Below are 57,671 nucleotides of genomic sequence, written 5' to 3'. Positions count from 1 at the left end.
TGACGAGGTGCTCGTAGAGGCGGCCGCCGTCGAGCGCGGTGTCGAGGCTTACGACCTGGGCCGGGGTGGTGTGGGTCCAGTGCTCGGCCAGGGCGACGAGTGCGGCGCCGGAGTTGATGAGGAAGGCGCGGCGGTCGTGCGGCACGTAGGTCTCCTGGAGGACGTTGCGGCTGTCGGTGGTGGTGAAGGGCCCAGGCTGTGAGTGGACGGGCAGCCAGCAGGGCCAGTCCAGCCGATCGACTTCCGCATGCGGGATGCCGAGGACATCGGCGATCAGGTACTGGGAGTCTGCGGACGGCTCGACGCCGCCTGTTTCGCACTTCCAGATCCGGTTGCGGTCGATGCCCGAGCGGCGGCCGCGAGCGCGCGCTGCCCTCTTCATCCGTGTGGAGAGGTCATCCATGGACCAGTTGTGTTCGTCGCGTACGGCGGCGAGCGGATGTTTGATCAGCCGCATCACGGGCGTCCTGTCTGGTCGGCCGAGATCCTGAACTCCACGATGGCGTGCAGGCGTTGAGGTGAGCAAGCCCACCTCAAAGTGAGCTGCCCAGCCAGGGCGCGTATGTGGTTGTGATCAAGAGGTGGTCCGGGTGAGGTGCGCGAGCCAGATAAGGTCCCCCCGAAGTCAGGCACGAGGGGGGATCTCGTTGGAGCGACGGAAGCTGATCGGGATCGGGATCGGGGTCGGGGCGGGGCTGGCGGTCCTACCCGCCTGGTGGACCCTGCGTCAGGTGGTGAACGGGGCCAAGGGGGACTGGCACACCGACACCACACCGCTGGAGCGGGCGTTCCCGCTGCTGGGCCCGCTCACCGACGCCAAGTGGGTGAGCAGCCGGGACAACGATCGCGCAATACCAGCGCCGGAGCTGGTGATCTCGGGCTTCGCCCGGTTGACACCGGGGAAACTTGCCGAGCTGACGGTCGCCCACGCCTTCGTCTCCGAGGGGCCGGTCGGTGACTTCACCTCGTGGTTCGAGAAGCCGCTCACGGGCGAGGGGCCGGAGAACCCGCAGTGGATCCGGTCGCACGAGCTCGACCGCGACGGCAGCGGCTACTCCACCAAACTGTGGTTCGACCGGCGCAGCGACACCGTCCGCTTCTGGGCACTCAACCCGTACGGCTAGGCGTTCTGTTCGGGCACGCTGGTGACGGCAGGGTGGTCTTGTGCGCGGGTGAGGGACTTCTGGTTTCGGTGGTGAGTGCGACATCTACCACCGAGTGCAGGAGGCCCTCATGCGCCACCGTAACGCTCCTTTGACGCCGACCGGCAGGCTGCGCCTGGCCTGTTGCATCGCAAGGCGGCCGAACAGCGTCACACTGGGCCGTACTGGGCTGATCGGCCGACGAAGCGAGGGACCGGTACCGGGCGTCGCGGGCATCACAGGTCTTCGACCTGTGATCATGGAGCGTTCGTCGAAGGTCCAGGTCATGGGGCGCCGCCGTGTGACGCTCGCCCGAACGCGCTGTAGGTGATGTGGTGAACTGGTTGGCCTCGCTGCCGACGGTGGTACTGGTGGTTGGCTGGCTCTTCCTTGCCCTACTGGTCGCGGCCGTGGCGCGGGTCGGCGTCCGCAAGCTCGTGCCGGTCGGGGAACAGGATCGGGTGCCCCAGATTGCCATGCCCCTGATGCCCACCCTCGGCGCCGCCTTCGCGATCTTTGCGGCACTCTCGCTGGCCAGCGAGGCCAGCTACCTGCGCGCAGCGGAGCAGTTGGTGAGCGACGAAGCGGCCGCAGCCTCCCGCCTGGCGTGGTCGGCGACAAGTCCGCGAGTCCACTCGGAGCCGATCCATTCGGCACTGCGGGACTACCTGCAGGCCACGCGTGTCAGGGAATGGCAGGGTGCGGCAGCGGCGTCCGGTGACGACCCGGCCACCGCTCACGCGATCGCACGACTGGAGCGGAGCGTACGTGCCGAGGCGGCCCGGCCCGAGCTGGGAACCCCGGCGAGCACGGAACTGCTGATTTCCCTGGACAGCGTCACCGATAGTCGTCGCGCACGCGTCGCGGCTGCCTCGCGCGACGTACCCGCGCTCTACGTCGTCACGCTGGTGGTCGGCGGACTGGCCTTGATCGTGAACGCCGGCGCACTCACCTTCCGCAGCAGCCTGCGAACGTCACTGCTCGTTGTGGGCGTTGCGAGTGTCGTCGGGCTGAGCCTGGCGTTGCTCTTCGCCCTCACCGCGCCCTGGAGCGGACCGCTCACCGTGAGTGGGCATCCACTCGACGTCATCATCGGGGACCTGAAGTCCGGCTTCTTCGCAGGCGGGTCTTGAGGCGGCGGGCGGGATGACCACGACGAAGCCCCGGCCCGCTGCGGTCACCGGCCGCGATCGACGGCAGTCGCAGGGACGTCATGGGGGGGAGGGCCATTCGGTGGCGGAGCCGGTCGGTTCAGGACGACAGCGTGACCAGCCGGGTGTGGTCCTGTGCGTCGACGCACGCCTGGTAGGGGTTGGGGTCGCCGGGCCGCTCCTGGCACTGCCACGTGGTGCCTGCCCTGCGGACGTGGACGGGTTTGGCCGCCGTGCCGTGCCAGGCTTTGGTGTAGGCGGCCGCCGCCTGCAGCGCGGCGCGGCAGGGTACGTTTCCGGTCGCTGACACCGCGAGCCCGGTGGCCCTATCCGTCCCGCAGTAGGCGGCCTTGGGGGCCGCGCCGGAATCGGCGAACGACGGGGCCGAAGCGGCAAGGCAGAAGACGGCAGCGCCCAAGAGGACCGTAATCCTTCTCATCCTGATCGAGTGCACGTCGATACCTCCTCATTTCGAGTTTCTCTGGGTTGCCTGGGCTGTGCGCTGTGTGGAGCCGAGTACCTGGTTGTGCTCCGCGCAACCGTCTCACTGCGTACCGGCGTCCTGGGTGACCGCGGTGACCGCGTCGCCCAGAGGGCGGGGATCGGGTCGATGGCGGGCTGGTCGTCCAGGGTCGGGTTCGACCACCTGCGGTACCTGCGCCAACCAGGAGCGTCTCGACAGTGCGTACTGGGTCCGCCGCCGGGAGAACTTGATCCGCTCCGGCCGGCTCAAGCAGCACCTCGACAATGACGGCCAAGGCCACTGCATGGAGATCTACCCCGTCGACCAGAGCGCCGTCACGCCCAGCTGTCACCGAGCGCTCGATCACGGTGCGGTACGTGTGGGCCGACCTGGTCGATGCCTGGGCCACCCAGGACGCCAACCTGATGGACGAAATCTGGGACGACATCATCACCGACCTCGACAGTGACTACGCCGCCTACGCCTATGTGTCCTCCGTCGGCATCAGTGCATGAAGTGAGTCGCGTGCCGTAGCCAGAGGCGACGGCTGGCACTTGCCCGCGCTGCGTTGACACTCCACGCCGGTTGCAGGCGCCGTTCCCGCAACGGATGAGAAAACATGTTGGCCGGCCGCCGGCGAGCTGCGACGATACGCCTGTTTCCCAAGCGGAGGACATTTGTTCGTTTTCGTGTGTGCAGGATGCGGCACAGAGTTGACCACCCCGCTGTCCCAAGTCTCACTACCAGTCCACGCCCGTCAGAAGTACGGAAACGGGGCCCAGCTTCCGGTGCTCATGGAGTCAGGGACGTTCGCCGTGGACCCAGACCCCTGGGGAGGGCCGTGGCGGATGTGGGACGAGATCGATCCGGGCGAGGCGCAGGCACGCGGCATTTACGCGCCGGTCTACGCCCTGTCCGACAGCATGCCGGGGGCGAGTGTCATCGCGCCTGGTGACATCCGCGGAACTCGCCTGATTCCTGACAAGCGCGGCGGGGCCTGCTGCGGCCTCGACGGAGCCGACGGGCCCAACATGGCCTGCGAGGAATGCGACCTCCCCGTGGCGACCAGAATCGACGACTGCTCACTGTGGCAGGCAGTGCGGCTCAGCCCGGACGCCGTACACCGCATCCCCGTCAACGGCACCCACGCTGTACCCCTCTCCTGGGCGGAGCTGGCAGAGAAAGAGGAGAAAACGCCCCCGTTCGAGCCGATCGCCACATGGGGAGGACGGTTGGGGCCGAACCACTACTGGTCATGGAGCCCGCAGTGGGAGGCAGCAGCCGGCCAGGCACTCGCCCACCTGCTCGTTGCCTCCCAAGGACAGCCGGTGAAGGTCCCGGGCGGTCTGACCGCGGATGTCTTCCAACGCGCGCTCGACACCCTGCTCCCCGCAGGCCCCCCGAAACGGCGCGCAGTCCTGGCAGGACCGGGATGCCCCTCCCCGGACACGGGCGTCGACATCCTCCTCGTACCGATCCATCCCCAGACAGGCCAGACCTGGACCCCCACCAGCCCCACTGCGGCGACACACCTCGTACCCCTGCCACTGGGGGTGTGGCTATGGCTGGTCTCTCCCCAGCCCAACCTGCCGATCCCTGCATCAGGCCGCATACCCCAAGACGTCCTCCGCGACGACCCGCTCCCATTGCTCCCCAACTACCTGTTCCGGGCCGACCGGGCAACGTTCCACCACACCTTGGTCCGGCTACCAGCCGTGCGCAGCCCATGGCTGCGCACGATCTTTGAGAACCTCACGCAGGGCACCTCGGCCCACGTCTTCTAGCCGTACGGGCAACCGAACAGCCCCAGACTCTCGTGCCTTTCGCTCCCGGACTGGGACAGGCCGCACCCCGGACCGAAGCCGACCGTCTTGCATCCGATCCCGTAGGAAGGGGGCCAGTGAGCGCGGCACCCCACAACGTCAGCAGACCCCGGCACACATTTCGCGTCCTGCGCCTTTTGCGCTGTGTGTATGCGGGTTTGGTGTCGACTCAGGGCTCGAGTTTTTTCTGTTTCTGCATCGGGGTGATGTTGAGCAGGGCGCCGTTGAAGTGCCAGCGAGTGAAGAGTGGACATCCGCCCGTCCTTTCGCGGCGACTGTAGGGGCATCGCCGACAGGGCCCGCAGGGTGGCGGATGCGTCGGCGTAAGCTTTTGGTTGCGCAGGGGTTGGACTTGGCGAGCGCGATCCCCATAGAGGATGTAATGGTTGAGAATCCCTGGACAGCGGGTCACCAGGCGGTTGAAGCCAGCAATTTCGAGGAGTTGTCGAGGCTCCTCGATGCAGGCGTTGACCCTGACGAGGTCTGTTGCGGTCAGACCCTTCTCGTGCATGCCATTGAGCTCGAAGGGGACTCCGCAGCGCAGTCAAGGGAGCCGATGAACTCGGCACTGACCGCGATCTTGCTCGCCTACGGAGCCGATCCCGAGTTGACTACGCCTGGTACGGATACGCCACTTGAGATGGCCACCTTTTATGACCACGCGATGGCCCAACGGCTACTGACCACGGCGGTGAAGGCCATCGCCCGGCCGCGCCTCACCGGCCTGGGTCTTGAGGGGAGTGGCCCGTCGACGGCCTCGACATGAACGCTGTCCCGCCCCGCAAGCGATGACCCTGCATCAGATGACGGCGGCCAGCGGCAGGGCGCCGATGGTGGCGGGCTGGTCGACGACCACGAGCAGGGTCCCGTGCTTGGCCTGCAGCTTGCCGAAGACTTCGCGGAGTTTGGGCTCGCTGTTGGGCAGTCGCTTGTCGAAGGCTTTTTTGCCGGCCGGGATGACGGCGGTGGCGTGGTGTTCGCCCTTGCCGACGTCCAGGCCGAGGAAGAGGTCGATGTTGCTGATATCGATCACGCGCACGCTCCGGTCGCACTCACCCGGCCTCGCCACGGCACTGATCGCCACATCCACATTACGAAGAGCCTCCCGACCTGCAGAAAGGCCGGTGGTCATGCCCCTAATCAGCGGTCTGTCAGTGCCTTCGGAGCTGGTGACACCACCCCCCGGGCCATGCACTCGACAAGGGGAGGTAGTCATGCCAACTCCGAAGGCCGGTAACCCCGTTGCGGGGCTACGAAGACGGTAATGGGGGGCGGGTCGGCGACGGTTCCGGAGGCGACGCGGGTGCGCCGGCCGCCGAGCCTGTCGGGGGCGGCGTACCAGCGGGCCCAGGTGCGGCAGACCTCACGCGACAGACAAGGCCCCGCCGGGCCGTCGGTGAATGACGGCCCGGCGGGGCGGGGACGGGCTGTTGCGTGTCAGCTCATCGTGAAGGAGTCCAGGCTGAACAGATCGCCGCTACCGCCCTTGAAGACGAAGTACAGCTTGTGCGTTCCGCCCGGGTCGGTCACCGGTGCGCTGATCGTCGTGTAGGCGCCGGAGGTGTCGCCGACCGTCGCCGTGCCGGCCAGCGGGCCGTCGGGCGCGTCGGTGTGGACTTCGATGGTGCCGCCGGTACCGCTCGACGCGGCCCGGAAGTCGATCTTGCTCACACCCTGGAGGTCGTACGGGTCGAACTCGATCCAGTCGCCATTATTGATCGACTCGACCGCCTCGTTGCCCTGGGCGTTGGCGTCGGAGCTCGTCTGCACGCCGGACTGCGTGCGGTAGAACTCCGCCTGCCTGCCCTTGGGCTGCAGGACGATCTGTGTCGTGCCGGTGAGGTCCGGTACTCCGGCGGTCGGGGAGGAGTCGGTGTAGCTTGCGGAGAGGATGGCGTAGAAGTCGTCGGCATCGGTGTGGCCCGCCGTCGTCATGGTGAACGTACCGCTGCACCCTGTCGCCTGCGAGAGGTTGTGGGAGTGCATGTCATGACCGAGCGAGTAGTTGACCTGGACCTTGGAGCAGTCCACCGGGGTGCCGTCCGGGTCGGTGGCGTCGATCTTCCACGCGACCTGGTCCCCGTCCTTGAACGTCAGCCCGTTGGGCGGTTGGGAGAACGACAGCACCGGCGCGGAGTTGCCCACCGTGACCAGGGTGGCGGCGACACCGGTTCTGCCGCTCGGGTCGCTGACCGTGAGCTTGGCGTGGTACTGGCCGTTCGTGGTGTAGGTGAACGACGGGGTGGCATCCGTGGAGTCGGTCTTGCCGTCGTTGTCGAAGTCCCACGCATAGGTGAGCTTGTCGTTCTCGGGGTCGGTCGAGCCCGTGCCGTCGAACTTGACCGTCAGCGGGTTCTTGCCCGATGAGGTGTCCGTCTTGATCGCCGCGGTCGGTGCCTTGTTGCCCGGCGCGTACTCGATCTTGTAGAGCCCGGCGTCCAGGGAGCCGCCGAACCACGCGCTGCCGTAGTCGAGCACGTACAGTGATCCGTCCGGCCCGAACTCGGTGTCGATGGGCTCGACCAGGTGGGCCCAGTCGTTGCCGTCGGTCAAGGTGTCGATCGACTGGATCTTTCCGCTGCTGTCGGACGTGATCGGCTTGATCCAGTGGGCGCCGAACTCGTAGGCGAAGAATTTCCCGTCATAGCTCTTGGGGAACTTGACCTGGGAGTTCAGCGTCGAGTCGTAGTTGTACACGGGTCCGGCCATCGGTGCGCCCTGCCCGCCGAGCTGGGGGAACAGCGAGTTGCCCGCGTAGTGGTTCCAGATCCAGGCCGGCTGGGCCGGCGGCAGGTCCTTCAGGCCGGTGTTCAGGGGAGCGTCGTTCACCGGGTGGGCGCAGTCGAACGGCTTCCCGGATGTCCCGGTGGCGAAGTCGTACTGGATGTACGGCGTGTTGTTGCCGATGCAGTACGGCCATCCGAAGTTGCCGGCCTTGGTGATCCGGTTGTACTCGATGGTGTTCTCCGGCCCGCGTTTCGGGTCCGCACTACCTGCGTCCGGGCCGTAGTCGGCCAGGTAGACGACGCCGGTCTTCTTGTCGACGTTGAACCGGAAGGGGTTGCGGAAGCCCATCGCGTAGACCTCTGGACGGGTCTTGGGGGTGCCCTTCGGGAACAGGTTGCCGTTCGGGGTCGTGTAGGTGCCGTCGTTGTGCACCTTGATCCGCAGAAGCTTTCCCCGCAGGTCGTTGGTGTTGGCCGTGGAACGCTCGTTGTCGAAGACAGGGTTGCGTTCCGGCCGCCGGTCGATGGGGGCGTAGCCGTCGGAGGCGAACGGGTTGGAGTCGTCGCCGGTACTCAGCAGCAGGTTGCCGTCACCGTCGAAGTGCATGTCGCCCGCGACGTGGCAGCACTGCCCTCGGTCGGTGTTGACACGCATGATCTTCTGCTCGCTCGACAGGTCCAGCTTGCCGTCGGCGAAGGTGAACCGGGACAGCTGGTTGTAGCCCTTGTAGGGCGCGAAGTCGGCGGCCGTTCCGCTCTCGGGGGCGTCGGTCATGGGGGTGTCGAGCCGCGGCGCGTAATACACATAGACCTGATGGTTCTGGGCGAAGTGCGGGTCGATCGCGATGGTCTGCAACCCGTCCTCGTCATGGGTGTAGACCGCCAACTTCGCTGCCACGTCGGTGAGTCCGTCGAGGGTCGTTCGGTAGAGCGTGCCGTCGCGGGAGCTGTGCAGCGCGCTGCCGTCGGGCAGCACCGCCAGTCCCATGGGCTCGCCCACCTGGTCCGGTCCCTTGGCGAGGGTGACCTGCTGGAAGTCGGACGACGCAGCGGCGGTCGCGGCCGCTCTTTGCGGTGCCTGGGTCCGCGCCTGCGCGGACGACGATCCGGCCACCGCGACCCCCACGCTGAGTACTGCGCTCAACGTGGCGGTGAGTAGTCGACTTACTGGTGTACGCACTTACTGCCTACCTCTCTTGGGGCGCTGCGGTGGACATCGCGCGAGCGGTCGCGTCGCACGGGGTGCCGGGCCGGGCTCGGATGCCCGGGCCGGCGTGTGCCGGTTCGCCGGTGGAGAGGACAGGCGGTCCTGGTGTGCACGCCGCCGGCAACTGACGTCGGGCGTGGTCGGACTGCGGACGAAGCGGCATGTGTGGCCGCACGGGTCCGGAGTGGGACTGAGGCGAGGTTCGGAGGGGTTTGTGGCCCCCTGATGGAGCGTCATGAGCGTGGGCTCCATGACGATGGACTGTCAAGGATGTACTGCCCGGTAGCTGCTTTTCATGACCTGAAGTAGCCATAACTTTTGCTCGGTCTAGTGAAAAGTTCCGGTGGTTCGTGGTGAACTATCGACGGTCTCAGGCGTACATCGTCCTCCGAGGTCCGCCGAGGCCACCCTGTTGCCGTCGCGAGGTCCGCGGGGGAGCCGCGTGGCGGCAACCGCGCCGCCCTCGTTCGCGAGGGCGGTTCCGGTCACCTCGCAGCCAGTTCTGCCAACTGCCCACCCACCAGACGTTCCGGCCGACGAACGCCCCGCACGACCGACCGCACGACCGCCCCGCACGACGACCGGGCGAGTACGTCCCCCTGTTCGGCCCACGCCGCGGTCTTACCGCGGCTCGGTGCTCCACAACGAAGGAGTGATGATGGGTCAGTTCACACCGGACTTCGACCGCAGAGGCTTCCTGCGTGCGGCAGCCGCCGGCACCGTGGCCATCGGTGCGGCGTCCGTCGCAGGCGCGCTCCCCGCGTCCGCGCAGACGCTCGCCCCGGACACCGCGGCCCATGGCGCCAGCTTGAGCATTCCGAAGGACGCCATCGGCATCCAGCTCTACAGCGTCCGCGACAAGGTCTCCGACCTCGGTTTCCGTGTCGTCTTCGAGGAACTGTCACGGATGGGCTACAAGGAGGTCGAGTTCGCCGGCTACACCCAGAACACCTCCATCCTCGGCCGGCAGATCACCCTCCAGGAGATCCGCACGCTGCTCGACGACAACGGCCTGCGAGCCATCGGCAGCCACATCGGCATCGGAGCCTTCCGCAGCAATCTGCAGCAGGAGCTCGACAACGCCGAGATCCTGGGCATGCCGAACATCGGGACCCCGAACGCCCCCTCGGACACCCCGACGGTCGCCGGGTACCAGGCGGCCGCGGAGGAGTTCAACGGCTGGGGTCGGGCCGCGTCGGCGCGTGGACTCAAGCTGTACCAGCACAACCACTGGTCCGAGTGGGCCTTCGCCCAGGACCAGCCGGAGGTGCGTCTGTACGACGTCTTCCTGCACAACACCGAGCCCGCCCACGTCTACCTCGAGATGGACGTCTACTGGGCCTTCGTCGGCCAGTTCCGCTACCCCGGCTTTGACCCCGCGGCCTATGTGCGCGAGCACCCCTACCGGTACACGCTGTTCCACATGAAGGACGGCAAGTCCGACCCCAGCGCCGATGACGGCTACGACATGACCGAGTTCGGCGCCGGTGACATGCGCTACCAGCGGTTCATCCACGCGATCGGTCCGTTCGGCAACCACCACGGCATCTGGGAGCAGGACACCGCCCCCGGCACCCAGCCCGACCCGCCCGGCTCGCTGGGGGCCGCGCAGCGTAGTTACACCTCGCTCGCCGACCTGCTTTCCTGACCCGTCGTCACCACCCCGTTTTCCCGCTCCCCGGCTCGTGTCGGCGGAACGGGGTGGACGTTTCTCATGCCAATGGCGCCACCGACGTCGTGGGCGGGCGAGCAGTGCCTGCCATCAGGAGGTGAGCGAATGTGAGCATCCGGTGCGAGCTGCTCACTCTGCTGCGAGACCACGGGCCGCTGTCACGCGCCCAGTTGGCCGTGTGGAACCACGACGACGACCAGGGCATCGGCGTCGAGGCGGCCATCAAGCAGGCGGGCCGAAGCGAGTTCTTCATGGTCGGTGGAGCGGGCTCCAAGCACGCCATGCAGGAGATCAAGGCCGACAACTCCGTACTCAAGGCCACCGTCGTCTACCCGTCGGACATGTCCGCCTCGGCGGTCAAACTCGCTCGGCTCGTCGCCCAGAACAAGGTCATGGGCGACCTCGTCGGGCAGGACCTGCCGTCGTCGGTAACCCTGTTCTCCGCGACCGTGACCAAGGAGAACGTCGACCAGTACCTGCCCGGCGCCTTCAGCTGATCCAGCACCCCCGTCCCCGGAAATCAGGTTACGAAAGGTTGATGATGTCCCGTAGAGGTATCGTTGCTCTGCTGTCGGCGGCCGCTCTGGCCCTGCCGCTCGCGGCCACCAGCGCCACCACCGCACACGCCGCTTCACCGGCGTTCAAAGTGCTGGTGTTCTCCAAGACCACCGGCTATCGGCACGACTCCATCCCCGACGGCATCGCGGCCGTCGAGAAGCTCGGCCAGGAGAACGGCTTCACGGTGGACGCCACCGAGGACGCCACCCAATTCAACGACGCAAACCTGGCGAAGTACCAGTCGGTCGTCTTCATCTCCACCACCGGCGACCCGTTGGACCAGCAGTCCGAGAAGGACGCCTTCCAGCACTACATCGAGAACGGCGGCGGCTTCGTCGGCATCCACGCCGCCGCCGACTCCGGGTACACCTGGTCCTGGTACGGCGGCCTGGTCGGCGCGTACTTCCTGGACCACCCGTCGATCCAGCAGGCGACCGTGAACGTCGCGGGCCGGGGAACCCTCGCCACCAAGGACCTGCCGAACCGCTGGACCCGCACCGACGAGTGGTACAACTACCGCTCCAACCCCCGCTCCGCCGTGCGCGTCCTGGCCACGTTGGACGAGAGGACGTACAACCCGGTCGGCTACTCCGGCGGCTCGATGGGCGCCGACCACCCCATCGCGTGGTGCCACCCGTACGACGGCGGCCGGTCCTTCTACACCGGCATGGGCCACACGAAGGAGAGCTACACCGACCCGCTGTTCCTGTCGCACATTCTCGGCGGCATCAAGATGACGGCCGGTGCGGCGAAGTTCAACTGCGACCCCGAAAGCACCGACTGACCGGCGGTACCGCCTCCCGGCGCGCCCACCGTGCCGGGGGCGCGCCGGGCACGCGGGTTCCTGCCAGTCCGCCGGCACAGCACTGCGAAAGGACGCACCTTGCCGTCGTCAACGACCGTGCGCCGCCTCACCGCATTGCTCCGAGACCTCGACGCCGTGACAGCGGACTCGCCCTGGAGTGGAGTTCCGGCAGTGTCGAGGGTGCCGTGAACCGCATCAAGAGGATCAGGAGGCAGCTCTACGGGCGAGCCGGATTCGAACTACTCCGCAGGATGTGGCGTGACCGTGCCGCCGTTCGCGACCCAGCACGCGGGGACGGGTCCGGCTGACCGCGGCCGCGTCGACTCGGGGGCCCCGTCGCGCTCGCGCTGACCGCCGAGGAGATCGTGCCTCGGTCCCGGTGATCTGGACCATCTTCGACGACACCCATCTGGGACTGGACCGGCCGCACGCCCTGCGCTTCCTGCCCCACGCGTATTCGACCAACTCCCGTAGCCAGCGCGCCATTCGGGTCGCCGCGGACACTCAGTGCCAGCCGGACCATTCGGTCACTGCTCAATTTATGGGGGCCGCAGTCTGCGCAGCAGCTCGCGGTGGCCGGCGGCGGTCAGGCTCAGGACGTGCCGTACGGCCCGAACGGCTGGCGCTGCTGGTCATCGACATGCAGGACGAATTCGTCGAGCTCGAATCGAGCCAACAGTGAACGCGACTCCTGATGATCAAGGTTGTCGAAGTTCGGGGCAATCAACCTGCTCCGATCAAGACCGAGCGGCTCGTACTCCGCGAGTCCGAAGCCCGGGATCGTCCGGCGGTCATCGAGCTCAACGCCTTGCCATAGGTGGGCACCTACCTCGGTGGCCCTCAACCGTGTGCCGAGCTCGAACGCACGGTGCCCGAGGTACCTGGGCAGCGCCCCGGTTGGCTTCAGCCCGAGGTGCAAGTCAATCAGCCCGACGCGCTGGTCTCCGGCTCAATCAGACCCTCGCGGTATGCGATGCCGACGGCCTCGGTACGGCTCGCGGCACCCAGCTTGGCGAGGATGTTGGAGACGTGGACGCTCGCCGTCTTGCCGCTGATGTACAACTCTTCGCCGATCTGGCGGTTGGTGCGCCCCCGGCCGAGCAGCCGCAGCACCTCGCTCTCCCGGGCGGTCAGGTCGGCGATCCGCTCCCCGGCGGCCAGTGCTTTGGCGAGACGGCCGCGTCGTACCAAGGTGTCGAGCGCCTCGCGCAGCGGCACGGCGCCGAGCCGCACGGCCGTGTCCCGGGCCGCATATGCCTGCTCGGCCGCCTCTTCGCGGCGGCCGGCGGTGAGCAGGGCCTCCGCGAGCCGCCGTCGGCACCGGGCGAGTTCGTATGGTTCGCCGTAGCCGAACGCGGTCACGGCCCGCTCCCAGGCGGCGACGTCCGGGCCGGTGGCGGCGCGTACTCCCTCGGCTTGCGCGCGGGCCAGCCAGGCCAGGCCCTCGGGCCCCTGCTCAGTGCCGTCTTCGCCGTGGGCCGCCGTGGTCCGGGCCAGCTCCACGAGCTCGGCCGCGGTGTCCGTCCAGCGACTGGTGCTCGGCGCGTCGCCAGCCAGTCGGGACTCCTCCGCCGCGTCCGCGACGGCCGACAAGGTGAGCGCGGCCAGCCGGACCACGGCGTCGGGCCTGTCGGAGCCCGAGCCCTCCGTGAGTGCGTCGACCGCGGTGCCCATCTGGCGGACACAGTCCTCGGCGTCACCGCGCAGCGCCGCGGTGTCGGTCAGCACGATGCTTGCGACGAGCGAGGCCATCCAGTCCGGGGGGCCGTCGAGCAGCGCACGAGAGCCACCGACCGCCACGTCGAACTCGCCGCGCGCCAGGGCGACATACAGCGCGGGTGCGGTCGCGAACCCGGACGTGGCCGTGAGGAGGGTGACGTCGTCGGCGGCCGTTCGCGTGCACTCGTCCCAGCGGCCCAGCGTGTAGAGCAGCAGGGATTGCAGATAGCGCAACTCCACAGCGTACGGCGAGGAGAGGAGGCCGGCACGGCGGGCGCGGTCGAGTCCGTCGCTGATCCAGGTCAGGCACGGGTCCATTTCGCCGCACTCGTAGCAACCGATCGCCAGGTTGTACAGCGCCCGCATCTCTACCTGGAGATTCCCGGCGGTGCGGGCCAGCTCACGGGCTCTGAGGAGCCGCTCCCGACCCTGCGGAGTACGCCGGTTGTGCGCCTCGAGACCGACCAGCGATATCACCAAATCGGCCTGGGCGTCAGCAAGCCGGAGCCTCTCGGCGATGTCCAGGGCCTGGCGGGCGACACGTTCGGCGTCCTCGTCACGGCCCACGTAACGGGCCGCCATGACGTGCGTCGCGGCCGCCCACACCCAGGTGCGCGAGGGCGGCTCGGCCGGGATCAGACCGAGCGCCTCGCTGCTGTACGCGAACGCAGCCTGAAGATTGTCGATCCGCATCAGATTGCCCGCGAGGGTGTAGCGCACCCGGGCGGCAAGTTCGGAGTCGGCCTCCGAGCCCGCCCGCGCGAGCGCGGAGCGGGTGAGTTGGACCGCGCGATGGGGTTCGCCGGCGTGTGCGGCGGCGGCCGAGGCACGCAGGGTGAGAGTGACCGGGTCGCTGTCCTCGGGGTGCGCGGAGGGGTCCACCACGGCCCACAGTTCGAGTGCGGTCTCCAGGTGCCGCAGTTCTTCGGCGGGTGCGCGGAAGAACTGAGCATGGTCGGCGGCTTCGAGGGAGGCTGCCAGCGCGTCGGCCAGGTCGTGGCTCGCGCGTGAGTGATGGGCCCGCTCCGCCGCGCTGTTCGGCGAACGGCCTTCGCCAGCGAGGAGCGCCGCGAACACCCCGTGCAGTCTGACCCGTTCGCCGGGCAACAGATCCGCGTACACGGCCTCGCGGGTGAGGGCGTGTCGGAAAGAGTACGTCGAGTCGTCGTCGGTCACGAGCAGTTGGTGCCCGGCCGCCTCGCGCAGCGCCGACTCCAGCTCCTCCTGCGGCAGTTGCACGGCGCCACGCAGCAGGTCGTGCCCGACCCGGCGCCCCGCCACAGCCGCCGTGCGCAGGACCTGCTGGGCAGTCTCGGTCAGCTGCTCGATCCGGATGAGCAGGACGTCGGCCAGGCCGCTGGGCAGCGCGGCTGAGTCCGCGCCCTCGTCGTCCTCGGGCAGCGCGGCGAGCAACTCCTCGGCGTAGAAGGCGTTTCCCTCGGCGCGGTCGACGATGCGGCGAACGGTGCTGTCGGAGACAGGGCCGGTGCGTTGCGCGTACACGAGCCGGGCCACGTCCGCGTCAGCCAGCGGGTGCAGTTCCAGCCGGTCGACGGCGGGCAGCCTGACCAACTCGGCGAGCAGAGGCCGCAGCGGGTGACGCCGGTGCAGATCGTCCGCGCGGTACGAGGCGAAGACCGCGAGCCGGTAGGGCGGGCGGCCCGGCGTGGGCCGCTGCAGGACACCCCGGCTGAGCAGAAAGCGGAGCAGGTCGCGAGAGGACTGGTCCGCCCAGTGGAGATCCTCAAGGACCAGGAGAAGCGGGGTCAGGGCCGTCAGGTCGGCGAGGAGTCCAGCGATGCCCTCAAAGAGCTGGAGGCGGCTGCCTGCGTCGGCCGCGGGGCCGGCAGCCGCATCTGTGCCGATCAGGCGCTCCACCGCCGGGTACGCGGCGAAGGCCGCGGCAAACCGTTCGTCGGCGGCCGCAGCGCCAAGGATCTCCGTGAACGGGAGGTATGGCAGGCCGACGTCCCCGAGGTCCACGCAGCGGCCGGTCAGGACGGTCATGCCGGTGGCAGCGGCGTGCGCCGCAGCCACCGTCAGCGTGCGGGTCTTACCGACGCCGGCGTCCCCGGCGACGAGGACGGCGCGCGGGTCGCCGGCCGCGGCGCGCTCCAGCACGCCGGTGAGCCGGGTGAGTTCGTCTGCCCGGCCGACGAACGGTGTATCGATTGTCTGGGCCACGGGTCCATCCAAGCACGCCCGGTCGGTACCGCTCGCGTGTCCCCGCTCCCCGGCGTGGGGACTGTAAGAAGAACGGCCCTGTCTCATATTCGGTGGTGACGGATCGTGTCGCTATCCGAGGAGGATGCGGTGGCGGAGCAGGGTTAAGAGATCATCTCAATTGGAGATGTCGGTAGTCTGGTGCTGTGTTGCTGACGGAGCGTCTGGTCCCTGATGGGCTGTGGGAGTTGTTTCAGCGGGTGGTGCCGGAGGCGCCGACTCGGCCGCAGGGTGGTGGTCGGCGCCGTCATGGGGACCGTGAGGTGTTGGCGGCGATTGTCTTCGTGGCCACGACCGGGTGCACGTGGTCGCAGGTCCCGCCGGTGTTCGGGCCATCCGGGGCCACGGCTCACCGCCGGTTCATGGAGTGGAGCCGACAACGGGTCTGGGCGAAACTGCATCGTCTGGTCCTGCACGAGCTGGGGGCTCAAGGCGAGCTGGACTGGTCACGATGCCACTCGTGCGCGGCATCCCACCGATCAGATCCCAGCGCGGTCCACGCCGTCGGCGCCCCGCCAAGCTTCACGCCGACAAGGCCTACGACAACCGCCACCTGCGGCAATGGCTCCGTTCACGCCACATAAAACCGCGCATCGCTCGCAAGGGAGTTGAGACAGGAGCTCGGCTGCTACGTAGCAGCCTGTGGCTGAGGTTGTGATGGCCGTGACCTCCGCATGGGCTGGGCGCTGCCAGGCTCGGATGGCCAGGTATCCGTCCGTCGTGGCGTACGGCAAGGTGGCGATGACACAGTCGTCGACCGTGCGGGGCGGCCTGTTGACTGCGTGGGTCTGTTCGGCCAGGTGGCAGGCGAGTCGGTGACGGCGCCCGTTGCGGCGGCTGACTACATAGCAGTCCCAGCGTCCCTCGGCGAGCGGGTGCTGTTCGGGATGAATGCTGATGGTGACGTCATGAATATCTGCTGCGGTGGCTACGTCAGCGACAAGCGCGGTGATCTGACGCTCTTTGGGATCCCGGCGCAGGCGGGCGACGAAGTCGAGGGCGCCCGGCGGGAGAGTGTGAGGGGCCAGCCGGACAGTGATCGCGCCACCTGTCTGGGCGCGGGCGAACGCTCCGGGACGGCGGGGTGGTTGGGAGGCTGTTTGGAGTGTGGGCGTGACGCGGGTGTCGGGTCGGGGGCGGTGGCGCAGGTTCTTGATGCGCTGAACGAGGGTCGGAAGCCCAGGTGCAGGTGCGGAGATGGTGGTGTGCACGCGCTGTCGGGTGAGTTGGGAGATGAGGTCCTCGTAGCGGCGGGCCAGAACCTGTCCGTACCATCCGGAGCACGAGTCCTCGCTGAAATCGGCGATGATCGCGAACGCTTCGCGGATGCCAGAGCTGTGAAGGCATACGCTGGCGCGGCTCCCGTCACCCGGGCATCAGGCCGCAGCCACGTCGTCGTTGCCAGAACGGTCAAAAACCAACGGCTGGCCGCAGCCGGTTACATGTGGGCATTCGCTGCCCTCCGCACCGAGGCCCCACGCACACACTACGACCGACGGCGAGCCGGCGGAGAGCGTCACACTGCGGCACTCAGGAACCTATTCAACAAACTACTCGGCTGCCTCTGCCACTGCCTATAGCGCCGCATCCTCTTCGACCCCAACCAGGCTTTCCCAGCGCCCATGGACCTCGCGGCCTGAGCCCCTGCTTGACCAACCAGCGACATGAGATGTCTTCGACCGCTCGGCGATGGTGTGGTCTCGGGTGGGGACCAGGGTGCCGTCCACGATGAGCACAGTGTCTTTGGCGAACCGCTTGCGGGGCTGGAGTGCGAGCAGGGGGCCGAGGTGGTTGATGACTCGGCCGGCCGTGGACTTCGAGACGCCGAACAGCGGAGCGAGCTGTCGCAATGTCAGGTTCGTTCGCCAGTAAGCCGTGACCAGCAACACTCGGTCCTCCAACGGCAGACTCCACGGCCGGCCTCGGTGGGCCACATCTGCTCCATCGCGTCGGAGCGTGGTCAGCAGTTTGCCGAAGCAGCGCGGGCTCAGCCCCGCGAACGGGGTTATCCAGGACGGCTCCGATGCCGTGATCACACTCGTCACATCATGATCATCACTTAGGTCGGCCTCATACCGAGGCAGGCATGCCCACAGCTACGCTGATCGGGGGCAGTCCGCAGTGAGCAAAAACCGGGGGAAACCGTGAACCGACCTCTGCTGTTCCTCGACGTGGACGGGCCGCTCAACCCCTATGCAGCCCAGCCGGAGAGGCGTCCCGACGGCTACACCACACTCCGAGTCCCCCGGAACGACGCCCATCAGGACGACAGGGGCCTATCACCCCGACGACGCCCCTTGCGAGTCTGGCTCAACCCGGAGCACGGACGAATCTTGCTCCGACTCGGCTTCGAGCTGTGCTGGGCCACCACATGGATGGACGACGCCAACCGGTCGATCGCACCAGTCCTCGGCCTTCCGGAACTTCCCTTCGTGGACTTCGGCGACGTCCTGCTCCAAGAACGCCCTGATGGAGTCCACTGGAAGACCGGACCGCTAGTGGACTACGCAGGCGGCCGTCCTTTCGCCTGGGTGGACGACGAGCAGAGCGAGCTGGATCAGACCTACGTGACCGCCCACCACCAAGGGCCCGGGCTCCTCCACCACGTCAACCCGCGGATCGGCCTCCGGGAGAACGACTTCCACACGCTCGCCGACTTCGCCCGGTCCCCGGACACCTCACGAACCACCGGCTGAACACCTCGCCAGCTCTGCAGGCCGCTCCGCACTCGGAGCCAAGATCTTTGCGGGACAGCCCTTATGGCACTGTTTCTCGGATCTCATGACATGAGTGGGGAGTTGGAGCCAGGCTGGCCGTATGGGCCGTGGAGATCTGACGAACGCGGAGTGGGGTCGGCTGGAGTCGTTCTTACCTCGTGGTGGTACTCGTGGGGGCCGGTGGAGCGATCACCGTCGGGTGATCAACGGGGTCCTCTACCGGGTGCGGACGGGTGTGCAGTGGCGGGACCTGCCGGAGCGGTTCGGGCCGTGGGAGACCGTCCAGTACCGCTGCCGCGATCTCGGGGGAGGCCAATTTCAGGGTCGTCGCGCCATCTGCCGCCGGTACAGGAACAAATCCCTCGTCCGTAAGCCCCCGGCGTAGCACGTCACGCAATGCGTGGTCATCCTCGACCACCAGGATCTTGTGGGACACCGGCAACTCCCTCGTACACGGGCGCTATACAGCATTGCCCTACCCTTGGGTGCGGAGCACCCGCATTTGGCTAGGCGTTTTGATCACCCAACCTATTGTCTACTCTGATGTAGACGGTCACGGTGTGATTGCCGCAACATGCGCAAAACGCTCGTACGAGCGTCTGGTGCATGGGCTCTTTCACCGCGCACCGTCCGGGCTCTGTCGGCGAGACTCGCTAAGGACCAGCTCCCATGTACAGGTCGCACGAGCGGACTGCTGAACGCATCCGGCAGGATCGCAAGGCCGATCCGTACATCTCTGTGTCTGACCTCGTGCTAAAATACCGGGTCTCGCGTAACGCGGTCCGCGGTGTGCTCGGCCTGCCCCCCGAACCGGCACAGCCTCGTCCGAGTCAGCGTCGGCCGCTGCTCCTCGACCCTGTGCGTGGCCTCATCGATGACATGCTGTGCCAGGAACACCAAGACCACGGAGTGCGGCTGTCTCACCGCAAGATCCTCCAGCGGCTCGAGGGTGAGGCAGGGTTCGAAGCGGTTTCGCTGTCGACGCTGCGTAACTACGTCCGCAAGCGTCGCCCTGAGATCCAGGCAGAGCAGGCGGACGTCTCACAGCGGATGGATGGCCACGAACTGTGCATGTGACAGCGGTGTCACAGCCCATGCTGTGACACCGCTGCTCCGGGACCGATGCGTCAGGGTGCGTGACCGATGGCCCGCTTGCTCGCGTCGGCCTGCTGCGCCCGCAACGGCAAGAACACCTGCTGCTTGGACACCACGCCCTGGCCCTGCTTGCTGAGGATGAAGCGCATCAGCTCTTCCATCACAGGATCCAGCTGCTTGCCCGGGCGCTTGTTCACGTTGAAGTACGTGACCCGGCTCAACGGGTATGCCGCGGAGGCGACGTTCTCGTAGGTCGGCGCATACGCTGTGCCGCCGTTGCGCTCGCTGAGCGCGATGACCTTCACGCCCTGGTCGACGTAGGCCATGCCGGTGTAGCCGATCGCGTACGGGTCGTCCTTGACGTCCTTGGCGATGGGGAAGACGGTCTTCTCCCAGTGCACGTTCGGGTCCGCCGGGGTGGATCCGCCGCCGGCGCCGGGGCGCCACTCGCCCCGTTTGCCGCCGGCGTTCAGGACACGCTGGCGGACGAACTCCTCGAAGCCGTTCCAGGGCTGCAGGCCGACGATGTGGACCGGCTTGTCGGCCCACTCGCCGGTGGCGCCGAGGTCTCCCCAGGTGACGGCAGGGGATCCGCCGCGATTGCGCGTCGTGGAGAAGGCCGCGTCGAGTTGGTCGAAGGAGAGCTTGTCGACGGGGTTGTCCTTGTTGACGATGATCCCGACAGAGTCGAGGAACCCGAAATGACGGTAGCTGCCACCCGAGATCGGAACGCTCAGCGGGTCGTAGCCGAAGGCGTCATGGAAGCCCTCGATGTCCGTGGGCTTCAGTTCTCGCGAGACGAAGACACAGTCGAGGTTCCCCTTCACCAGTTCCAGGGCGCCCAAGCTGCCCGCGTACGGCGGGTTCACAGAGATGTGCACCTGCGGATACCTCTTCTCGAACTCCTTGATCCAGGATTTCGAGAGCGCGGCCAACACGTCAGAGGCCCCACACTGATAGTCGCCGTGCAGGGAGTTCTTCGGCTTCGCCTTGTACGAGGACAGCCCTGAGTCGAGCGCGGGCTGGAGCAGCTCTCGCTCGGGCAGCGGTCGCCCGTGTGCCTTGTTGTATGCGTCCTGATCATCCGTCTGCGGAGTGACTGCCTTCTGCGGAGCCACTGCCCACGTGCTGAAGTCCTTCGCGTCATTGTCCGGCTGGGCCTGACTGGTGAGTGTGCCGACCGCGGCCAGCGCGATGGTCAGCGTCAGTGCGGCGGCTGCTCGTCTGGCTCGTCTCATGTACGGAGTCTCCCGGTGAGTCGAAGGCGAAAGTGCAGAGCGTGCTCGAAAGCTCGAGACGGGATGCTCTGCGGTGGAGCTGACCGAGAAGCTAGGCGTACTGTCCGGACGCGACCAAGAGGCCTGGGCGAAAAGGTCGTTGATCCCCGTTCTGCCTCTTCTGCCAGCGATGAGCCGGGGTGGTGCTACCGCTGCCGGAAACCGGTGCGTTCGGCATCCAGGTGACCAGGCCGGCGGAGGGAACGGACAGGGTGTCGCCCAGGATCTCCTGGGCCTGGACGGTGAGGGTTCACGATCCGAACTGCAGCGGAGCGCCGAGGGCGAGGGAGAATGCCACGGCTATGGCGATGCCCGTCCTACCGGCGGCAGCCGGCGCTGACGTTTGGTCTCGACGAGGCAGGCGATGAGGATGCAGACGACGAGGCTCGCCTCCAGGGCCTCGAGCAGTCCGATCAGTAGCCCGGGAGCGGTGCCCTGTACCCGCGATTGGCCCTCTTGCGGTCGCCTGTCAACGGGCGTGGCATAAGGATCGTCCTGGCAGCACGGCGGGCAGCTCGGGAGAGAAGTGATGGATGACGGCGTGGAGTGCCGTGACCGTGCTGGAAGCGGTGTTGCCCTGGGCGGCTTCGCCCGCAGGCGGTTCCTCGGGGTTGCGGCTGCAGGGGCCTTCTCCCTCGCGAGCTGCGGGATGACCGGCTGTGACTCCACTACGGACGTGAGCCCTGGCGTCGTGCCGGGCCGCACTGAATCCGAGCGGTCGGCCGCCGGGGAGCGGAACCGAACCGGGAGTCCTGACTGGCGTATCCGGTCCTTGGGTCCTCCCGAGGCGATCGAAGGTTATGCCGACAAGGTGAGCGTTCTGCCGGGTGAGGCATTCGGGCTGCACGTCTCGACCACCGCGCGCGGCTTCCGTGTCTCGGCGTATCGGATCGGCTGGTACGGCGGTGCTCAGGCCCGGCTCGTCTGGAGATCCGGCCGGGTGGCGGGCCGACACCAGCACCCGCCGCGACTGAAAGGCGGCACGCGGACCGTACAGGCCGACTGGGAACGTACAACGGTGGTGCGCACAGGCGGCTGGCCGGAAGGCGCGTATCTGCTGCGGTTGGACGCGGAGAGCGGACACCAGCGGTACGTGCCGATGATTGTCCGCTCCGCGAGCGCATCGGGCGCAACTCTCCTGATGCATGCCGCCGCGACCTGGCAGGCGTACAACCAGTGGGGCGGCTATAGCCTCTACGAGGGCAAGGACGGGGCGTACGGGAATCGCTCGCTGGCCGTCTCTTTCGACCGGCCGTATGACAAGAACGGCGCCGAGAAGTTCCTGGTCTACGAGCGGGCTGTGGTGGTTCTTGCGGAGCGACTGGGCATTCCGCTGGCGTACACCACGGGTGTGGACGTCCACCTCGCCCCGTCGGTGCTGCGGGATGCAGCCACTGTGGTCTCGCTCGGCCACGACGAGTACTGGACCCCGGAGCAGCGGCGGTATGTCACCCGGGCGCGCGACGCGGGGACCAACCTGGTTTTTCTGGGAGCCAACAGCTGTTTCCGGCGGGTCAGGCTGGAGCCGATGGAGAACGGCGCCGCCCGCAGGGTTGTCTGCTACAAAACCGATTACCAGGACGATCCGTACCTCGTGGACCATCCCTCCATGCCGACCAACGACTTCAGGTCGCCGCCCGCAGCCCAGCCGGAATCCTCCATGACCGGACTCTTGTACGAGGGCTATCCCACGGACGCTCCGTATGTCGTCCACGGTGCGGACCACTGGATCTTCGCGGGGACAGGGGTGAAGAGGGGGGACTCCTTCAACCACCTCGTCGGGGTGGAATACGACCGCGTCATGCCGGAGGTGCCTTCCCCCGGGCCTATCGAGATCGTCGCCCACTCCCCGCTGGTCTGCAAGGGCCGGAGTAGCTACTCCGACTCCGCGTACTACACCGTGCCGAGCGGGGCGGGCGTCTTCGCCGCGGGGACGATGCGGTGGGTAGAGGCCCTCATGGCTGGAACGGGGGAGAACGGTCGTAACCACGGCATGAACGCACGCACCGGAGCCTTCGTCACCCGTACGACCGAGAACGTGCTCCGCGCCTTCGCGGTCGGTCCTGCCACGAAAAGTATGCCGACGGCGCACGACAACGTGCGAAACGTCTACGGACGCACAGCAGACGGAACCGGTACGTAGACACATCTGGACACGGACAAAGCGCACCGCCGTCCATGTGAGGTCAGCGGCCGCATGCGTACCTCGATCGGTCTCTGGTACCCACACAGGCTGTGTAGTCGATGGGTGTTGTAGAACCGGGAGTTGTAGCACCCGGAGATCCCGGTGGCGATCCTCAGTTGCCCCGTCGTCCGAGCCCAGGTGTACGGACACCTCGACCTCAAACGGGCGAGCCCGACCAGCCCCGGTTGGAGGTCGAGCGGGTGATTTCCCGACCATTCACCCGTGCGTCACGGGGGACTGCGCTCTCCGGCCCTGGGTGGCAAGCTGTATTCCCTGCCGGGCCTTACCCAACCCGTGCTCCTCCTCCGATTTCTGCAACCTTCGGCCAATGCCGCCGCAGGTGCCTGGCCATATCCTCCGAAAGGGAGAAAGGGCGTGGAACGCCTACCGAGAAGAGCCGTCCGGGGACAGCAGACCGAAGATGGCCTGCATACGGACATGCTGGTGGAACGGGCGCGCTGGTGGCCGGTACTGCTCTGTGTCATGTCACTGGCTCTGCTCGCCTACGCGGCCTGGGCCGCCCGTTGGGTGCGGCCCAGCGGGGACGACTGGTGCTTCCTGCCCGTGGTCCGTGACGGCGGGCTGACCGCCATGGTGGACAAGTTCTATTTCAAGGACAACGGGCGCGTCGTCAACGCTGTACTCGTTTGGGCTTACGCGCGCTTCGACGTCGCCGGGCAGCAGTGGTTCGGGCCGGCCAGCGGAGTACTGATTCTGCTGCTGCTGTGGGCTTTCTGTGCCGCCGCGCTGACTGTCACGGAAAGAAGGCCGCCGCGCGGAACAGCGCTGTTTATGGCGTCCACTGTGACCGCCGTCTTTCTCTTCGGCTCCCTGAATACGTACAAGACGTTCTACTGGCCGGCGGCATCCGTCTCGCACACGCTGCCCCCGGTGTTCGCCTGCGCAGCCATCGTCCCGGTCCTGAGGGCCACCTCACTGCGGGGCCGCGCCTTCGCCCTGTGCACAGTCGCCGCGACGGGAGCAGCGCTGGGGCTGCTGTCGGAGGAAACTACCGTGGTTGCACTGGTCGCCGTGGGGTGCACGGTGGTGATCAGCGGCCGTGTCATCCCCGCCGAGCGGCGACGATTCGTCCGCTTGTGGTGCGCTGCGGCAACTGCTGGCCTACTGACCGGAATGCTGATCCTGTACACGTCGCCCGGCGCACTGCACCGGCGTCAGACGAAGAGCTCATCAATCATGCTCGCCCCTAAGTCCCTGTGGGAGTCCCTTTACGGATTCGCGTACATCGCGTTGAGGTGTCTCACAGCCTGGCCGTACCTAGGAGCGTTCGCCGGCGGCATCGTCCTGGGCTGTCTCCTCTTGCGTGCCACTGCGGAGCGTGTCGTCCGTGCGAAGAACGCGGCGCTGCTGATCGGGTCATGCATCGTGGTCCTTGGGATCGCCGGCTACGCGTGCACTGTCATCACTTACCCCGCATTCCGTACCGGCGTGATGACATCGACGCGTTTGTGGAACGACTACCTGCTGCTGTACGTCCTGTTCCTCGTCTATGCAGGTGCACTCGCCGCTTTCGCATGGCACCGCCGTGGCCGACGGGTCGCTACCGCTCTCGCCACAGGGGCAGCTGTGTACTCCGTCGTCTGTCTCGGCCTGGCGGCATCGCTCGCAATCCTGGACTCCGACATGGCCGCGCGCGCCCGCGCATGGGACCAGCAGGACACGCGAATGCGGTCCCAGGCCGCAGCGGGGGCCCGCGTTCTTCCCTATAGGCGGCTTCCCATCAGCAAGATGACCGAGCCGTTCAGCCACGGCGGTGACAAGACGTGGCCGGCGCTCTGCGTTGCCCGCTACTACAGGGTCCAGGACATCACCAACGCGACAGGCGAGCCTTGAGCGGCTGCGGAACGCGTGAACGGGAGGGCCTCACTCCTGAGCGTCATGCGGGTGCCCAGAGCCGGCGAGCACCCACGCCCAGGAAAGGATGAGCACGTGAGCAAAAGCCCCGGAAGGAAAAGTGCAATCCCCGCTTCGAAAACACTTTCCGCGGCCGTCCTTTGCCTCTTCCTCGTCACGGCGCCGGCCCTTATCGGAGCGCCGTCTCTCCAGCCGCCTTGGCAAACCGATCACTCCGAAGGTGTCGCCCGGCGCGATGCGCACAGAAAGTCATCGGGCTCCTGCCTGCGGGAAATGATCGGCGTGGCCCACGAGGACGATGACCTCCTCTTCATCAACCCACAGATCCAGGAGCTCATCACTGCCCGATGCCCCCTCGACGTGGTCTACCTGACCTCAGGGGACGCTGGGCAGTCTTACAACCGCAGTCCCTACGCCAAGAGCCGCGAAGACGGCGTGATCGCCGCCTATGCGGCCATGGCGGGAGTCGGGCGGCACACCGTCACCGAGACCATCACAGTCAACCACCACAACGTCACCTCCTTCTCCTTGCGTGAACGACCCGAAATTCGGCTTTCCTTCTTCCGGTTGCCCGACGGACTCCCAACAGGGAAAGGGAGCTCTGACTACCGGCACGAGAGCCTCCTGAAGCTTTTCCGTGGCGAAATCTCCAGCATTACCACGGTCAATTCCCCGGAGCGGTACACAGAGCAATCACTCGTCGCGACAATCACCGGCCTGGCCAGGCGATGGAAAACCGAGCGCATTCGTACCCTGGACTTCGACAATGATTCCTTCGGCTCTGCGCACTCACGAAGCGCGGACCACAGCGATCACGGAGTGGCAGCGCGCTATTTCCGGATGGCGGGCTTCCCTCTGCATCCGCGCGGCGGCATCATCGCCTACCGCGGATACCCTATGTCGCTCCTGCCGGACAACCTGACACCGGAGCAGGCCCGGGCCAAACAAAGGATCTTCGCGACGTACCTGTACACGGTGCGCTGTGATCCGCCACGCTGCAACGAGCCCCACTCGATTACCCCCAATTACCAGAGCTGGATGCACCGGCAGTACCCCCGCCCCCAGCGGCACGCCCGCCCCGGCGCACTCATCTCCCAGACGGGCGGCGTGGAGCTCTGCCTCGAGGCTTCGAACAAGCTGCCGTACACGGCAGAAGGCGCCGTGCGGACATCACGCTGCAACGGCAGTTCCGCACAGTCATGGCGCCACTTCCCCCCAGGCCAGTGGCAGTCCAGAACGGCTCACGGTGGCTGCCTGACCGCCGCGCCGTCCCCGCGCGTCTCGCCATGCGGCAGCAAGGCCCCTGATCAGCGGTGGCGACTGAATCCCGGCGGACAGCTGGTGTCGGGCGACCAATGTCTGATCCAGGACGACGCAGCACGGAGCGTCCCCCGCCTCCACGTCGGGTTGTGCCTGGCTGTAGGGCCGGAGAACACCTGGCTCTGGCGGCCGTGACCCGGCGGTGACACAAGCAGCGCGGCGTCCGGTCCGGCTGATCCACTGCTCCGCCGGTTCACTGCAGTGGAGGCAGCCGGATCCGTCAGTCCGGCACACGAACCTCTCCGCAGAAGCCCATATGGCCACAGGCACACAGCCACCGAGTCATTGCCCCGATGAACAAGGCTTCGGTGTGTCGCGTGACGTCCGTTTCGTGATCACGTGAGCCCGAGCGGTCTGCCGGCGTCGCGGGCGCTGTGCCGGAGGTCGAACAGCGATGTTGGCCTTCCCGGCGAGGTGGAGCCCGCTGATGGCGCGGCGTTAGCCGAGGGTGGGGTCGTCCTGGTTCGTCTCGGCTGGAGCGTTGGGATCCATTCCCGCGGTGCCTGATGGCTGCCGCCCAGAGTTGATGGCCCAGCGGGCGAGGAGGAAGGAGATCGGGGTCACGAGGACTCCGGCGACGAGTGCGGCGACATTCTTGTCCATTTCGAGTCGGCTGACGGCTACATAGAGAAGCGCGCCGGAGGCCACGAGGTTGAAGCCGCTGGACAGCGGATACCTAAAGAACGCGCGCCAGGTCGGGCGGGTCCGGCAGGTGAGGCGGGAATTGAGAAAGAACGAGCAGACGGTACTGACCGCGTATCCCAGGGCATGCGCCATGAGATACGGGATCCATGGGTTCAGGATGGCGTAGATGGTCAGGTATACGGCGGTGTTGACGAATCCGATCGCCAAGAACGTCGCGAACTGTCGTTTCGTTGTCGGGTGGCCTGTCGGACCAGTGATCGATCCGTGCTGCGGAGGGCGGGGCCTCGGGGCGGGGCATTCGTTCGTTTCCCGGATTACGAAGGATGGACGGCGTTTGACCTCATGGTAGATGCGCCCTACGTACTCACCGATGATGCCCAGGGTGATCAGCTGGATTCCACCCAGCCCTACCGCCACCATCAGTAGCGTCGCGTAGCCGGGGACAGTGGCCCCGTGAAGTGCCACGTCGAAACCCACCCATGCTGCGTAGACGACTGCGGCTAGGAGGCACCAGAAGCCCGCGTAGATGGCCAGTCGAAGTGGCCGGTTGTTGAAGGACAGCAGTCCGTCGATGCCGTAGTTGAGTAGACGGCGACTTCCCCACTTCGAGCTGCCGGCCAGTCGCTGCGCGTTTTGGTAGGTGAAGGTGGCCGTCGTGAAACCGATCCAGGAGAAGATGCCCTTGGAGAATCGGTTGGTCTCAGGCAGCGACAGCACGGTGTCCACTGCCTGGCGAGACAGCAGTCTGAAGTCCCCGGCACCGTCGAGCACTTCCACATCCATGAGGTGGCGCACCAGGGCGTAGTAGCTGCGGCTGAGTATGGTGCGCGCCGCACCCTCACCCTCACGGTCCCTCCGGGGGATCACCTGGTCGTACCCGAGCCTGTGAAGCTCGAACATCCGCGGAATGAGATCCGGGGGATGCTGCAGGTCCGCGTCCATCAGGACGACCGCCCGCCCCCGGGACATTCGCAGGCCGGCGAGTATCGCGGCCTCCTTGCCGAAGTTCCTGCTGAGCACCGCGTACCTGATGCGTCGGTCCGCAGCCCCGAGTCCGCAGATGATTTCCCGAGTGTGGTCGGTACTGCCGTCATCCACATAGCAGATCTCGTAGTCGAGACCGGACGTGCCGAGGGCGTCCCAGACTGCCGAGTGGAATCTCTCGATGACTGCAGCCTCGTTGAAGCACGGAACGACAACCGAAAGCTGAGGACTCGTCAAACCAGTCAATCCCGTCTCCTGATGGGGTTGCCATCCCTGTCTCTGGCAGGGGCCGAAACTCACGGGCATTCGACCTGTATTCACTTGCCGAGCGGCGGAAGCACAGGGGTACGCGCCCCGGGATGACCCGTCTGGCCTCATCGGGCTGGTGGGCATGGTGTCACCACGCAAGGGAATGTGCGCTGGGGACAGTCCTGACTCAGCGAAAGTACCGGGGGCTCCGGACCCCGGCATCGGGTGTCGGCTTTTCTTAGGGCCTGTCAGGGTGCGGTGCCGGCGTAGAACAGTGAGTACGCGCCGTACGCGGCAGAGACAGCGGTGACAGCGGGAACAAGCACTGCTGTGGTGCGCGGCCGCGCTCGGGCCAGAGCGAGGGCGGCAGGAAGCATCAGAGGGAACGCGGGGAGTAGGAAGCGCGGTTTGCAGGCGTAGAACTTGGATCCGCCGAAGGCGATGACTACCAGCACGATCGAGTACACGAGCACAGGCAGCGGCGGGCGATCGAGAACGAGTAGAACGAGTGCGGCCAGGCAGATGAGGATGACGGCGGCTGCCATGTAGTAGGCGAGATGCGGGGGAGTACCCCGGTCCGTGAAGACACCTTTGAGGAAGCGGACTTCGCTCATTCCGAAATCGAAACGGGAGCCCCAACCTCGCTGGATCTTCAAGTAACCGAGCGGGCCACCGGAGCGAGTGCCCACCCAGGACAGGTAACCGAGCCAGCCGAGCGGTGCCAGGGCCGCACTCGCCCAGATACGCCAATCGCGGCGGTGGCGGCGGCTCCGCCGCAATGCAAGCCCCGCGGCGCACAGGACTGCGATGGCGACTGCGACGGAGTTGGGGCGTGTGAGCCCGGCGAGCAGAGCCAGGGCACCTGCCCAGAGCCAACGACGGGTGAGCACAGCATAGAGCGACCATGCGGACAGAGCAGTCATCAGCGACTCGCTGTAGGCCATGGTCTCCACAACGGCATGCGGGAGTATCCCCCACAGGAGGGCGAGGACGGTGCCGGTCCTGCGGCCGTGGAGGCGCTCTCCGACGGCGTAGATGCCCCAGGCGGCAGCGAATGCTGAGAGCCAGGCTGCGACGAGACCGGCTGCAGTCATGTGGAGGGGAATGAGCGTGGCTAGGGTGCGCTGCAGGGCGGGATAGAGTGGAAAGAACGCCAGGTCGTTATAGATGAAACCGGGAGTCCGTCCGGCGATCGTCGTCCCGTAGCCATGCTGCGCGATGCCCGCGTACCACTTACTGTCCCAGGAATCGCCCAGCGTGATCCACAGGGGTCTGTGCGTCTTCATGGCAACGGCAGCCGCGACCGCGAGGCCGACCAGGCGTGCGGTCGCATAGAGCACCAGGGCCGGAGCTGCTCTGCGCAGAGCTCCGCGCACCCTGTGAGGCAGGCGCGCGACGCGTTCTTCGCCCAACAGGGGCCTGGCTACTGCGGGACCGGTAGGCACAACTCGCTTCACCTTTGGGCCGGGACGACTGGACGCTGGGAGAAGCGGGCCGGTCCGGCTCGGTGACCTCCCGCGCCTTGATCGTGCGGGCCTGGCGCCGCCACTGCGAGCGGGGCGGGCCGACCGAGTGCCCTGCCGGCCGGAAGGAGCGAGAATCTCTAGCCCGGTTCGGCGGTGTTCCACAGCCGGACCGTGCGGTCCGGCTGCACGTGGCGAGGGTCCGGCCGTCCGGGCTGAACTCCGCACAGGAGGGCCGTGCGGAGCTTCCTGGCACAGCAACTGGGCCACACATCGACAGGGTAAACGTTGCCTGATGCGGCACTAGATAGATGCTCAAACGACGACCACGGCTTGCCCGGTCCCGCAGGACAGCGTAGTAAATCTTGAGCGCGTGCCGCCGCCGTTTGAGCGGTGCAAGAGGGGCCGGGTGATCAGGCTCTGGGCATGGCGGTGTGCCTTATGGCGATCATTGCGGCGTCGTCGTTGAGGTGTCCGCCGACGTGGTGCAGCAGGTCGTGCCGGAGGCGGCGGAGGAAGGCGTCGGGGTCGTTCTCGGTCCAGCCTGTGATGCGCTCGGTGAGCGGGTAGAAGCTGCCGGTGGAGTCGCGGGCCTCGGTGACGCCGTCGGTGTACAGCAGCAGAAGGTCTCCCGGCTCGAACGGGAAGCTGTCGATGTGGTAGCGCGGATGCGCGAGTTCGCCCAGGCCCAGGGGAGGTGCGGGGTGAAGGGTGTCGATCGTCGTCGGTCGGCCGTTGCGCAGGACGACGGGCGGAGGGTGTCCGCAGGCGACCATCTGGACCCGGTCGTCGTGGTCGGGGATGTCCAGGATGGTGGCGGTGATGAACGTTTCCCCGTAGCGGCCCGTCTCGCCCGGCTCCATCAGGTCCCAGCACACGCTTCGGTCGAGGTAGCGCACCAGCTCACTCAGGCTCGCCGGGCGGTGGGCGGCGACGCGGAACGCTCCGAGCAGCAAGGCGGCGTCGTTGACCGCAGTCATCCCTTTGCCTTGCACGTCGCCGACGATCAGCCGGGTGCCGGAGGTGGTGCGCGCTGCCGCGTACAGGTCCCCGCCGATCTGGGCCTCGGCCTCTGCCGCAAGGTAGAGGGAAGCTACGCGCAGCGGCCCGATCTCTTTGGGCAGTGGCGGCAGGACCACACGCTGGGCGGTCTCGGCCACGTACCGCACTTGCGTCAGTACTTTTGCGCGACGCTCCCGCACTACACAGAAGATCACCAGGGCCGTGCCGACCAGTACCAGGGCGATGATCTGTGCCTGGTCGTTGGACGAGAGCAACTGCTCAGGCTCGCGCAGCAGCCCGATGGCCGTCTGCGCGATCACCGCCAGTGCGGCGACCAGGCCCACCGACCAGGGCCCGCCGAACAACGGTGTGATCGCCGGGGCCGCGACGAGCAGCGCGCCCAGGTGGATGTTGGGCGGAGCCAGAGCATCGATCACGGACACCGCGACGATCCACGCGATCGGGATGGCGAGCAACGCCCGCCCCGCTCGCACCGGCCGTCGAAGTCGTACGCGGCGCTGCGGCATGACTCCTGTCTACACCGCCCCCGCTCAGGTCGCACAGGGGCGGAGACCGGCAGTGCGGTCGCTTACCATTCGGCCCTGGCGACTGGGAACTGCTGCTGACCATGCGTGCCCACAAGCGCACCCTCGCTCGCCTCACGGCCACGGCCGGCTTCTACGGGTATGGGCCGAGACCGAGTGGGGCATGCCCAAGTGACCGGCCTCGGCGCCTATCTTGGAGCCGTTATGGAGCGCTAGTTCTCATCCTGGCCCCTTTTTCCTGATGCGCACCGACATGACTCGTTGTCGTCAGGTGACCGTCACGTGGACGACGGGCGACAGGGTGTTGCCGTGTGCGACGCGCAGCTGCTGAGCGCCCTTGTCGCTGAGCTTGACGCGCACGCCGTAGGTTCCGCCCTTTTTGACCGTGGTGCTCGCGTGCAGGGGGGTCCACTTGCCGCTGCTGTTGAGGTGATGGACGGTGAGCTTGCTGCCGGTCTTGATGTGGGTCACCTTGCCAGTGATGACGACGCTCGACCCGGCCTTGACCGAGGTGTGGTTGGCGTGAGCGGTGATAGACGCGGACATGGCCGGCGATGCCGCCGCGACCGTTGCCGCGTGTACGGCGGGTGGACTAGCCGGGCTGGCGATCGCGACTCCGGCCCCGCCTGCGAGCATGGCCGCGCACACTGCTGCGATGGCCGCTGTGCGTATCCGCGGACCTTTCCCGGTCTTCTTCGTGAGTGTCGTGTCCATGAGTGCTCACCTCACGCTGGGTGCGTTGCTGATGTGCCGATGCCCCCATGGTGCGAAACCGTGGGTGAGGCGACCGTGTACGCCCGATGTGAGCCCTGACATGTGACGCCGGTGCGGCTGGCTCTGGGGGTCTTCCAGTCTCGTGCAGGCTCTGAGGTTGCGCGGTCTGCGGATCGCTCGTGCGTGCCAGTCAGGTTTTGTCAGGGCCTGAGGCGAGGGGGAGCTCCAGGCGGACGCGGGCGCCGCCGCCCGGTGCATTGTCGGCGGTGGCCGTGCCGCCGTGGGCCTGTGCGATGGCACGCACGATGGCCAGGCCCAGTCCCGCGCCGCCCTCGTGCCGGCTCCGGGCGGCGTTGGCGCGGCGGAACCGTTCGAAGGCGTGCGGCAGGAAGGCCCGCGGGAAGCCGGGGCCGTGGTCGCGGACCTCGATCACGGCGCGTGCGTCCGGGCCCGGGCCGCGGAGTGTGAGGCTGACGTCGATGTCGCTGCCGTGGGGGGCGTAGCGCAGCGCGTTGTCGAGCAGGTTGTCGACGGCCTGTCGCAGCCGGTCCGGATCGGCCACCACACGTACGCCGTCGTCGGTCCGTAGGCGCACCCGCACACTGCGGGTTGCCGCGCGGGATGCGGCTGACCGCACGGCGGCGGCGAGCAGTTCGGCGGGTGCCAGCGGCTCCGGACGAACGACGGGCCGCCTCTCGTCGGTCCTGCTCAGCAGCAGCAGATCCTCGGACAGCCGGATTAGCCGGTCGGTGTCCTGAGCGGCGGCGGTGACCGCGGCGACGAGTTCATCCCTGGTGCGGCCGGGCTGCCCGGCCAGTTCCAGCTCGGCCTTCAGGGTCGTGAGCGGGGTGCGCAGTTCGTGGCCCGCATCGGCGGCGAAGCCGCGCTGCTGGGCCAGGGCTTCGGCGAGCCGGTCGAGTACGTCGTTCATGGTGGCCGCGAGCGTCGCGATCTCGTCGTGTGTGGCGGGTGCCTCGAGCCGCGCTCCGGTGTCCTGCTCGGTGATCTCCGCAAGCCGTCTGCGCATGCGGTCGACTGGGCGCAGCGCCGAACCCGCCAGCCAGTATGCGCCGAGACCGGCGGCGAGGACGGCGGGCGGACCGCCCAGCAGGAGGGCGTCGCGCGTGTGCGCGGTCGCGGCGTCCGCGACCCGCGTGCTGGAGCCCACCACGACGACGACCGGTTTGTCGTCGTTCGTGGCCGGCACGGCGAGCATCCGGTAGTCCTGGTCCTCCACCGAGGCGGTGAACCTGACGTCCTTCCGGGTTGCCGCCTGTGTCTGTGCCACGTCGGCCAGGGGGCGTCTGCCCGCGCCGTCAGTGAAGGCGAGCAGCCGGCCGTCGGGCGCGAGCACCTGGGCCACGCGCTCGGCTCCGGCGCCGGTGCCGAGACCTCCGTCCGGGTCACGCGCGGACGGAGGTGGCAAGGCAGGGAGCGGTCCCGTGACCGCCAGCCGGACCACCTCCGCGTCGGCCTGGGCGCGTAGGCTCGCCCCCAGGGAGTCGTCGAGTCCAGCCGTCAGCCGATGCAGGAAGACGAGCCCAGCGGCCGCGATCACCAGGGCCGTGCCGAGGGCGAAGATCAGTGTCAGGCGCCACCGCAGGGGCATCCTGGCTCAGCCTCCCGGCACGGACCCGGCGCCCGGTGACGTGGGCCTGACCGGCGGGTGTGCTGGGGGTGACGGGGGCGCCGGCTCGTCGGGGGCGCGCAGTCGGTAGCCCGCGCCGCGGACCGTCTCCAGGTGGGAGGTTTCGTTGGGCTCGTCGACCTTGCGCCGCAGATAGGCCACGTACTGATCGACGACGTTGGACACCCCGTCGCAGGGAAAGTCCCACACGTGTTCCAGGATCCTGGTCCGGGTCAGCACATCGCCAGGGTGCCGCAGGAACAGCTCCAGGAGCGCGAACTCCTTCGGCGACAACTGGAGCTCGGCCGCGCCGCGCCACACCCGTCGGCTCGCCGGGTCCATCCGCAGATCCCCCACAGTGATGAGCGCCGGTCTGGGATGGGCCCCGCGGCGGACCAGCGCCCGCAGCCGGGCGAACAACTCGGCGAAGCTGAACGGTTTCGCGAGGTAGTCGTCGGCGCCGGCATCCAGACCCTGCACCCGCTCGCCGACCGAGCCCAGCGCGGTGAGCACCAGAACAGGGGCCCAGCAGCCGTCGGCTCGCAGCCGACGGCAGACCTCGAAACCGTCGAAGCCCGGCAGCATCACGTCCAGGACGATCAGATCGTAGGGCACCTCGACGGCTTGCCAGACCGCCTCCGGACCGTCAACGGCCACGTCAACGGCGTACCCCTCCTCTGTCAGCCCGCGCCGCAGCAGCTCGGCCGTGCGGACCTCGTCCTCCACCACCAGCACCCGCATGTCTCCACCGTAGGAGCATCACGAACGCACCACACGTCGTACGACGCCGTCCCGGCCGCGGAGCACAACTGCGGGGACCTCGGCAGCCACAGTCACCCGCGGCCGCGACGGTCCAGCAGACAGCGCCCCAGGACGACGCCGGCACTCCCGTCACCGGAGACACCGGCACCACCACCCCCAGCACGACCACCACCAGTAGCAGTAGCTTCGGTAGCAGCGGCTCCGGCTCGAGGGCATACAAGTGCGCCGGACACTGGTGGAGGGCGTTTTCTACTGAAACGTCCGGTACGGCGGCAGCAGCGCCGGCTCCGACAGTAGTAGCAGCACTACCACCACGACCACCACTCCTCCTCCCGACACCACTCCTCCTCCCACCAAGCTCCGCACTCCAAGGTCCTCGCCAGATACCTCGAAGTCAGTGGGAGGACAACCCGTCCGCCCTGCTTGGCAATGATGATCTGGTCGTGGCCCTTGAGTCGGGAGGACGTCGCGAGCCCGCGGCGCGGACTGTGGCCCGTGAACCGGATCTCGATCCCGGCGCGTTCGCCGGCGCGGGTGATGACGTCGCCGATGGACTCGGGCTGGAGCCCGAGTCCACGCGCGCCCGGTTGGCCACCGACACGATGTAGGGAGCCGAGGACGTCGACGACGCGGTTCTCCTGCCAGCCCTCGCCGTCCTCGAAGTAGCCCTCCGTGGCGGCGGAGTTGTCGCCCCATCCGCCCTGTCTGGCGATCTCCTTGCGGTCGTTGCTTGCGCGCTTGGAGCTGGTGGCAAGGCCTCGGCGGGGGGAGTGGCCAGTGGGCCAGAAGCCGAGGTCGGCCCAGGTGCCGAGCCCCCATGCGAAGGCGAAGAGCCATGCGGCGGGACCATGGGCGGCAACTTTGGTCGGTGTCTCACGCTCTCCCTCCTTTCAAGGGCATCTACGACCTCGCGCCGCTGAACAAGGTCGAGTGTGCCGTCGTAGATCACGTGGCAGAGGGCGTCGATGTGGCTCCGCACCGGGCACTGCTGGGCCGGGAGCCGAACGGCACCTTGAGCCGGGCGACCTTGCCGTCCATGCAGTCGAGGATGAACGACAGGTGGGCGTCCGCGTCAGCGACGGTCGACCAGTGGCCGGGGTCGCGCCGAGTTCGGCGCCGTCGAAGTGCAGGCCGCGCAGAACCAACAGCCCGTCGGCAGTGTCCACCGGGCGATGCGTATGGCGCACCGTGCCGGACAGTTGGGCGCTGGCGGAGGGCGGAGCGGCGAGCAGTTCGGGCGAGGTGGCGGAGCCGTACTCGGCCAGAAGCTTGACGGCGACGGTGCTCAGTTCAGCTGCGGCAGTGGCGTCGAGAGAGCGTACCGGGGCAGGGCAGGCGGGCACGATGGCACCTTCCAGGGCTCGTCCGCTGCCTTTCAAGTGTTGCTGAAGTCAGTCGCCAAAGGCACCGACTTGGTCACCGCTGCGACTCTGGCGGGATCCTCCGTCAGAAGCCTCTCTCGCCTGCGCCGCTCGCACCCGGTGGTGAACGCTCTGGTGATGGCCGCCTGCAAGGCTCGTCCCGGGCGTGGGAAGTCCGCCCGGCCAAACGGGCCGCGCTACAGGCTGGTTCGCCTCGACTCGCCAGAGCGACCGGAGGGTGACTAGCGGGCGCACCACCCATGCGCAGCTGTCCCAAGCAACTTGCCCTTGCCGCCCAGACTCCCGTCGTCTTCTCGACCCTCCGTGTGACTGCTGCTCGACGTGCACTGTCCTCACGCTGAAAGCCTTGAACAGGTCATGGACTCCCTCGCCCGTTACGGACCGGTCACCACCTCACTCGTCCTGCGCAGCTACCCGCCCAAGTCGTTGCCAACGGCACCGTCAACAACGTCCTGACCCACAACAACAGTCAAGGCGCAGACAGCGCCGAAGAAGCCCGGCGTACCACGAGCCCGGCGAAGGTCTTCTGCACCAGCCCGTAGGCGAGGACGGGCATGAGCAGGTAGGGCTTGTCCGGCATTGACGCTGTGATCAGGACCGCCCCCGCACTGCTGTTACTCATCCCACATGCCAGCGCGAGAGACGACCGCCCACCCTCACTTAACCGCAGCACGACGCCGGCCACATGACCCAGCACAAACGCGGCGCCGCACACCGTCGAAGCTGCCGTCACCGCGGCACCCATCAGCAACGGGCGCGGATGGACCAGGTAAGTCCCCAGTGCCCCACTGGCGTTGACGTAGGTCGTGGCCAGGGAAGCGAGCAGGGCCAGCAGAGTGACGCAGCCTTCCAAGGCGTCCGCCCGCGCTACAGCGATCACGAGTCGGCAGAGCACGCCCGCCGCGCAGGGCACAACGATGCTGGACATGGCAAAACCGCCATGAGTCAACTGCGCCGCGACAGCCAGAGTATGGGCGTAGGGGCCATGCAAGAAGACCGTCAGCGAGCCGATGACGAGTGGTGTGGTGACAGGGCTGAGGAGCGTGGACCCTAACACTGTTGCCACCATGGCTGGTTGGTCGCCGGAGCCCTTGGCCGTCCATACCGTGGCGTTGGCCGCCACGGGCATGGTCACGATCATCACCATCGCCGTGACGATGCCGCTCCCGTGGTCGGAATCCGGTGTTGCACGCATGAGAACGACGAGCAGAGGGATCAGTACCAGCGGCACAGTCAGGTGAAGGGCCAGCGCGGCAAGTAGAGCAAGCGGTTTACGAAGCAGCACCGCAAAGGCCCGCGGGCGGATCTGGAATCCGGCTGCGAAGAGCAGCACACCCAGGAACAGTGGCGGCACGTGCATCCTGAGGACCCCGAGCGTGTGCGGCTGGCGCAGCCACAGGCCGGGCCAAGGCATGAGAAGCGCCGCGGCGTACGAGGCGAGGACGGCACGGCCCAGACGGCCGCGCAGCCACCGTGTGCAGCGAGAAGCGGTGGAGGCGGTTGTAGGCAGCACGACTTCCTCGATGGTGCTCGTGTGGCGAGAGCGCGACGAGAACTGGCCGGTCGGCTATGCCTGCGTGGTCAAAGAACACATCCATCGCCTCATCCTGGGCAGGTTTGTATTCGGTATATGGCCGACATGCCTGGCACTCAGGATGTATTCAGGTTGTCGCTGGCACGGTCGCCTCATGACACAGGATGCATCGCACACGGCGTCTTTCGCCGTACCTCATCTGCTGGTACTGGTAGTTCAGTTCCACACCCGCGCCTACCGTCCGGCCGTCTACTAGGCCGTGTATCGAAAGTGGATCTTGGGCTGTGAATGATCACGGTTTATGGGTCGGGGAGATCTCACGGACGAGCAGTGGGCCGTGCTGGAGCCGCTGTTGCCGAAGGGTGCCAGGGCGGGGCGGCCGCCCGTCTGGCCTCGGCGGCAACTGATCGACGGCATACGGTTCCGTGTCCGGACTGGAGTTCCGTGGCGGGACGTCCCCGTCGAATACGGACCATGGGGCCGGGTCTACGACCTATTCCGCCGGTGGCAGCGGGACGGCACCTGGCACCGGATCCTCACTCGGCTCCAGTCCCTGGCCGACGCGAAGGGCGCGATCACGTGGGATCTGAGCGTCGACTCCACGGTGTGCCGCGCCCATCAGCACGCAGGCGGAGCTCAGAAGCAGGGCGACCAGCAGAAGGAGCCGCCGGGCGGCATCTTCACCGAGCCCCATGACCATGGGCTGGGACGTTCGCGCGGCGGGTTCACCACCAAACTGCACCTGGCCGTCGAGCAAGGTCAGAAGCCCATATCGTTCGTAATCACGGCCGGGCAGCGCGGGGATTCACCGCAGTTCGAATTCGTGCTGGAGAAGGTTCGCGTGCCTCGCATCGGGCCGGGCCGGCCACGCGTCCGCCCCAACCGGGTCCGCGCGGACAAGGCGTACGCCTCCCGCAAGAACCGTGCCTATCTGCGCCGCCGCGGGATCCGCTGCACCATCCCGGACAAGGCCGACCAGGCGCGCAACCGCCAGAAGCTCGGCTCCCGCGGCGGCCGACCGCCATACTTCGTCCCAGCCCGACCGGCAAAACCCACCTGGCAACCGGGCTCGGAATCAGAGCCTGTCAGGCCGGCCTCTGGGTCGCGTTCGCCACCGCCGCCCAGTGGGTGACCCGCCTCGCCGAAGCTCACACAGCCGATCGGCTCAGCGACGAGCTCACCCGCCTCGGCCGTATCCCGCTGATCGTGGTCGACGAGGTCGGATACATCCCCTTCGAACCCGAAGCCGCGAACCTGTTCTTCCAGTTCATCTGGGCGGCTTCGATGCCGCGGTGCGGCCAGTCGGTCCAGCCAGGCGACGACGTACCGACTGTTGCGGACGCCAGGGCCATCACCGGCAGAGCCGGAACCGTGCGTCGAACGGGGGCAGGGATGAGCGGGGGTCTGACGAGTGCCGGAATGAAGATCCGCCTCGAAGTCACGCGCTGGCAGATGATCTTGATACCGGACAACCGCCCGTGACCAGCACGAGAACACGATCAACGACTCACGCCAGCCCCGTGACCAGCGACTTCAAGAATGCGGATCTGCAGCGGCGCTTCCGGAGGCAAGCAGTTCGGCAAATGCTGTGGCGATCGGCAGCCCGGTCTCCGTCGCCAGCCAGCCCCATTGCCCGTTCGGGTTCAACTCCAGCCAATGCGATTCACCGTTCTTGTCGAGAGCAAGATCGAAGGAACCGGAAACGAGGCCGAAGTGACCGAGATAGTCCTGCAAAGTCTGGCTGAGACGGTCCGGCAGGTTCACCACGCGGTAGGAGAGCGCCGAGTAGTCCTTACGCCAGTCCAGGAGGCCGGAATCGATCCGCACCGCGAAGACCTCCTCTCCCACGACCAGCACCCTGAGGTCAGCGGTTTTGTCCACTCGAGCCTGGAACAGGTGAGGGGCTGCGCCGACACTCTCGTCCAGGTCGTCAACTGTCACCGGCTCGGCCCACGTCGTCATCCTGACGCCGTCCCGCTCGTAGGGGGTCCAGCGGAGCGTCTTGAAGATCACCTCTCGGTGAGCGGTGATGAACTCCCTCGCCTCGTCCAGGTCGTTGGTCACCAACGTAGGAGGCACCCGGAGTCCGAGACGTGCCGCCGTGGCAAGTTGAGCCACCTTGTAGTCGGCGGCGGCCATGCGCAAGGGATGGTTCACCCACAGTGGGCCGTCAAGGGCATACAGCGTGCCACCCAAGCCGTGGCGCACCTGTGCCGCCGCGAACCGCGCGTCGGAGTCGTCCAGGTGCGTGAACTCGGGCCAGCGAGGGCGGCGCCAGTACACCGAGCGCACCGCACCGAGTTCGGAGGTTCTGGACGGGGTGCGCAGGTGTCCGGCGACATGGGGCGAGAGGTCGTCGAACCGGGCCGTAACCGTCAGGCTGTTGCCGATGTCGGCGGGGTCGAACCTGGTCACCGGGCAACCGATCCGGTTGAGTTCGGAGATCACCATGTCTGCGGTGACGTCGGCTGCCTCGGTGGCCACCAGCACCGGTCGCTCCTCGGGCCTGGGCATCAGATGTCTCGGTACTCGTCCGAGTCCATATCGCTGTTGGAGTCGCTGTCGCTGTCCGAATCGCTGTCGCTGGAGTCGACCATGGCGGTAGACGTGGAGTTGTACGTGGACGTCATCGAGGACGTGGGGTTGCTTGTGCTCTGCCGGGTACGATCCTCGTCCATCTTGACTATCCGCCCCGACGCGTCTCGGAACACGCCAAGTTGTGTGGCCGGGTCGATGCCCACCGCAGTGAACGGCATCTTCACCGTGGTCGGGTAGGGCCCAAGCCTGGTGGCTCCCCATGGGCGGTCGGCCATTCCGGGAATTGCGTTGTCCATCTCGTCCGCACTCCTGTCAGTGAGCGTGAGAGGCCCAGCCTCGAAATCGTGCCCCAGAAGTTCTCGGATCGGAAGAGCGCCTGCTTCTTGCGCATTCGCCGCCACCACGACTGACAGTGAGGATTGGCCATGGCCCCGCTCGGGGGTCTGCGGACATGCGCGGGCTGCCACAGGCGGGCCCGGCCCGCGCGGTCCGGAGCTCGACGGGGTGTGCCGGCGCGGGTTTCGGCGCAGCCCGGCACACTGAGCCCGTCGGCCGGTTGGGCCGACCGGGCGCTGGGTGGTCTGTCAGCCCATATCTGTCAGGAGAGCGTTCAGTTCCTTTTCCTGCTCTGCCGGAGACATCGGCGGGTTCGAGTGGTCGATGCCGAAGGTCTTGAGCACCTTGTCCATCTGGGCGTCGATGGATGTCCAGCCGGTCTGATCCAGCGGCTGCAGCGAGGCCTGGTCGGCGTCCCACAGGTCACGCAGCGACTGTGCCTCCGCATGCGCGCCGGTCGCGTTCCCCGAGCGGGCGTCCTTGAGTGAGGTGGAGGCGAGGGCCTTCAGCGCGGCGACCTTGGCGGGCGGGAACTCCTTCACCGCCTCGCCGGGAGCCATCTGGACGGCGGAGGTGTTGTCTTCTTCCGGCGCCGGGCCGACGTGTGGCTGCCCGTGGGCCCAGACCAGCAAGCCCGCGGTGGCGACGGCGAGCAGTCCGAAGCCGGCCAGCGCGACGCGCTCCTTGCGCGGGTCGCCGGTGGCGTCGGAGGCGTGCGCCACCTCGTAGGTCTCGGCCACGTCAGAGCGCGTCACCGTCAGGTAGACGACCGTCGCCAGGATGAGGCCGAGGAAGATCAGGCTGGTGGTGAACGTGCCCAGCGCGAGACCGGTCGGTTCGCCCGGGCTCTGGGCGACCTTGGGGGAGGCGAGCCAGTCACCGATGTTCGCGCCCAGCGGGCGGGTGAGGATGTAGGCGAGCCAGAAGGACAGCACCGGGTTCGCGCCGAACCGCCACAGGGCCGTGATCGCCGCGATGAGACCGAGCGGCAGCAGCACCGAGGCGCCCGGGCTCCAGCCGGTCAGTTCCAGCGTCCAGTCGCCGGTCGCGGTGCCGAGCGCGAAGGTGACGAGAACGGCGAGCCAGTAGAACGACTCCCGCGGCAGCGTGGTGACGGAGTGGATCGACAGCGTGCGCTCGCGCAGCCACCAGATGCCGAAGACCACGGCGAGCAGGACCGAGAACACGGCGGAGCTGATCCACAGCGGCACGTTGAGCTGGTCGGTGAGGATGTCGGTGTACAAGGTGCCCGTGACACTGACGACGACCACGGTCAGCCAGTAGGGAAACGGGACGTACCGCTTCAGCCGCAACTGCACGGCCAGGACGACCACGAACACCGCGGTGAAGATCCAGGCCGTGTTCACCAGGCCGACGCCCAGCTTCATGTTGATCCAGTCGGCGAAGCTCTCGCCCACGGTGGTGCACAGGATCTTGATCACCCAGAACCAGATGGTGACCTCGGGGACCTTGTTGAGCATGAGGCGCCCGCTCCGCGGGGGCGCTTCCGTTGTCGTTGTCATGCAGAGAGGTTTACGCGGAGAACCTGCAAGCAACCTGACTACGTGACCGCACGCGCGGCCGGGAGCGTCACCTCGACGTGACCGAGGCCGTCCGCGATCGCGCGGACCTCCACACCGGCCGAGGCGGCGATGCGCCGGACCACCGGCAGCCCGAGCCCGTATCCGTCGCCGCCGGTCACACCCGCCTCGAAGACCCGGTCGACGTCCGCGGGATCGAACCCGGGGCCGTCGTCCAGGACATCGACCACGATCGCCTCGCCCTGGTTGCGCGCGGTGATCCACACACGCGACCGCGCATGCCGTAGGCCGTTCTCCAGCAGGGGCGACAGCAGTGACACCGCGACGTCGGGCGCCACGGCCACCTCGATTTTCGAGAAAAAGGCGACCTCGACCGCGCGGCCGGCGATCGCCTGCCGCGCGGCGGAGCGCAGATCACACCGGGTCCCCTCGTCCGTCCGTGCGCGCGCGGCACGCAGAAGCGTCGTGATCGCCGTATCGAGGCGCTCGACCTCGCTCAAGACCGCCTCCGGCGCCACCGGCCCGCCGGCCAGCTGCGCCAGCTGCGCCTCGCCCCGCAGCACCGTGAGCGGTGTCCGCAACTCGTGGGCGATCTCATCGGTGAGCCGGCGCTCGTCCGCCAGCGCGTTGTCGACGCGCTCCAGGAGGCGGTCCAGGGTCTGTCCCAGTTCGCCGAACTCGTCGCGGGGCACTCCGAGGTTGAAGCGGCGCCCGGGTTCGTGATGGCCCCAGTCGTCGGCGAGGGCGGCCATCTCGTGCACGACCCGCAGCGCGCGGTGCACCACGAGGTGTGCGACACCGCCGGCGAGGAGGATCGTGAGGCCGCCCAGTATCAGGGACAAGGTCAGGCTGCGCTGTTCGGATGTCTCGTAGGGCGTGAGGTCCACCCGGACGATCACCATGACGTGGTGGCCGTCGACGGGGACCTCCCGCGCGTACAGGAGGTAATTGCCGACCGACGCGGTCTGCGATCGCCCCGAGTCCGCCAGCTCCTCGACGCGATCGACCAGGCTCGGGGGCACGTTCCCGTCGAGCAGGCGGCCGTCGGCGTACACCCAGGCGACCTCGTCCAGCGCCTCGCTGCCGTTCTCCATGAGCACGACCCGGCCGCCCTTGGCGGTGACGTTCGCCGCGACCGCCTCGGCACGGGTATGTGCCAGGTCGTGCGCGTCGGCGTCCGTCACCCGGCTCAGCAGCACGTGCGAGACCACGACCAGGATCGCGACCACGGCGGTGGCGATCAGCACGGTGAGGGCGACGACCCGCTTACGGAATCCCGTCACTGCCATCGGTAGCCCACGCCGCGGACGGTCGCCAGACGCTCGGCCACACCCAGCGGACCGAGCTTGGTCCGCAGCCGGCGCACATAGGAGTCGAGGGTGTTGTCGCTGACCTGCGCCCCGTGTGGCCAGCCGGCAGCGATGAGGGCGTGGCGGCGTACAGCGTCGCCCTGCGAGGCGATGAGGCGGCCCAAGAGCCGGAACTCGGTCGGGGTCAGGCTCATGCTCACCGAATCGTAGGTCACCACGTGCTTCGCAGGATCGAGGACGACCTCGCATGGTGCGGGCGCCACGGTGGCCCGGCGCAGCAGAGCGCGGATGCGGACCAGTAGTTCCGGGATGTCGAAGGGTTTGGTCATGTAGTCGTCGGTGCCGGCTTCGAAACCGCCCACCTTGTGATGGAGGCCGTCCAAGGCGGTGAGCATCAACACCGGCACGTCGACGCCGCGAGCCCGCAGGGCCAGGCAGACGTCGCGGCCGTCGGCGTCCGGCAGCCCGAGATCCAGGACGACCAGCTGGGGCGCCGGTACGAGCTGCCGCAGTAGGCTCTCGGCCGTGGCGGCGACGGAAACGGTGTGGCCGTCGTACTCCAGGGCACGCTTGAGAACGCCGCGGACCGCCGCGTCGTCTTCGCACACCATGATGAAAGCCACGTGCTGACCCTAGATACTCCCGTTCCAGTTCTCCATCTGCGCTGATCAGCCGCCTGACGGTCGGGAGCAGTCCGATGGTGCCGCATGCCCCTGCCCTGCCATGAAGCCGCGACTGTCCGGTGCGACCGGCCGAGCACCGCAGCAACGGGGGCGCCGTCCCGATAGCCGCCGTGGCATCCGCCCAGCCGCGACCCGCCGCGGACTCACCGACCCCGCTACCCGCAGATCCGGTTCCTCCGATGAGGCACCCGCCATCCCCGCCCCACACTCACCCCTGCAGGGCTGCGGTGATCCCGAGCATGGATCGACGACACTTCGGGCGGCCCGCACCCGCCATCGACAGTGGCGCCGTCTGCGGCGGGTCCGGCTTCGTATGGCGGCGCAGCAGCGGGGCGAGGGCTGACGGGTGTCCGGGGGACCGCGTAGGCAGCGTTCTCGTCGGCGCCGATTGGGCAACCGCGTGACACCGGACGGGCCGACAAGTTCCGCCTTGGCCTGATCCAGTTCGAGCGCGAGCTCCACGTTGATCATCCGCATCGTCTAGTTCTCGTCTGTTCCTGACGAAGTCGGCCCAGCTGGTGCCGGCGGCGCGGGCCGTCTCGATCAGTCCTGGCTCCCAGCCCGCGAGCTGTTCGCGCAGCATGAGCAGGGCGGCCAGGGCCCCGACGGAGCTGACCTGTTCCGCTTCTGCCCGCGGGGATTGCGCGTTCTGGGCGCCGTGGACCGCCTTGCTCATCGCTTTCAGCGCCGCAGTGGCGGCGAGGAATGGGACGGGCTTGCTGGCCAACGCGAGGTTCGGCGGCGCCACGGTCGCCTTCGTCGGCGCGACGCTCAGCAGGATGTCGTTTGAATGGGGGTTCTGATCCCGTCCTGGCGGGCGCCTAGACCGCCCTCGTTGCGTGTGCGTCGAAGACGCTGGTGTGTCGACCCGGCTGGCATCTTCCGGCCTGGATCGCACTTTTGTGAACGGCCGAAGTTGAGTACTTGTCCCGCCTCACTGACGCGATGAGCAGGTCGGAAACTAACACCGTGGATCCGTCCCTGTCCGTTCCGGCTACCTCCGCGGCATCAGCGCTCCAAGCGGTATCCGTGTCCCCTCAGCGTGGTGATGTGGGGCAGGCGCGCGTGCTGGGTGGACGCGGTGGCTGCCTGGGTGAGGCGGCGGCGCAGGCTGGCCATAGTGACATCGAGGGTCTTGGTGGAGCCGAACCAGTTCTCGTCCCACACCTCGGCCATCAGGGTCTCTCGAGGGATGGCCTCGCCGGTGTGCTGGGCGAGGACGGCAAGCAGGTCGAACTCTTTCGGGCGCAGGGGGACCTCCTCCTCGTGGAGGAGGCAGCGGCGGGCCGTGGTGTCGAGGACGAGGTCGGCCAGGCGGATGGGGTCCTGCGGCGGCGAGGTTGCGGCGCGCCGGCGCAGGTGGGCCCGGAGGCGGGCGAGGAGAACAGTGAGGCTGAAAGGCTTGACGAGGTAGTCGTCGGCTCCGGCATCAAGACCGGCAATGACGTCGATGTCGTCGGTGCGGGCGGTGAGAATGATGATCAGCAGGTCGGGGTGGCGCGTGCGCAGGGCGCGGGCGATGTCCAGGCCGTCCATGTCGGGCAGGCCCAGGTCGAGGAGCAGAACGTCGTACGGACTGTGTGCTGCCTCGGCTAGGGCAGCGATACCGGTGCGGCTCCATGTGACGGCGTAGGCGTTGCTGCGCAGACCGGTTTGGAGGTGGCGGCCGATGGTGTCGTCGTCTTCGACGACAAGGACCCGGTGTCGGCTGCTGTCGGAGGTGGGCGTGCGCATGCCGAACAGCCTAGAAGCCTGCCGGGCGGGCTGCCTTGCGGCCGTGTCTGCGCCCGTCACAGATCGCGGAGCTCTTCCACAGCGGGCCGGCGTGCGCTGCGGATGCCGTTGAGGGCGGCGGCCAGTATGGCGGCCACAGCGGCGCCTGCCGTCAGGGCCAGGTAGGCGCCTGGCACCGAGAGGCTCGCGGGCGGGGGGTCGAAGACACCGGTGAGGACCTTGACCAGCATCTGCGACAGCGCCCACCCGATGACCGCCCCTCCGGCCAGCCCGCCCGCGGCAAGCAGCAAGGCCTCGGTGAGGACCATGCCGCGCAACTGACCGCTCCGAGCGCCTAGCACGGTAGCGATAGCGAAGGTGCGACGGCGTTCTGCGAGTCCGAGGGCCAGGACGAGCCCTCCGGCCCCGGCAGCCAACAGCACGGCGAAGGCGAGTTCGATGCGAGTGAGTCCGGCCAGGTCGACGGAGGTGAGGCTGGTGCCGACGGTGCCGCGGGTCTGGGTGAGGTCGGTGACGGTTGCGCTGGTGCCAAGCCGGCTGCGCAACTGCGCGGCGATCTGCTTCTGGTGGGTGGCACCGGTGTCGAGGAGGAACGCGCCAACCGAGTCGCTGCCAGTCGCCTTCGCCACGTAGGCGGCGTTGGCGACGAAGAAGCTGTCCTTCGGCGCGGTCGGGAATTCCTTGACGATGCCGGCGTAGTGGAACGGCACCGTGCGCAAGGCCTTGGTGCGCGTGTCCTGGACGCGGAGGTTGAGGGTGTCACCGGGCGTGAGCTGGAAGTCCTTGACGGTCTCCTCGCTGACCAGCAGGTTGTCGGGGCGCTGGGCGAGGCGGCGCATGAGTTGGTCGGCGGTGCCACCGGCGAAGTAGGCGTCTTGGAGTGAGGTGGCCCGTGCGATGGTGCCGGGGCGGACGCCGTAGAGGTCCTGCAGATCGGAGCCGACGTAGGCGAAGCGGTGCTGGACGGGCTCGACGTGCGAGACGCCGGGGACCCGCAGGCCGCTTTCCGCGCCTGGGGGGACGTGGGCGCCGGGAGGTTCGGTGACGGTGACGTCGGCGCCGTTGGTCAGTCGGGCGTCGACCTCGGCCTGCTGCCGGTAGGTGGAGTTGAAGACTGCGGTGGAGATGGCGAAGGACACCGCAAGGGCAAGCAGCACCACCGAGCGGGCCAGCGGGCGCCGGCGCCTGGTCACCACAGCTGCCGTGGTTCCCGCCAGGGTCGTGGTGAGCGGGCGGGCGAGACGGGCCAGCGCCGGACGGCCGAACCCCAGGGCCAGCAGGGTCACACGCCAGACCAGCAGCGCGGCCCCGATCCATAGCAGGGCTGGGCCGAGGAACGCCCAGTACGACACGGAGAGGGTGGGCACGCCCTCGGGTGCGAGCACGAGGGCGTACTGGTTGCCGGAGGAGGCACGGAAGACCAGCCAGGAGCCGATCAGCAGTGCGAAGTCGACGCCGTACCGCATCCACCAGGGCGAGCGGGTGCGCCCCACACCGGCCTCTTTGCGCGTGTCGGCAACGGTGACCGAGCGAAGGTCGCGCAGGGCGGGGACGAGTACCGCGCCGGCAGCCACGGATGCGCCGAGGACGAACGCGAGCACGTACCAGACGGCCCAGGTCCCTGCGCCCGCGCCGAACGATATGGCGCCGAAAGCGAACCGTCCGGTCAGCGCGGCGATGCCGAGACCGACGAGCCCGCCCACGATGGCGACTACGGCGGCCTCCAGGCCGGCGAGGCCGGTGATCTGACGGGGGCGCAGTCCGCGCAGCCGCAGCAGGCCCTGTTCCTGGCGGCGCCGCTGGCCGCCGGCCGAGGCGACGGCGGCCGTCAGGGCGGCAGCCAGCAGGGCGCCGGGGACGCCGAGGAAGAGGAAGAGGATCTGGGCGTAGAGGGCGTCCTGGCGTGCAGAGTCGAGGGCGGCCCCGAGGTTGTTGCCGACCAGGGCGGCGCCCGCCGACTTGGCCTCCAGGTTGTGGGCCGCGCCCGTAATGCTGGTGAAGGCAGCTGCCGGGTCGGAGGGCAGGTTGGCGTCGCGGGCCACGTGGATCTGGGTGGTGACGTTCGGGGCGCCGTGAGTGAAGGAGGAGAAGCGTTCTGCGGGCAACAGGACGACGTTGTCCGGAGGCGCAGTCGGCTGAGACTGGGCGGGGGCCCCGACCTTCTGGAACAGGGAGTCCGCCTGGGGCAGGTCGACGACTCCGTCCACCCGGACCTGCCGCACCCCGGCACCCGGCAGCTGGACGCCGACGGTGTCGCCGGGTGCCGCATGGAGGTTGGACGCCGTCTGCTGAGCCAGCAGAACCCCGGTGGAGGCCCCGGACAGAGGGCGTATCGCGTCGGGGAACAGGGCCCGGTACCCGGCGGGCAGGCCGAGCACCATGCCGGGGCCCGTGGTCTGCGTGCTGCCTTGCACGCGCGCGGTGAAGCCGCTGGTGCGGGCGAATCCGACCCGGAGGGCGGCACGGGTACCAGGCGTCTTGCGGACCAGGGACACAACGGCGTTCGGATCGGCGCCGGGCTGCACCTCGACCTGCCAGGCGACGGCGACCGAGCGCACGGCGCGCTGAGTCATTGTCGCCTTGGAGGCGGTGAGGAAGGAGCCGAGCGCTGCGACGAGAGCGACGGCGAGCGCGATCCCGGCCATTGCAGCCAGGAGCCGTCCGGTGCGGTGACGTGCCAGGCCACCCGTCCACGAGATGATCACGATGCTTCCTCCGGGGCGAGCAGCCGTCCGTCGTGCATGGCGCGCCGGATGGTGAGCCGTGCGGCGATGGCCGGGTCGTGGGTGGTGACGACGAGAGCCGCTCCGGTGCGGTCGGCGGCGGTCAGCAGGGCGTCCACGACGCGGGCGCCGGTAGCGTGGTCGAGTCGGCCGGTGGGCTCGTCGGCGAGGATCAGGCGCGGTGCCTGCGCCAGGACGCGGGCCACCGCGACCCGCTGGGCCTGCCCCCCGGAGATCTCCTCGGGCAGCCGGCCGGCGAGGTCATTTGCGTCGACCAAGCGGAGGGCCTCGCTGACCGGCAGGCGGGTCTCCGCCTCCGTGTGGCCGGCGAGCACCAGCGGCAGGGCGACGTTCTCGGCGACGTCGAGGGCCGGGATGAGGCTGTCGGCCTGGAAGATGATGCCGACGGCGGACGAACCGTCGAGGCCAGGACGGCTGACGCTACCGCTGGTGGGGCGTTCGAGCCCGGCCAGCAGATGCAGCAGCGACGACTTCCCCGACCCGGACGGGCCGACGATGGCCAGCCGGTCCCCGGGCCAGATGTTCAAGTTGGCGCCGTGCACTGCCACCACGGCCGTCGCGCCCCGCCCGAAGGTCAGTGCCGCGTCCTGGCAGGCGACGAGCATCTCACCGCAAGACATGGCTCATTTCCTTCCCGCCCGTTTCCTGGGCCCGGCCGTCGCTCAGCGCGACCACCCGGTCGGCGACACGGACGGCCTCGACGCTGTGCGTCACGATCAGCACCGCGCTGCCGTCCAAGGCCCGGTCCCGCAACAGGCGCAACACCAACTGCTCGCTCTCCCCATCGAGTTCACCAGTCGGTTCGTCGGCCAGCAGGACGGCAGGCGAATTGGCGAGGGCCACGGCGAGCCCTGCCCGCGCCAGTTCACCGCCGGACAACTGCCTCGGCAGTGCACGTCCCTGGTGACCGATCCCCACCTGCTCCAAAAGCGCCTCGGCAGTTACAGCGGGACGGCCACGCACCGCGCGCTGGGCCAAGCGGATGTTGTTGCGCACGCTCAGGTGCGGCAGCAGGTTGCGGGTCTGCAGCAGGACGCCGACGTGACGAGCGCGCAGTCGCGCCCGTTCGGACTCCGGCCGATGGCTGATGCGCACGCCGTCTACTCTGACCTCGCCGCCAGACGGCTCGTCCAAGCCGGCCAGGCACGCCAACAACGTGGACTTGCCCGCACCGGAGGGCCCGACGACGGCGACCGTCTCGCCCCGCCGCACCCGCAGCGACACACCGCGCAGGGCGAGGGTCTCTTCCTCACCCGCCCGGTAGAAGCGGTACAGATCACGCGCGCTGAGAACGTCATCCTCGTTGCACGACGGCGCGGCGGTCATCACGCTCACCGCCACATGAAGGAGTCGCTGACGATGCGCCACGGGTCGACGTTGTCGGCGCCCGCCGGGCCGGACAGCGTCAGATCCACCTCATGACCCTGGCGAAAGAAGACGTACCGCTCAAAGGCGTCCCGCACCACCTTCCCAGTGACCGGGTCCTTGGCGGAGTCGCCCTGGTAGGTGAGCCTGACGACGAGACCGGTATGCCGCTTCACCTCCGAGACCTTCGGATGGGCGAACTTAGGCACCTGGGACCTGAGCTGCGGAACGACCGTGTTGGTGACCGAGCCGGTCGTGGGAGCGGCCGGAGCACTGGCTGTGGTGACGCGGACCGTGTTCAGCTTGTCCGTGAACACGGTCGTAGGCCCCTTCTCGGTGCGTGCCCAGCCTTCAGGCACCTTCACCGTGAAGCCGCTGAACCCGCTGGCCGGCCGGAAGGGAACGTACACCTGGTTGTCGGGAATGTCGCCAGGCGGATTGGACTCCGTGGGCGCCGGGTTCGGCTGCCCACCTCCACCGCCGGACGAGACGGAAGAGCCCGTCGAGGCCGCCCCGGCATGCGACCCGCCGCCGGAACAACCGGCGACAGTCACCGCTGCGACCAGCGCCAGACCGGCCGCTGCCGTACTGCGTGCATGTGCCATGGCCACTGCCCTCCTTCGAGGCCTGAGACCGACTGGGGCCGGTCATGGCACCGACGCTAGGAGGCGGCCGGTTAACGCCCCTCCCGCCGACGGTTAGACGACGGCAAAAGCGCGTGGCGCGCCCGCCGCGGCAGGCAGGAAGGAGCGCAGGATGAGGGCATGAGACAGCGTGTGGTGCGAGTCGCCCTCACCGCCGCCCTGGTCGCCGTGGTCCTCCTCGCCGTGCCCCTGGCCCTGGTCATCAGGTCCTCCCTGTACGCCGACCAGCGCGACACCCTGGAACGAGCGGCACTGTCCGGTGCCGTCCGGGTCAGCCCCGACTACTCGACCGGCGACCCGGTGGAGCTGGCGGCGCCTCCCGTCGGCGGGCGCCTCGGAGTGTATGACCCTCAGTCGCGCCTGCGAGCGGGCAGCGGCCCCCGCACCGGTGACGCGGCCGTGCGCCGGGCACTCGAGGCGGAGGTGGTGCGTAGCCACTCAGGCGACGACCTGGTCGTCACGGTGCCGGTCTCTCATGCCGAACACGTGATTGGGGCAGTGCGCGCCTCCTCACCCGCCGCCGCCGTACGCAACCGTGTCCTTGCCGCGTGGGCGGTCCTCGCAGGTGCCTGCGCCCTCGCGCTCGCCGTGGCAGTCTTGATCGCCCGCCGCCAAGCACGACGGCTGGCCGCACCCCTGGAGGACCTCTCCCGCCATAGCCAGGCGGTCACCGCCGGCAACCTCGGGGCCCGGGCCGCTCCCAGCAGCATTGCCGAGATCGACCAGGTTGCCCGCACCCACAACGAGATGCTGCACAGTCTGACCGAACTCCTGCGCCACGAGCGCGACTTCACCGCCAACGCCTCTCACCAGCTGCGTACCCCGCTGACCGGACTGCAGCTCACCCTGGAGGCGGGACTCGGCCGGGACGACGACGCCGGGAAGCGGGACGCCCTGGCGGAGGCGCTGGCCACCACCCGCCGTCTGCACGGCACCGTCGAGGAGGTGCTGCGGCTGTCCCGTTCCCGCGGTCTTACGCACTCCGCTGCCCCGGACACCTCGGTGCAGCGGCTCCTGGAAGAGATCGAGGAACGCTGGCACGGGCCGCTCGCCCGTGACGGCCGACGCCTGGAATGTGAGATCTATGACGCGCCGGGCGATGTCCGAGTCCCGGGTACCCCTGTCTCCGAGATCCTCGGCATCCTCGTGGACAACGCACGTGTCCACGGGCGCGGCACCGTCCTCCTCGGAGTGAGGGATCTCAACGACGCGCTCGCCTTCGACGTTGGCGACGAAGGCATCGTGCAAGGCGAGGTGGCCCGGCTGTTCGACCGCGGTCACACCGGTGACGGCAGGGGAACGGGGATCGGCCTCGCACTCGCCCGCGACTTGGCCGTGTCCCTCGGCGGCAGACTCTCCCTGTCCAGCGGCCATCCGGCCACGTTCACCCTTCTCGTCCCGGTGCGTCAGGACGGGATCGAAGAAGATGACGAGGCCACCGCGGGATCCGACTGAGAGGTCGACACCACCAGTGCGAGTGGTGCTGCTGACGGGCCATGCCTTTCGCCAAGAGCGCGCGCCAGACCCCCGTAGGAGCACGTGCGCCTCGCACCATCCAGGCGGCGGGGGCAGCAATCTCAGGCCTCGACCACTGCCTCTCCGCGGCCCTGTTCGCCGCCGCCTTCGCAGCAGTGGCGGATGCGCACTTCATCCCGGGCCTGGAGCTTGTCTGGAGATTCTGGATCTTTGGCACTCCCGACTTGCTTGACCGGCTGGTAGCGCGTGTTGTGCCCGTGACGGTCTCGGGCGGGCAGATGGCCGGCCGGGTCGTACGGGCGGGTGAGGTCACGCCGGTCAGCTGGCCTGCGCTGTCGTATGTGTAGCGGATGGTTCGGCCCGCGACCACGCAGCTTCCACCGGACCGGAGTTGCAGCAAATACTCAGGCATTAAACGACTGCGCCCCAGCCCCTCTCCGAGCCGATGGCCCGCCGCCGATACCCCGATGGGCGGCACATACACCGGCACTGCTGCGTCCGGCCGTCAAGCTCCACCGTGGCGGAGGCGCCAGCCCGCCCACGCAGAGGCGATCATCTCGTCGACGTCGTACCGCGCGGACCAGCCCAGTTCCTTGATGATCAGATCCGCGGAAGCGACGACCCGTGCGGGGTCGCCGGGGCGGCGGGGCCCGGCCTTCGGGACAAGGCCGGCGCGGCCGGTGTGGGCGCGGATGCGGTCGACCATCTCAGCCACGGAGACCCCTTCACCGCGGCCGATGTTCACTGTCAGGTCCCCCGCAGGGCCGCTCGCACCGTTCTTGATGAGACGGCGCGCGGCGGCGAGGTGGGCGGAGGCGATGTCCTGTACGTGGATGAAGTCGCGTACGCACGTGCCGTCGGGGGTGGCGTAGTCGTCACCGAAGATCCGGGGTGGCTCGCCCATGTCCAATTTTTCGAAGACCATCGGAATCAGGTTGAAGACGCCGACATCGGCGAGCTCGGGCGCGGCTGCACCTGCCACGTTGAAGTAGCGCAGGCAGACCGTGTCGATGCCGTACGCCGCACCGGCCGCGCGGACCAACCACTCACCGGCGAGCTTGGTCTCGCCGTACGGATTGATCGGCACGCAGGGAGTGTCCTCCGTGACGAGGTCCACATCCGGCATGCCGTACACCGCCGCGGAAGAAGAGAAGACGAAGTGCTGGATGCCCGCCGCCGCGCAGGCGCCCAGCAGGACCTCCAAACCCTGTACGTTCTCCCGGTAGTAGAAGAGTGGCTGCGCAACTGATTCGGGTACCTGCTTTTTCGCGGCGAGGTGGACCATACCGGTCACGCCGTATTCCGTGATGGCCGCATCAAGCGCCGCGCGGTCCAGCGTGGAGCCCTTCACCAACGGTATATCCCGCGGCAGCCGAGCGGGGATGCCGGTGGAGAGGTCGTCGAAGACGACCACCCGCTCTCCGGATTCCGCCATGGCACGCGCGACGTGTGCCCCGATGTAGCCGGCTCCGCCTGTGATCAACCACGTCGTCATGAGCGCCACCCTAACGACGGGAGCGACACGGTCCGATGCCACGTGACCTCGCTCGTTGATCTCCTAGCCTTGCGCTTCCCTTTTTCTTTCCTCTCTCTCACCTGGTCTTTGTGGGGTGTTGCGTAGCGTGTTCAGGACGATGTGCGCCGCGCGGCACACAGGTGTGTCCAGCGGCATACGCCGCCGCACGATTTCAGCACCTGAACCACCGAGATCTCATTGCCTCTCGAACATCACCCGCATTGGTCCCGTCTCCACCAGGAAAAGTCACTTCATGACCTTGTTCAGCGTCGTCGTCACCGCCCTCAATGCGCAGGGCTACCTCCGGGAGTGCCTCGAGAGCGCTCTGAACGGGGCATCTGCCGAGACCGAGGTCGAGGTCGTCGTCGTCGACAACGCCTCGACAGACTCCAGCAGAGCCATCATCGACGAGTACGCCGAACGGGACGAGCGAGTGCGGGCCGTGCGTCTGCCACGTCGACTGCCGGCCGGTGCCGCGCGCGTGGCCGGAGCGCAGCACGCTGGCGGAGACTACGTGCTGTTCCTGGAGGGACACGATGCCTTCCTTCCTGATGCGCTCGTGGCGCTGGCCCGCCGCGCTGAAGAGACCGGAAGGCCCGACGTGATCGTCTTCGACCACGTCCGTTCGACCTGGTCCGACTCCGTGATCAGCAGCGGCGACGGGCGGCTGCTTATCGCCCCCGGCAGCGACGTCTTCACCATCGAGGCCCAGCAGAAGATGCTGAACCTGACGCCGACGCTCGCCAATCGCGTGCTGCGCGCCGACTTCTACGCCGCGCACCCGGAGTTGTTCGGCCAGGACGAATACACCGAGGTGCTCCCGGCGATCGGCTCTCTGCTCGCCGCTGAACGGATCGCGGTCACCGAGGCGGTGTTGGTGCGCCGCAATGCGCACGAGGTACCGCTGGGTGAGGAAGGACATTCCAACCTCTTCCCACAGTACGAGGTGCTATGGAAGCTGATCGGCTCCGGGCCCGCGATGACCGAGGCCGCTCGGATCGTCTTCAGCGGCATGGTCCGCCGCTATCTGCACGTGCTCACCCTGCCGGGGATATCCGACCGGCACCAAGCGCAGTTCTTCCACCGTGCCTCCGCGCACTTCCTGCGCTACAAGCCCGCCGGCTACCAGCGGCCCGCCAACCTCAACGGCGTGCGCCACGCCATGCTGGAGCGCGACTCCTACTCCGGCTACCGCGCATTGCAGCTCGCCAACCGCAAGCGCCGCGGCGCGCGCACATTCGTGGCCAGGGCCAGGAAGAAGGCCGCCGAGGTGGCGAAGGAGAGGGCGTACCGCGAGCAATTGCGCCATCCGATCGAGGAAGACCTCGCCGTCTTTTCCGCGTACTGGAGCCGCGGCGTCACCTGCAACCCCGGCGCGATCTCCGCCAAGCTCGGCGAACTCGCCCCGCAGATCCGCCAGGTGTGGGTGGTCCGGCGCGACGACGTGCCGCTGGTTCCGGCCGGCATCGACTACGTGGTACCCGGCTCGCGCAGATACTGGAGCGTGCTCGCGCGCGCCAAGTACATGGTCAACAACGTCAACTTCCCTGACTCAGTGATCAAGCGACCGGGTCAGATCCATGTTCAGACCCACCACGGCACGCCACTGAAGCGGATGGGCACCGACCAGATCCCTTACCCGGCCACCTCACGTGGCGTGGACTACGAGGCGTTGCTGGAGCGGTGCGCCCGTTGGGACTACAGCGTCTCCGCCAACCGGCATTCGACCGAGACCTGGTCGCGCGCCTACCCGGTACCGTTCACCTCGCTCGACTACGGCTACCCGCGCAATGACCCCTACTACAGCGCGACCGCCGAGGACGTGCTGCGTATCCGCGAACGGCTCGGCATCGCACCTGGCAGGAAGGCACTGCTGTACGCGCCGACGCACCGGGACTACGAGGCCGCTTGGACTCCGCGGCTCGACCTGGAGCGGTTGGCGAAGACCCTTGGTGACGATTTCGTCCTGCTGGTGCGCGGCCACTACTTCTACGACCGCGGCCTCTCTCCGCTACGGGAACTGCACCGGCGCGAACTGATCATTGACGTTTCCAGGTACGACTCCGTCGAGGAGTTGTGCCTGGCGTCCGACGCGCTGATCACCGACTACTCCTCGATGATGTTCGACTACGCCAACCTGGACCGCCCAATCGTGGTCTTCGCCGACGACTGGGAGACCTATTCCGTCACCCGTGGCGTCTACTTCGACCTCACTGAGCAAGCCCCTGGCGCGGTAGCCCTGAGTCAGGCCGATGTTGAGCGGGTTTTCCTGGACGGCGTCTGGCGGGACGATGCCGCAGCAGCCAAGCGGGCCGAATTCCGGCGCAGATTCTGCGAGTTCGACGACGGGCATGCCGCCGAGCGGGTCGCGCGCCACGTCTTCCTCGGACAGGCGGCTGTCCCGCCGGTGATTCCGCTCGACCAGCGCGTGCCTGCCCCGACCCCCGAGTCGGCCGCTGCCACCGTTCCGTCCGCGTAGGTGAGGTCCGTGACCCGCTTCGCCCCCGACTTCACTCACCGAGCAATTGCCTGCGGAGGATCTATGGCCAAGGCGGCCCCCGACGTCACCGTCACAGTGATCGTGTATAACGACGCGGAGCGACTGCCGCGCGCGGTGGACTCGTTGCGCCGCCAGAGCCTGCGCAACATCGAGATCATCATCAGTGACGACCATTCCACCGACAACACCCCGGAAGTGGCACGGGTGTTGGCGGCTCAGGACGACCGCATCATCTACCACCGCCTGCCGGAGAACAGTGGTGGGTGCAGCGCCCCGCGCAACGCGGCGATGGAGATCGCCCGGGCACCGCACCTGATGTTCCTCGACAGCGACGACACACTCCCCGAGCGGGCTTGCGAGACCCTCCTGGAGGCGCTGCGTGCCGACAGTGAGGTTGACTTCGCGATGGGTGCCGTCGAGCGGGTCCGCGCCGACACTGGGGCCCTCTCCTACTGGCACCCGCACCTGTTCGAGCGCAAGCGCACGGTGCTTGGCATCCGCCACGAGCCCAGCGTGCTGTTTGAGCACCTGTCGACCAACAAGATGTACCGGCGGGAGTTCATCGACCGGCACATGTTGCGCTTCCCGCTCGGCATCCATTACGAGGACCAGCTGTTCTCGGCGCAGGCGTACTGCCTCGCCCGCGCCTTCACCATCCTTCCTGACCCGGTCTACCGCTGGTACATATCACCGTTCGAGGCCGCTGACGCGCTGTCCATCTCCAACCAGCGCCACCGCATCGAGAATGTCCGCGACCGGGTCCATGTCGCGAAGCTGATTGACGACTTCCTGGCCGACAGCGGTCACCAGGAGATCAAGACAGACAAGGACTTCAAGTTCCTCAGGCACGACCTGCGGATGTACACCGGCGATCTGCCGTACCGCACGCAGGACTGGGTCAAGCAGTTCAGCGAGGAGGTCTCGCCGTACCTCGACACTCTCGCCCCCGAGGCGTTCCAACGCCTGCCGCGAGATCAGCGGGTGGTCATCCAGCTGGTGCGCGACGGGCGTTACGAGGAGGCGCAGTTGGCGGCCCGTGGCATGGACCGGGCGGCCGGACCGCGTGAAGTCACGAAGGACGCCGCAGGGCGCGTCTATTGGGGTGCAGTGATCCCCGCCGACCCGGATTCCGCCCGAGAGCTGGAAATCACCGATCTAGCGCCGCGTAGCCGGCCGTTCCGCAACGCCCTGCTGCGACACGAGATCACCCGGGTCACGTCGGCTCCCGGCTCCCGCATCACCCTGGATGTGCGCACCTACGACCCGGGGAACCAGTTGCCAATGGGTCCGGTCGTGGGGACGATCCACCTCGCGCCCACAAGAAGACGACTCAGCACCTCCTTCCGGCTCGACCCGGCCCGCCCGGGGCTCTTCGAGGGCACCGTCACCATCGATCTCGGTGCAGTCCCGTTTCCGCTGCAAGGCTTCTCCGGGGTGCGCCATCCCGTGCTCACCATCTCCCAGAACCACCAGCAGAACACCGGAGTGATACTCGCCCCGCTGAACTTTCCCCCGCTGAGCAAGAAGGTCACCCACCGCCGCGGCATGGCCGAGCACCACGTCACCATCGAGCCCGAGGGCCACGGCGGCGGCCGTCTCAAGGTCACATGGAGGCGCGCGGGACTGCTGGCGAAGGCAGAACCGCACCTGCCCACGCTGCGCAAAGCCGTGGGTCCCGGCCTGCGCCAGGCGCGCGGTGTGATCCGCGGTCTTGCGAAGTAGGAAGCCGGTCACTTCCCGGGGTTACTGACTTCGGCCCGTCAGGGTGAGCTGGATCGTCGGTGGACAGGCCAGCGCCTGCTATGAAGCCGTTCGGCGACACAGTGGTCTTCCGCCGTCGCAGCAGATGCCGGCACTGATCCGTAGCACCACGGCACCACCTTGCCGTGGTGCGCCACCCTCGGCCGCACACCATGGCCTCCCGCTTTCCGGCCCTGGAGGTGTACCTGCCATGATGTCGCTCCACGGCCGCAGGGCCGATCGCGAGAGGGCGTCACGATGAGCGGGTGGGGATCGGGACCGAACGGCCAGCCGTATGGGTCGCCGGAGGGAGGGCAGGCTGCACCGCAGCAGGGCCAGCATGCCTGGCCCCAGTGGCAGCAGCCATGGCAGCCTCCCGCGCCCCCGCGACCGCGCGGCAGTCGTATCGCCCTGCTCGTGGCGCTCGGCGTCATGGCGGTCGGCGTGGTCGCGACCGTTGCCGGCATCCTCGTCCCCGCTGCCAGCAGTATCGGCTACCGAACAATGCAGATGTCAGGCACGTCGATGGAGCCCACCTACCGCCCGAGCGACAAGGTCTCCATCAAGAAGGCGGACGGCTCCGCCCTGCGCGACGGCGACATCGCCCTGTTCGACGGAAACGACTGGGGCGTCCAGGCCCCGCTCCTGAAACGGGTGATCGCCCGGGGCGGCGAGCACA

At 67.8% G+C, this 57,671-nt stretch carries 42 protein-coding genes and 9 pseudogenes; 24 read left to right on the top strand and 27 right to left on the bottom strand.

The annotated features are described in order from the left end of the window. The first annotated feature begins 647 nt into the window (after positions 1–647). Both ACFC96_RS31780 and ACFC96_RS31775 read left to right on the top strand, forming a co-directional pair. Positions 648–1,124: a hypothetical protein gene (locus ACFC96_RS31780; protein WP_376615362.1), complete on the top strand. Its 477-nt coding sequence runs from the start codon at positions 648–650 to the stop codon at positions 1,122–1,124. A 353-nt stretch (positions 1,125–1,477) separates the two neighbouring features. Further along, the gene (locus ACFC96_RS31775; RefSeq protein WP_340457038.1) at positions 1,478–2,275 is read left to right on the top strand and encodes a hypothetical protein; all 798 of its coding nucleotides are present in this window, start codon (positions 1,478–1,480) and stop codon (positions 2,273–2,275) included. A gap of 118 nt (positions 2,276–2,393) precedes the next feature. Here the strand turns inward: ACFC96_RS31775 and ACFC96_RS31770 are convergent, their stop codons facing one another. Continuing rightward, positions 2,394–2,711 (bottom strand): hypothetical protein, encoded by a 318-nt coding sequence (locus ACFC96_RS31770; protein ID WP_376615360.1) that lies wholly within the window; start codon positions 2,709–2,711, stop codon positions 2,394–2,396. A gap of 413 nt (positions 2,712–3,124) precedes the next feature. Here ACFC96_RS31770 and ACFC96_RS31765 point away from each other — a divergent pair, with 413 nt between their 5' ends. The 3 genes from ACFC96_RS31765 (at position 3,125) to ACFC96_RS31755 (ending at position 5,345) form a co-directional block, all read left to right on the top strand. Continuing rightward, positions 3,125–3,271: a hypothetical protein gene (locus tag ACFC96_RS31765; protein WP_376615358.1), complete on the top strand. Its 147-nt coding sequence runs from the start codon at positions 3,125–3,127 to the stop codon at positions 3,269–3,271. A 162-nt stretch (positions 3,272–3,433) separates the two neighbouring features. Then, entirely contained in the window at positions 3,434–4,540 is a 1,107-nt protein-coding gene (locus tag ACFC96_RS31760) for a hypothetical protein (protein ID WP_376615356.1), read from the top strand. 421 nt (positions 4,541–4,961) lie between these two features. Beyond that, a complete protein-coding gene (locus ACFC96_RS31755) occupies positions 4,962–5,345 on the top strand; it encodes an ankyrin repeat domain-containing protein (protein ID WP_376615354.1) in 384 nt (127 codons plus the stop codon). A 48-nt stretch (positions 5,346–5,393) separates the two neighbouring features. On the opposite strand, the pseudogene ACFC96_RS31750 reads toward ACFC96_RS31755, so the two are convergent. Together ACFC96_RS31750 and ACFC96_RS31745 are read right to left on the bottom strand one after the other, a co-directional pair. Next, positions 5,394–5,603 (bottom strand): annotated as a pseudogene (locus ACFC96_RS31750) (transposase); the annotation flags it as partial. Positions 5,604–6,016: 413 nt separating this feature from the next. After that, positions 6,017–8,449 carry a PQQ-dependent sugar dehydrogenase gene (locus tag ACFC96_RS31745; protein WP_376615352.1) on the bottom strand — a complete coding sequence of 811 codons (2,433 nt, stop codon included), beginning with the start codon at positions 8,447–8,449 and terminating at the stop codon, positions 6,017–6,019. A gap of 721 nt (positions 8,450–9,170) precedes the next feature. On the opposite strand from ACFC96_RS31745, the gene ACFC96_RS31740 reads away from it, so the two are divergent. The 5 genes and pseudogenes from ACFC96_RS31740 to ACFC96_RS31720 form a co-directional block, all read left to right on the top strand. After that, on the top strand, positions 9,171–10,160 hold the full coding sequence (locus ACFC96_RS31740; RefSeq protein ID WP_376615350.1) for a sugar phosphate isomerase/epimerase family protein: 990 nt from the start codon (positions 9,171–9,173) through the stop codon (positions 10,158–10,160). A 197-nt stretch (positions 10,161–10,357) separates the two neighbouring features. Then, positions 10,358–10,681, top strand: a pseudogene (locus tag ACFC96_RS31735) (sugar ABC transporter substrate-binding protein); the annotation flags it as partial. A 41-nt stretch (positions 10,682–10,722) separates the two neighbouring features. Further along, a complete protein-coding gene (locus ACFC96_RS31730) occupies positions 10,723–11,526 on the top strand; it encodes a ThuA domain-containing protein (RefSeq protein ID WP_376615348.1) in 804 nt (267 codons plus the stop codon). A gap of 400 nt (positions 11,527–11,926) precedes the next feature. Next, positions 11,927–12,229, top strand: coding sequence for a hypothetical protein (locus tag ACFC96_RS31725; protein ID WP_376615346.1), 303 nt, complete (start codon positions 11,927–11,929; stop codon positions 12,227–12,229). Positions 12,230–12,241: 12 nt separating this feature from the next. Continuing rightward, positions 12,242–12,445 (top strand): annotated as a pseudogene (locus ACFC96_RS31720) (hypothetical protein); the annotation flags it as partial. A gap of 26 nt (positions 12,446–12,471) precedes the next feature. Here ACFC96_RS31720 and ACFC96_RS31715 read toward each other — a convergent pair. After that, the gene (locus ACFC96_RS31715; protein ID WP_376615344.1) at positions 12,472–15,450 is read right to left on the bottom strand and encodes a helix-turn-helix transcriptional regulator; all 2,979 of its coding nucleotides are present in this window, start codon (positions 15,448–15,450) and stop codon (positions 12,472–12,474) included. A gap of 185 nt (positions 15,451–15,635) precedes the next feature. Between ACFC96_RS31715 and ACFC96_RS31710 the strand changes: the two are divergent. Both ACFC96_RS31710 and ACFC96_RS31705 read left to right on the top strand, forming a co-directional pair. After that, positions 15,636–16,123 (top strand): annotated as a pseudogene (locus tag ACFC96_RS31710) (transposase); the annotation flags it as partial. Positions 16,124–16,748: 625 nt separating this feature from the next. Then, positions 16,749–17,069, top strand: a pseudogene (locus tag ACFC96_RS31705) (transposase); the annotation flags it as partial. Positions 17,070–17,162: 93 nt separating this feature from the next. On the opposite strand, the pseudogene ACFC96_RS31700 reads toward ACFC96_RS31705, so the two are convergent. After that, positions 17,163–17,534 (bottom strand): annotated as a pseudogene (locus tag ACFC96_RS31700) (transposase family protein); the annotation flags it as partial. 99 nt (positions 17,535–17,633) lie between these two features. Between ACFC96_RS31700 and ACFC96_RS31695 the strand changes: the two are divergent. Continuing rightward, positions 17,634–18,185, top strand: a complete 552-nt coding sequence (locus tag ACFC96_RS31695) for a hypothetical protein (RefSeq protein WP_376615342.1) — start codon at positions 17,634–17,636, stop codon at positions 18,183–18,185. A 121-nt stretch (positions 18,186–18,306) separates the two neighbouring features. After that, positions 18,307–18,504, top strand: a pseudogene (locus ACFC96_RS31690) (transposase); the annotation flags it as partial. On the opposite strand, the pseudogene ACFC96_RS31685 reads toward ACFC96_RS31690, so the two are convergent. Further along, positions 18,478–18,642 (bottom strand): annotated as a pseudogene (locus ACFC96_RS31685) (DNA-binding response regulator); the annotation flags it as partial. The pseudogenes ACFC96_RS31690 and ACFC96_RS31685 sit on opposite strands and share 27 nt — an antisense overlap. A gap of 233 nt (positions 18,643–18,875) precedes the next feature. Here ACFC96_RS31685 and ACFC96_RS31680 point away from each other — a divergent pair. Continuing rightward, entirely contained in the window at positions 18,876–19,283 is a 408-nt protein-coding gene (locus tag ACFC96_RS31680) for a hypothetical protein (RefSeq protein ID WP_376615341.1), read from the top strand. A 50-nt stretch (positions 19,284–19,333) separates the two neighbouring features. Here the strand turns inward: ACFC96_RS31680 and ACFC96_RS31675 are convergent, their stop codons facing one another. Beyond that, positions 19,334–20,539, bottom strand: a complete 1,206-nt coding sequence (locus ACFC96_RS31675; RefSeq protein ID WP_376615339.1) for a PstS family phosphate ABC transporter substrate-binding protein — start codon at positions 20,537–20,539, stop codon at positions 19,334–19,336. 214 nt (positions 20,540–20,753) lie between these two features. Next, positions 20,754–20,995 (bottom strand): annotated as a pseudogene (locus tag ACFC96_RS31670) (FTR1 family protein); the annotation flags it as partial. A gap of 394 nt (positions 20,996–21,389) precedes the next feature. On the opposite strand from ACFC96_RS31670, the gene ACFC96_RS31665 reads away from it, so the two are divergent. The 3 genes from ACFC96_RS31665 (at position 21,390) to ACFC96_RS31655 (ending at position 26,093) form a co-directional block, all read left to right on the top strand. Further along, complete coding sequence (locus tag ACFC96_RS31665) at positions 21,390–22,721, top strand: N,N-dimethylformamidase beta subunit family domain-containing protein (protein ID WP_376615337.1); 1,332 nt, start codon at positions 21,390–21,392, stop codon at positions 22,719–22,721. 417 nt (positions 22,722–23,138) lie between these two features. Beyond that, positions 23,139–24,617, top strand: coding sequence for a DUF6056 family protein (locus ACFC96_RS31660; RefSeq protein ID WP_376615335.1), 1,479 nt, complete (start codon positions 23,139–23,141; stop codon positions 24,615–24,617). Positions 24,618–24,713: 96 nt separating this feature from the next. Beyond that, positions 24,714–26,093 carry a ricin-type beta-trefoil lectin domain protein gene (locus ACFC96_RS31655; protein ID WP_376615333.1) on the top strand — a complete coding sequence of 460 codons (1,380 nt, stop codon included), beginning with the start codon at positions 24,714–24,716 and terminating at the stop codon, positions 26,091–26,093. A 303-nt stretch (positions 26,094–26,396) separates the two neighbouring features. On the opposite strand, the gene ACFC96_RS31650 is transcribed toward ACFC96_RS31655, so the two are convergent. The 7 genes from ACFC96_RS31650 to ACFC96_RS31620 form a co-directional block, all read right to left on the bottom strand. Further along, on the bottom strand, positions 26,397–27,824 hold the full coding sequence (locus tag ACFC96_RS31650) for a glycosyltransferase (protein WP_376615520.1): 1,428 nt from the start codon (positions 27,822–27,824) through the stop codon (positions 26,397–26,399). A 260-nt stretch (positions 27,825–28,084) separates the two neighbouring features. Continuing rightward, entirely contained in the window at positions 28,085–29,176 is a 1,092-nt protein-coding gene (locus ACFC96_RS31645; RefSeq protein ID WP_376615331.1) for a hypothetical protein, read from the bottom strand. A 536-nt stretch (positions 29,177–29,712) separates the two neighbouring features. Then, positions 29,713–30,828, bottom strand: a complete 1,116-nt coding sequence (locus tag ACFC96_RS31640; protein WP_376615329.1) for a PP2C family protein-serine/threonine phosphatase — start codon at positions 30,826–30,828, stop codon at positions 29,713–29,715. Positions 30,829–31,113: 285 nt separating this feature from the next. After that, entirely contained in the window at positions 31,114–31,560 is a 447-nt protein-coding gene (locus ACFC96_RS31635; protein WP_376615327.1) for a hypothetical protein, read from the bottom strand. A gap of 190 nt (positions 31,561–31,750) precedes the next feature. Then, a complete protein-coding gene (locus ACFC96_RS31630) occupies positions 31,751–33,169 on the bottom strand; it encodes a sensor histidine kinase (RefSeq protein WP_376615325.1) in 1,419 nt (472 codons plus the stop codon). Between the two features lie 6 nt (positions 33,170–33,175). After that, positions 33,176–33,928 (bottom strand): response regulator transcription factor, encoded by a 753-nt coding sequence (locus tag ACFC96_RS31625; RefSeq protein ID WP_376265550.1) that lies wholly within the window; start codon positions 33,926–33,928, stop codon positions 33,176–33,178. A 1,872-nt stretch (positions 33,929–35,800) separates the two neighbouring features. Next, a complete protein-coding gene (locus tag ACFC96_RS31620; RefSeq protein ID WP_376615518.1) occupies positions 35,801–36,691 on the bottom strand; it encodes a sodium-dependent transporter in 891 nt (296 codons plus the stop codon). A gap of 475 nt (positions 36,692–37,166) precedes the next feature. Here ACFC96_RS31620 and ACFC96_RS31615 point away from each other — a divergent pair, with 475 nt between their 5' ends. Beyond that, positions 37,167–37,997 (top strand): IS5 family transposase, encoded by an 831-nt coding sequence (locus ACFC96_RS31615; protein ID WP_376615323.1) that lies wholly within the window; start codon positions 37,167–37,169, stop codon positions 37,995–37,997. Then, positions 37,889–38,347, top strand: coding sequence for an ATP-binding protein (locus ACFC96_RS31610; RefSeq protein ID WP_376615516.1), 459 nt, complete (start codon positions 37,889–37,891; stop codon positions 38,345–38,347). The genes ACFC96_RS31615 and ACFC96_RS31610 overlap by 109 nt, the downstream gene beginning before the upstream one ends. A gap of 51 nt (positions 38,348–38,398) precedes the next feature. Here ACFC96_RS31610 and tgmB read toward each other — a convergent pair whose 3' ends face one another. From tgmB to ACFC96_RS31560, 10 genes are all read right to left on the bottom strand, one after another. Continuing rightward, entirely contained in the window at positions 38,399–39,379 is a 981-nt protein-coding gene (tgmB, locus tag ACFC96_RS31605; protein ID WP_376615321.1) for an ATP-grasp ribosomal peptide maturase, read from the bottom strand. Then, positions 39,379–39,678 (bottom strand): putative ATP-grasp-modified RiPP, encoded by a 300-nt coding sequence (gene tgmA, locus ACFC96_RS31600; protein ID WP_376265676.1) that lies wholly within the window; start codon positions 39,676–39,678, stop codon positions 39,379–39,381. Before tgmA ends, tgmB begins: the two co-directional genes overlap by 1 nt. 309 nt (positions 39,679–39,987) lie before the next feature. Further along, complete coding sequence (locus ACFC96_RS31595) at positions 39,988–41,262, bottom strand: hypothetical protein (protein ID WP_376265539.1); 1,275 nt, start codon at positions 41,260–41,262, stop codon at positions 39,988–39,990. Between the two features lie 38 nt (positions 41,263–41,300). Further along, positions 41,301–42,569, bottom strand: a complete 1,269-nt coding sequence (locus tag ACFC96_RS31590; protein ID WP_376615319.1) for a sensor histidine kinase — start codon at positions 42,567–42,569, stop codon at positions 41,301–41,303. Further along, positions 42,560–43,213: a response regulator transcription factor gene (locus ACFC96_RS31585; protein WP_376227796.1), complete on the bottom strand. Its 654-nt coding sequence runs from the start codon at positions 43,211–43,213 to the stop codon at positions 42,560–42,562. Before ACFC96_RS31585 ends, ACFC96_RS31590 begins: the two co-directional genes overlap by 10 nt. Positions 43,214–44,281: 1,068 nt before the next feature. Further along, positions 44,282–45,007 carry a response regulator transcription factor gene (locus tag ACFC96_RS31580; protein ID WP_376265534.1) on the bottom strand — a complete coding sequence of 242 codons (726 nt, stop codon included), beginning with the start codon at positions 45,005–45,007 and terminating at the stop codon, positions 44,282–44,284. A 56-nt stretch (positions 45,008–45,063) separates the two neighbouring features. Beyond that, on the bottom strand, positions 45,064–47,712 hold the full coding sequence (locus ACFC96_RS31575; RefSeq protein WP_376615317.1) for an FtsX-like permease family protein: 2,649 nt from the start codon (positions 47,710–47,712) through the stop codon (positions 45,064–45,066). After that, positions 47,709–48,371, bottom strand: coding sequence for an ABC transporter ATP-binding protein (locus ACFC96_RS31570; RefSeq protein WP_376615315.1), 663 nt, complete (start codon positions 48,369–48,371; stop codon positions 47,709–47,711). The genes ACFC96_RS31575 and ACFC96_RS31570 overlap by 4 nt, the downstream gene beginning before the upstream one ends. Beyond that, the gene (locus tag ACFC96_RS31565; RefSeq protein ID WP_376615514.1) at positions 48,358–49,077 is read right to left on the bottom strand and encodes an ABC transporter ATP-binding protein; all 720 of its coding nucleotides are present in this window, start codon (positions 49,075–49,077) and stop codon (positions 48,358–48,360) included. The genes ACFC96_RS31570 and ACFC96_RS31565 overlap by 14 nt, the downstream gene beginning before the upstream one ends. A gap of 5 nt (positions 49,078–49,082) precedes the next feature. Next, on the bottom strand, positions 49,083–49,721 hold the full coding sequence (locus tag ACFC96_RS31560; protein WP_376615313.1) for a hypothetical protein: 639 nt from the start codon (positions 49,719–49,721) through the stop codon (positions 49,083–49,085). Between the two features lie 159 nt (positions 49,722–49,880). Between ACFC96_RS31560 and ACFC96_RS31555 the strand changes: the two genes are divergently transcribed. After that, complete coding sequence (locus ACFC96_RS31555; protein WP_376615311.1) at positions 49,881–51,215, top strand: histidine kinase dimerization/phospho-acceptor domain-containing protein; 1,335 nt, start codon at positions 49,881–49,883, stop codon at positions 51,213–51,215. On the opposite strand, the gene ACFC96_RS31550 is transcribed toward ACFC96_RS31555, so the two are convergent. Beyond that, positions 51,145–51,648, bottom strand: coding sequence for an RHS repeat domain-containing protein (locus ACFC96_RS31550; RefSeq protein WP_376615309.1), 504 nt, complete (start codon positions 51,646–51,648; stop codon positions 51,145–51,147). The two genes, ACFC96_RS31555 and ACFC96_RS31550, sit on opposite strands and share 71 nt — an antisense overlap. Before the next feature lie 93 nt (positions 51,649–51,741). Beyond that, positions 51,742–52,731, bottom strand: a complete 990-nt coding sequence (gene galE / locus ACFC96_RS31545) for a UDP-glucose 4-epimerase GalE (protein WP_376615307.1) — start codon at positions 52,729–52,731, stop codon at positions 51,742–51,744. Positions 52,732–53,005: 274 nt separating this feature from the next. On the opposite strand from galE, the gene ACFC96_RS31540 reads away from it, so the two are divergent. The 3 genes from ACFC96_RS31540 to ACFC96_RS31530 form a co-directional block, all read left to right on the top strand. Further along, on the top strand, positions 53,006–55,231 hold the full coding sequence (locus ACFC96_RS31540; RefSeq protein WP_376615512.1) for a CDP-glycerol glycerophosphotransferase family protein: 2,226 nt from the start codon (positions 53,006–53,008) through the stop codon (positions 55,229–55,231). Between the two features lie 63 nt (positions 55,232–55,294). Continuing rightward, positions 55,295–56,974, top strand: coding sequence for a glycosyltransferase family 2 protein (locus ACFC96_RS31535; protein WP_376615305.1), 1,680 nt, complete (start codon positions 55,295–55,297; stop codon positions 56,972–56,974). A 435-nt stretch (positions 56,975–57,409) separates the two neighbouring features. After that, positions 57,410–57,671, top strand: a 262-nt coding sequence (locus tag ACFC96_RS31530) for a S24/S26 family peptidase (RefSeq protein WP_376615303.1), incomplete at its 3' end; no start/stop codon positions are given.

The organism is Streptomyces sp. NPDC055955 (assembly GCF_042270245.1).
Classification (GTDB): Bacteria; Actinomycetota; Actinomycetes; order Streptomycetales; family Streptomycetaceae; genus Streptomyces.
The sequence above is the reverse complement of the archived record's forward strand: the minus strand, read 5'-3'. Positions and strand labels throughout refer to the sequence as shown.

Bases quoted from the DNA above. Each gene is read 5' to 3' on its own strand.
- ACFC96_RS31755 (WP_376615354.1), top strand. From the start codon at position 4,962: ATGGTTGAGAATCCCTGGACAGCGGGTCACCAGGCGGTTGAAGCCAGC.
- ACFC96_RS31740 (WP_376615350.1), top strand. From the start codon at position 9,171: ATGGGTCAGTTCACACCGGACTTCGACCGCAGAGGCTTCCTGCGTGCG.
- ACFC96_RS31730 (WP_376615348.1), top strand. From the start codon at position 10,723: ATGATGTCCCGTAGAGGTATCGTTGCTCTGCTGTCGGCGGCCGCTCTG.
- ACFC96_RS31680 (WP_376615341.1), top strand. From the start codon at position 18,876: ATGTACAGGTCGCACGAGCGGACTGCTGAACGCATCCGGCAGGATCGC.
- ACFC96_RS31675 (WP_376615339.1), bottom strand. From the start codon at position 20,539: ATGAGACGAGCCAGACGAGCAGCCGCCGCACTGACGCTGACCATCGCG.
- ACFC96_RS31640 (WP_376615329.1), bottom strand. From the start codon at position 30,828: ATGCCGCAGCGCCGCGTACGACTTCGACGGCCGGTGCGAGCGGGGCGG.
- ACFC96_RS31635 (WP_376615327.1), bottom strand. From the start codon at position 31,560: ATGGACACGACACTCACGAAGAAGACCGGGAAAGGTCCGCGGATACGC.
- ACFC96_RS31630 (WP_376615325.1), bottom strand. From the start codon at position 33,169: ATGCCCCTGCGGTGGCGCCTGACACTGATCTTCGCCCTCGGCACGGCC.
- ACFC96_RS31625 (WP_376265550.1), bottom strand. From the start codon at position 33,928: ATGCGGGTGCTGGTGGTGGAGGACGAGGTCCGCACGGCCGAGCTGCTG.
- ACFC96_RS31620 (WP_376615518.1), bottom strand. From the start codon at position 36,691: ATGCACGTGCCGCCACTGTTCCTGGGTGTGCTGCTCTTCGCAGCCGGA.
- ACFC96_RS31615 (WP_376615323.1), top strand. From the start codon at position 37,167: ATGGGTCGGGGAGATCTCACGGACGAGCAGTGGGCCGTGCTGGAGCCG.
- tgmB (WP_376615321.1), bottom strand. From the start codon at position 39,379: ATGCCCAGGCCCGAGGAGCGACCGGTGCTGGTGGCCACCGAGGCAGCC.
- tgmA (WP_376265676.1), bottom strand. From the start codon at position 39,678: ATGGCCGACCGCCCATGGGGAGCCACCAGGCTTGGGCCCTACCCGACC.
- ACFC96_RS31595 (WP_376265539.1), bottom strand. From the start codon at position 41,262: ATGACAACGACAACGGAAGCGCCCCCGCGGAGCGGGCGCCTCATGCTC.
- ACFC96_RS31590 (WP_376615319.1), bottom strand. From the start codon at position 42,569: ATGGCAGTGACGGGATTCCGTAAGCGGGTCGTCGCCCTCACCGTGCTG.
- ACFC96_RS31580 (WP_376265534.1), bottom strand. From the start codon at position 45,007: ATGCGCACGCCCACCTCCGACAGCAGCCGACACCGGGTCCTTGTCGTC.
- ACFC96_RS31570 (WP_376615315.1), bottom strand. From the start codon at position 48,371: ATGTCTTGCGGTGAGATGCTCGTCGCCTGCCAGGACGCGGCACTGACC.
- ACFC96_RS31565 (WP_376615514.1), bottom strand. From the start codon at position 49,077: ATGACCGCCGCGCCGTCGTGCAACGAGGATGACGTTCTCAGCGCGCGT.
- ACFC96_RS31560 (WP_376615313.1), bottom strand. From the start codon at position 49,721: ATGGCACATGCACGCAGTACGGCAGCGGCCGGTCTGGCGCTGGTCGCA.
- ACFC96_RS31555 (WP_376615311.1), top strand. From the start codon at position 49,881: ATGAGACAGCGTGTGGTGCGAGTCGCCCTCACCGCCGCCCTGGTCGCC.
- ACFC96_RS31550 (WP_376615309.1), bottom strand. From the start codon at position 51,648: ATGCCTGAGTATTTGCTGCAACTCCGGTCCGGTGGAAGCTGCGTGGTC.
- galE (WP_376615307.1), bottom strand. From the start codon at position 52,731: ATGACGACGTGGTTGATCACAGGCGGAGCCGGCTACATCGGGGCACAC.
- ACFC96_RS31540 (WP_376615512.1), top strand. From the start codon at position 53,006: ATGACCTTGTTCAGCGTCGTCGTCACCGCCCTCAATGCGCAGGGCTAC.
- ACFC96_RS31535 (WP_376615305.1), top strand. From the start codon at position 55,295: ATGGCCAAGGCGGCCCCCGACGTCACCGTCACAGTGATCGTGTATAAC.